Source organism: Sphaerotilus hippei, from assembly GCF_003201595.1.
GTDB classification, from domain to species: domain Bacteria; phylum Pseudomonadota; class Gammaproteobacteria; order Burkholderiales; family Burkholderiaceae_C; genus Sphaerotilus; species Sphaerotilus hippei.
The window spans coordinates 83,366-132,880 of the sequence record NZ_QJJS01000012.1 but is presented as its reverse complement, the minus strand read 5'-3'; the positions used below and the strand labels follow the sequence as shown (position 1 = coordinate 132,880).

Annotated in this window: 45 protein-coding genes, 3 tRNA genes and 1 pseudogene; 20 read left to right on the top strand and 29 right to left on the bottom strand. The window is 69.7% G+C overall.

Features of this window, described 5'->3' with window-relative positions; translation table 11 throughout:
• Positions 1-242: 242 nt before the first annotated feature.
• The 9 genes from C7444_RS13655 to C7444_RS13615 form a co-directional block, all read right to left on the bottom strand.
• The gene (locus C7444_RS13655) at positions 243-1,775 is read right to left on the bottom strand and encodes an NYN domain-containing protein (protein WP_110401409.1); all 1,533 of its coding nucleotides are present in this window, start codon (positions 1,773-1,775) and stop codon (positions 243-245) included.
• Between the two features lie 706 nt (positions 1,776-2,481).
• Positions 2,482-2,557: transfer RNA gene (locus C7444_RS13650), tRNA-Lys, on the bottom strand.
• Positions 2,558-2,619: 62 nt separating this feature from the next.
• Positions 2,620-2,695, bottom strand: a tRNA-Lys gene (locus tag C7444_RS13645).
• A 48-nt stretch (positions 2,696-2,743) separates the two neighbouring features.
• Positions 2,744-2,819: transfer RNA gene (locus C7444_RS13640), tRNA-Lys, on the bottom strand.
• Positions 2,820-2,901: 82 nt separating this feature from the next.
• Positions 2,902-3,651 carry a tRNA threonylcarbamoyladenosine dehydratase gene (locus C7444_RS13635; RefSeq protein ID WP_110401394.1) on the bottom strand — a complete coding sequence of 250 codons (750 nt, stop codon included), beginning with the start codon at positions 3,649-3,651 and terminating at the stop codon, positions 2,902-2,904.
• Between the two features lie 25 nt (positions 3,652-3,676).
• A complete protein-coding gene (gene ybgF / locus C7444_RS13630; protein ID WP_110401393.1) occupies positions 3,677-4,483 on the bottom strand; it encodes a tol-pal system protein YbgF in 807 nt (268 codons plus the stop codon).
• 1 nt (position 4,484) lies between these two features.
• Positions 4,485-5,078 carry an OmpA family protein gene (locus tag C7444_RS13625; protein WP_245909562.1) on the bottom strand — a complete coding sequence of 198 codons (594 nt, stop codon included), beginning with the start codon at positions 5,076-5,078 and terminating at the stop codon, positions 4,485-4,487.
• A 25-nt stretch (positions 5,079-5,103) separates the two neighbouring features.
• Positions 5,104-6,387 carry a Tol-Pal system beta propeller repeat protein TolB gene (tolB, locus tag C7444_RS13620; RefSeq protein WP_110401391.1) on the bottom strand — a complete coding sequence of 428 codons (1,284 nt, stop codon included), beginning with the start codon at positions 6,385-6,387 and terminating at the stop codon, positions 5,104-5,106.
• A gap of 54 nt (positions 6,388-6,441) precedes the next feature.
• Positions 6,442-7,251: a glycosyltransferase family 2 protein gene (locus tag C7444_RS13615; RefSeq protein WP_245909561.1), complete on the bottom strand. Its 810-nt coding sequence runs from the start codon at positions 7,249-7,251 to the stop codon at positions 6,442-6,444.
• Positions 7,252-7,408: 157 nt separating this feature from the next.
• Between C7444_RS13615 and msbA the strand changes: the two genes are divergently transcribed.
• From msbA to C7444_RS13590, 5 genes are read left to right on the top strand one after another with little or no spacing between them, the layout of a single operon-like run.
• Complete coding sequence (gene msbA, locus C7444_RS13610) at positions 7,409-9,136, top strand: lipid A export permease/ATP-binding protein MsbA (protein ID WP_245909560.1); 1,728 nt, start codon at positions 7,409-7,411, stop codon at positions 9,134-9,136.
• Positions 9,133-10,014 (top strand): glycosyltransferase family protein, encoded by an 882-nt coding sequence (locus C7444_RS13605; RefSeq protein ID WP_110401389.1) that lies wholly within the window; start codon positions 9,133-9,135, stop codon positions 10,012-10,014. The genes msbA and C7444_RS13605 overlap by 4 nt, the downstream gene beginning before the upstream one ends.
• Before the next feature lie 6 nt (positions 10,015-10,020).
• Positions 10,021-10,845 carry a glycosyltransferase family 2 protein gene (locus tag C7444_RS13600; RefSeq protein WP_110401388.1) on the top strand — a complete coding sequence of 275 codons (825 nt, stop codon included), beginning with the start codon at positions 10,021-10,023 and terminating at the stop codon, positions 10,843-10,845.
• Between the two features lie 54 nt (positions 10,846-10,899).
• On the top strand, positions 10,900-11,592 hold the full coding sequence (locus tag C7444_RS13595) for a methyltransferase domain-containing protein (RefSeq protein ID WP_110401387.1): 693 nt from the start codon (positions 10,900-10,902) through the stop codon (positions 11,590-11,592).
• 8 nt (positions 11,593-11,600) lie between these two features.
• Positions 11,601-12,545: a rhamnan synthesis F family protein gene (locus tag C7444_RS13590; protein WP_110401386.1), complete on the top strand. Its 945-nt coding sequence runs from the start codon at positions 11,601-11,603 to the stop codon at positions 12,543-12,545.
• Positions 12,546-12,710: 165 nt separating this feature from the next.
• On the opposite strand, the gene C7444_RS13585 is transcribed toward C7444_RS13590, so the two are convergent.
• Both C7444_RS13585 and C7444_RS20670 read right to left on the bottom strand, forming a co-directional pair.
• Positions 12,711-13,034: a helix-turn-helix domain-containing protein gene (locus tag C7444_RS13585; protein WP_110401385.1), complete on the bottom strand. Its 324-nt coding sequence runs from the start codon at positions 13,032-13,034 to the stop codon at positions 12,711-12,713.
• A 7-nt stretch (positions 13,035-13,041) separates the two neighbouring features.
• A complete protein-coding gene (locus tag C7444_RS20670; RefSeq protein WP_245909559.1) occupies positions 13,042-13,344 on the bottom strand; it encodes a hypothetical protein in 303 nt (100 codons plus the stop codon).
• Between the two features lie 359 nt (positions 13,345-13,703).
• Between C7444_RS20670 and C7444_RS21005 the strand changes: the two are divergent.
• A pseudogene (locus tag C7444_RS21005) lies at positions 13,704-13,796 on the top strand (IS5/IS1182 family transposase); the annotation flags it as partial.
• Between the two features lie 52 nt (positions 13,797-13,848).
• Here C7444_RS21005 and rng read toward each other — a convergent pair.
• From rng to C7444_RS13540, 8 genes are read right to left on the bottom strand one after another with little or no spacing between them, the layout of a single operon-like run.
• Complete coding sequence (gene rng, locus C7444_RS13575; protein ID WP_110401384.1) at positions 13,849-15,330, bottom strand: ribonuclease G; 1,482 nt, start codon at positions 15,328-15,330, stop codon at positions 13,849-13,851.
• 40 nt (positions 15,331-15,370) lie between these two features.
• Positions 15,371-15,976, bottom strand: coding sequence for a Maf family protein (locus C7444_RS13570; protein ID WP_110401383.1), 606 nt, complete (start codon positions 15,974-15,976; stop codon positions 15,371-15,373).
• Between the two features lie 3 nt (positions 15,977-15,979).
• Positions 15,980-16,450: a 23S rRNA (pseudouridine(1915)-N(3))-methyltransferase RlmH gene (rlmH, locus tag C7444_RS13565; RefSeq protein WP_110401382.1), complete on the bottom strand. Its 471-nt coding sequence runs from the start codon at positions 16,448-16,450 to the stop codon at positions 15,980-15,982.
• A gap of 58 nt (positions 16,451-16,508) precedes the next feature.
• Entirely contained in the window at positions 16,509-17,348 is an 840-nt protein-coding gene (gene rsfS, locus C7444_RS13560) for a ribosome silencing factor (RefSeq protein ID WP_110401381.1), read from the bottom strand.
• A complete protein-coding gene (gene nadD, locus C7444_RS13555) occupies positions 17,349-18,032 on the bottom strand; it encodes a nicotinate (nicotinamide) nucleotide adenylyltransferase (protein WP_245909558.1) in 684 nt (227 codons plus the stop codon). It abuts the gene before it with no gap.
• Positions 18,025-19,008 carry an oxygen-dependent coproporphyrinogen oxidase gene (hemF, locus tag C7444_RS13550; RefSeq protein WP_110401379.1) on the bottom strand — a complete coding sequence of 328 codons (984 nt, stop codon included), beginning with the start codon at positions 19,006-19,008 and terminating at the stop codon, positions 18,025-18,027. The genes nadD and hemF overlap by 8 nt, the downstream gene beginning before the upstream one ends.
• Positions 19,009-20,307 (bottom strand): phosphoribosylamine--glycine ligase, encoded by a 1,299-nt coding sequence (purD, locus tag C7444_RS13545; protein WP_110401378.1) that lies wholly within the window; start codon positions 20,305-20,307, stop codon positions 19,009-19,011.
• A gap of 8 nt (positions 20,308-20,315) precedes the next feature.
• Positions 20,316-21,041, bottom strand: a complete 726-nt coding sequence (locus tag C7444_RS13540; protein ID WP_110401377.1) for a YebC/PmpR family DNA-binding transcriptional regulator — start codon at positions 21,039-21,041, stop codon at positions 20,316-20,318.
• A 158-nt stretch (positions 21,042-21,199) separates the two neighbouring features.
• Between C7444_RS13540 and C7444_RS13535 the strand changes: the two genes are divergently transcribed.
• From C7444_RS13535 to nadC, 4 genes are all read left to right on the top strand, one after another.
• Positions 21,200-22,762, top strand: coding sequence for a helicase HerA-like domain-containing protein (locus tag C7444_RS13535; RefSeq protein WP_110401376.1), 1,563 nt, complete (start codon positions 21,200-21,202; stop codon positions 22,760-22,762).
• A 94-nt stretch (positions 22,763-22,856) separates the two neighbouring features.
• Entirely contained in the window at positions 22,857-24,125 is a 1,269-nt protein-coding gene (gene lplT / locus C7444_RS13530) for a lysophospholipid transporter LplT (protein ID WP_110401375.1), read from the top strand.
• Positions 24,113-25,153, top strand: a complete 1,041-nt coding sequence (locus C7444_RS13525; protein WP_110401374.1) for a glycosyltransferase family 4 protein — start codon at positions 24,113-24,115, stop codon at positions 25,151-25,153. Before lplT ends, C7444_RS13525 begins: the two co-directional genes overlap by 13 nt.
• Positions 25,154-25,202: 49 nt before the next feature.
• The gene (gene nadC, locus C7444_RS13520; protein ID WP_110401373.1) at positions 25,203-26,060 is read left to right on the top strand and encodes a carboxylating nicotinate-nucleotide diphosphorylase; all 858 of its coding nucleotides are present in this window, start codon (positions 25,203-25,205) and stop codon (positions 26,058-26,060) included.
• 73 nt (positions 26,061-26,133) lie between these two features.
• On the opposite strand, the gene C7444_RS13515 is transcribed toward nadC, so the two are convergent.
• The 4 genes from C7444_RS13515 to C7444_RS13500 all read right to left on the bottom strand — a co-directional run bounded on the left by C7444_RS13515 (position 26,134) and on the right by C7444_RS13500 (position 30,669).
• Complete coding sequence (locus tag C7444_RS13515; protein WP_110401407.1) at positions 26,134-26,508, bottom strand: DUF779 domain-containing protein; 375 nt, start codon at positions 26,506-26,508, stop codon at positions 26,134-26,136.
• Positions 26,509-26,605: 97 nt separating this feature from the next.
• Complete coding sequence (gene exaC, locus C7444_RS13510; RefSeq protein ID WP_110401372.1) at positions 26,606-28,126, bottom strand: acetaldehyde dehydrogenase ExaC; 1,521 nt, start codon at positions 28,124-28,126, stop codon at positions 26,606-26,608.
• Positions 28,127-28,468: 342 nt separating this feature from the next.
• Positions 28,469-30,118: an acyl-CoA synthetase gene (locus C7444_RS13505; RefSeq protein ID WP_110401371.1), complete on the bottom strand. Its 1,650-nt coding sequence runs from the start codon at positions 30,116-30,118 to the stop codon at positions 28,469-28,471.
• A gap of 143 nt (positions 30,119-30,261) precedes the next feature.
• Positions 30,262-30,669 carry a CoA-binding protein gene (locus C7444_RS13500; protein ID WP_110401370.1) on the bottom strand — a complete coding sequence of 136 codons (408 nt, stop codon included), beginning with the start codon at positions 30,667-30,669 and terminating at the stop codon, positions 30,262-30,264.
• Positions 30,670-30,836: 167 nt separating this feature from the next.
• Here C7444_RS13500 and C7444_RS13495 point away from each other — a divergent pair, with 167 nt between their 5' ends.
• From C7444_RS13495 to C7444_RS13485, 3 genes are all read left to right on the top strand, one after another.
• On the top strand, positions 30,837-32,387 hold the full coding sequence (locus C7444_RS13495; RefSeq protein WP_110401369.1) for a methyl-accepting chemotaxis protein: 1,551 nt from the start codon (positions 30,837-30,839) through the stop codon (positions 32,385-32,387).
• Positions 32,388-32,609: 222 nt separating this feature from the next.
• Positions 32,610-33,764 (top strand): lytic murein transglycosylase B, encoded by a 1,155-nt coding sequence (mltB, locus tag C7444_RS13490; protein WP_110401368.1) that lies wholly within the window; start codon positions 32,610-32,612, stop codon positions 33,762-33,764.
• Between the two features lie 57 nt (positions 33,765-33,821).
• Complete coding sequence (locus C7444_RS13485; protein ID WP_110401406.1) at positions 33,822-35,831, top strand: ABC-F family ATP-binding cassette domain-containing protein; 2,010 nt, start codon at positions 33,822-33,824, stop codon at positions 35,829-35,831.
• Positions 35,832-35,882: 51 nt separating this feature from the next.
• Here C7444_RS13485 and C7444_RS13480 read toward each other — a convergent pair whose 3' ends face one another.
• Positions 35,883-36,854, bottom strand: coding sequence for an asparaginase (locus tag C7444_RS13480; RefSeq protein WP_110401367.1), 972 nt, complete (start codon positions 36,852-36,854; stop codon positions 35,883-35,885).
• Between the two features lie 148 nt (positions 36,855-37,002).
• Here C7444_RS13480 and lexA point away from each other — a divergent pair, with 148 nt between their 5' ends.
• Both lexA and C7444_RS13470 read left to right on the top strand, forming a co-directional pair.
• The gene (gene lexA / locus C7444_RS13475; protein ID WP_110401366.1) at positions 37,003-37,692 is read left to right on the top strand and encodes a transcriptional repressor LexA; all 690 of its coding nucleotides are present in this window, start codon (positions 37,003-37,005) and stop codon (positions 37,690-37,692) included.
• Between the two features lie 94 nt (positions 37,693-37,786).
• The gene (locus C7444_RS13470; protein WP_146219401.1) at positions 37,787-38,137 is read left to right on the top strand and encodes a hypothetical protein; all 351 of its coding nucleotides are present in this window, start codon (positions 37,787-37,789) and stop codon (positions 38,135-38,137) included.
• A gap of 75 nt (positions 38,138-38,212) precedes the next feature.
• Here C7444_RS13470 and phbB read toward each other — a convergent pair whose 3' ends face one another.
• The 3 genes from phbB to phaC all read right to left on the bottom strand — a co-directional run bounded on the left by phbB (position 38,213) and on the right by phaC (position 42,050).
• On the bottom strand, positions 38,213-38,950 hold the full coding sequence (gene phbB / locus C7444_RS13465; RefSeq protein ID WP_110401405.1) for an acetoacetyl-CoA reductase: 738 nt from the start codon (positions 38,948-38,950) through the stop codon (positions 38,213-38,215).
• 90 nt (positions 38,951-39,040) lie between these two features.
• A complete protein-coding gene (locus C7444_RS13460; protein ID WP_110401364.1) occupies positions 39,041-40,219 on the bottom strand; it encodes an acetyl-CoA C-acetyltransferase in 1,179 nt (392 codons plus the stop codon).
• A gap of 73 nt (positions 40,220-40,292) precedes the next feature.
• Entirely contained in the window at positions 40,293-42,050 is a 1,758-nt protein-coding gene (phaC, locus tag C7444_RS13455) for a class I poly(R)-hydroxyalkanoic acid synthase (RefSeq protein ID WP_110401363.1), read from the bottom strand.
• Positions 42,051-42,185: 135 nt separating this feature from the next.
• Here phaC and C7444_RS13450 point away from each other — a divergent pair, with 135 nt between their 5' ends.
• Positions 42,186-42,452, top strand: a complete 267-nt coding sequence (locus C7444_RS13450) for a hypothetical protein (RefSeq protein ID WP_211317553.1) — start codon at positions 42,186-42,188, stop codon at positions 42,450-42,452.
• Here C7444_RS13450 and pgeF read toward each other — a convergent pair.
• Both pgeF and maiA read right to left on the bottom strand, forming a co-directional pair.
• A complete protein-coding gene (pgeF, locus tag C7444_RS13445; RefSeq protein WP_110401362.1) occupies positions 42,432-43,295 on the bottom strand; it encodes a peptidoglycan editing factor PgeF in 864 nt (287 codons plus the stop codon). The genes C7444_RS13450 and pgeF overlap by 21 nt on opposite strands.
• Positions 43,285-43,923: a maleylacetoacetate isomerase gene (gene maiA / locus C7444_RS13440; protein ID WP_110401361.1), complete on the bottom strand. Its 639-nt coding sequence runs from the start codon at positions 43,921-43,923 to the stop codon at positions 43,285-43,287. The genes pgeF and maiA overlap by 11 nt, the downstream gene beginning before the upstream one ends.
• Before the next feature lie 103 nt (positions 43,924-44,026).
• Between maiA and C7444_RS13435 the strand changes: the two genes are divergently transcribed.
• The 4 genes from C7444_RS13435 to C7444_RS20275 all read left to right on the top strand — a co-directional run.
• A complete protein-coding gene (locus C7444_RS13435) occupies positions 44,027-44,572 on the top strand; it encodes an NUDIX hydrolase (protein WP_110401360.1) in 546 nt (181 codons plus the stop codon).
• Positions 44,573-44,626: 54 nt separating this feature from the next.
• Positions 44,627-46,807 carry a type I secretion system permease/ATPase gene (locus C7444_RS13430; protein ID WP_110401359.1) on the top strand — a complete coding sequence of 727 codons (2,181 nt, stop codon included), beginning with the start codon at positions 44,627-44,629 and terminating at the stop codon, positions 46,805-46,807.
• A 10-nt stretch (positions 46,808-46,817) separates the two neighbouring features.
• A complete protein-coding gene (locus C7444_RS13425; RefSeq protein WP_110401358.1) occupies positions 46,818-48,245 on the top strand; it encodes an HlyD family type I secretion periplasmic adaptor subunit in 1,428 nt (475 codons plus the stop codon).
• Between the two features lie 296 nt (positions 48,246-48,541).
• On the top strand, positions 48,542-49,515 hold a 974-nt coding region (locus C7444_RS20275), incomplete at its 3' end, for a FecR family protein (RefSeq protein WP_211317552.1).

Here is a 49,515-nt window from a genome sequence, read left to right as displayed (position 1 = left end):
CTGCAGTTCCTGTTGGGCTTGCAGCCGCGATGACGCTCCCATGTCGCTCAGCCTCCTGCCATATGTTGAGACCGTGGCTTCATGCAATCGCCCTGATGTTGCCTCTGAAGTGGATGTACTCTTCGAATTCCGACGGCGGTACGGAAGGTACGCTCCAGTACGCCCAAGCTTTTTGTCGGCGGGCTCATAAACATTCGGGACTGGACAGCTACGTTTGCCGCAAGAGATGTGGAGATTCCCTCTCACTCAACCGCTTCAGCCTCTTGATCTGTCATCCACTGCAGAAGCTCGAAGCGGTCGGCGTCGTCTACAGGCACACCTTCACGATCACAAGCCGAGACGATCACCCCGCAGGTCATCGCCACAAGATCCTCGAAGCCGTGGGGATCAGCTTCAGGGTTGAAGCCGTCGTACACCAATGTGCGCAACAGCCGCAGGCATTGCTCACGACTGACCGGCTGCCCCAAGCGCTGGCAGTGGTCGCGCATTGACTTGGTGACGTTGGTCAGCACGTAGGGCTGGTCGTCCAGAGCCATGGACAACGCTTCCAGTTGTGCACGGTACTTGGCAGGCTCCAACAAAGGAAGGTCAACCGCTTCCAGCAGGCGGGAAACCTTCGCGGCACGCGCACTGTCGGCCGCTGAGACGTGGGCAACCGTGCCAGCCGCCGCTAGGTCCAGTGTGTGCCGATCGGGATCGAGCGCCCAGCCAGCCAATTGCTGCCAGACGATCTTGACATGGGGTGGGCGAAGTGACTCCAGCAGCTTCTTCCAGCTGCCGTGACCGAGCCAAGTCACCTCGATGCCGGGGAACTCCGCACGGGCGAGTTGGGCGAGCCGCGCCACCGCGATCGGGCGGTTGGACTCGGCCACCTCGTCGGCGATGAGCCGAGAAAGCTGGTCGGCAACCTGCGCAGCCTGCCGAGGGTCCGATTTGTTCGGCGAGCCTGACGGCATGACGACTCTAGCGGCCGTCGTGCCGTTTGCATGCCCATTCAAACGGCGAGGATCGAGCAAGGTGTTCTCTTCTCGATCAATGCGCAGTGGATCCAGCGGCAGGCTCTTGAGCAGCGCAAAGAACGTTCCTTTGCCGGCCCATTCAGTTGCTGGCAGCGCCGGAATGCGCGTGGCCAGTATCTTGGTCAGTCCCGGCAATGGGACGGGCTGGTCTGCGTTGTCGACCGTCTCCCAAACCAGCCCTTCGGCCTGCGCGAGCAGGCTTTCCAGATTGGGGGTCTCGCGAGCAGCTTCTTCATCATCGAAGCCGAGTGCATCATGGATGAAGGCGTCCAAGTCGACGATCAGGTCGGCGGAAGCGTCGTAGGACGCGGAGGTAGCACCGGCCGCAAAGATCGTCGTTCGCCGGTCCTCTCGCCGGAGCTTGCGCAGCACCGGGGTGAAGTCCGCATCTGCCGAAAAGACGATGAACTCGTCGTAGCGGGTGCTGGCCTGAAGGACGTCGATGATGTCCAGCACCATGTGGATGTCCGTGCTGGTCTTGCCGGCCTTCGTCATGGGTGGGCAATCGACAATCTCGAAGCCGGCTCGGCTAAAGCCAATTCGATGGCGCTGGTAAACCACCGGGTTGAGATAGCAGCGCCGGACCAAGATGCGCCGCGCCGCGCTGCCGTCGGCACCAGCTGGGCGCTGAAGAGCATCGGTCAACCAGGCCATCCAGCGCGACGGATTTGCGGCGAAGGTGTCGGCGTAGGCTGGGCTTAGGCTGCGCAGTCCGGTGTAAACATTGTCGAAGTCGACGAAGAGGGCTGATCGCATTGATGCTGGGGGGGCGAGCCTCCACAACCTGCTGTTGTCCCGCCCCATGGTTTGATTACTGTGGGACAAAATGTAGCCACCCCTCCTGCTCGCCACGCAACCGAACAGACGTCGGCGCGGTACTCGTTCACAACATTGCCAGACGCAGCTCCAATTGGACGAACGGTCCGGAAGATCTGACAGAGACGTGGTCATGAGTTTGAAACTCAGTGAGGCGTGAGGCGGAATCCAGCCCAGCCCCTGAACTGGAGACGGCACGGAAGGAACGCTTCAGTACGCCTGCAGCCGCACGATCAAGACAGCGGCACGGAGGGATCGAGAAGGACCGAGCGCGGTTCCTCCCCACCCAACGTCGGTGCGACTCAAGTTCTTGAAGCCCTTGGGGGGGTTTGGGGGCTCACAGAAGTGCACGTGTCGAAGTCACACGCGGAACGCACCGCTCCGCTCGGACCTCGTGCGTCCAGGACCGACAAGACCGCACTGTGGTGCCTCGTCGACGCCGCCTCACATCGCATCTGGCACAGGAGCATCAAAACCCCGGGGCACGACGTCACGGCAGCAGGTCCACGAGCCCGAAAGACCAGCCCCTCAAGCGGACCTGACCTCCCCACCCCGGACATGCACCGAGCAACGGACATCAAAAGTCCGATGCCCAATGAAAAAAGGACCTAGCTCTCGCTAAGTCCTTGTTTTCGTTCTTAAATTTTGGTGGGCCCTGAGTGACTCGAACACTCGACCTACGGATTAAGAGTCCGCTGCTCTACCAACTGAGCTAAGAGCCCGTCTCGTCCTGATGAATCCGCTTTTCAGCGTGTTCGCCAGGGCGAAATGAAACTGGTGTGGGTGGTGGGCCCTGAGTGACTCGAACACTCGACCTACGGATTAAGAGTCCGCTGCTCTACCAACTGAGCTAAGAGCCCCACTTATCAACTCCGACTTAACCGGAGCCTTCCACTATATCACAGATTTGGTGGGTTGTGCGGGACTCGAACCTGCGACCTACGGATTAAAAGTCCGCTGCTCTACCAACTGAGCTAACAACCCTGAACCAGTGAAGCCTTAGATTTTAAGCAATGAAATTGTTGGGTGTCAACACTTGCGCGCCAAAATTCCGCCAATGCCGGGCTCAGGCCGCGCCGGTGCGGATCAGGCGCACGGCTTCAGCCGCGGCGGCCATGCCGAACGAGGCGGTCACCATCACGCAGGAGCCGTAGCCGTGGCAGTTCAGGCTGCCGTCGGTCGAGCAGCTGCTGTCGGGCTGCTGCACGGTCTCGCGGGAGAACACGCAGCGCAGGCCGATCGGGCCGGACGCGGGAGCCAGCCCCTCCTGCCGCAGCTGCCGGCGCAGGCGCCCGAGCAAGGGGTCGTGGGTGACATCGGCCAGGTCAGCCAGGTCGATGCGCTGCACCTCGCTCTTGCCGCCGGCGGCACCGACCATCACGAGCGCGTGCGGGCCGGCCAGCGCCCAGCGGGCCATGGCCCGCTTGGCCTGGCGGTCGTCGCAGGCGTCGATCAGCACCTGCGGACGCACCGGCAGCATCTGCGGGAAACGGTCGGGCTCGACGAAGTCCTCGACGACGCGGACCTGGCAGCCGGGATGGATGTCGGCGATGCGCGCCCGCAGCGCGTCGACCTTGGCGGCACCGACGGTGGCCCCGAGCGCCTGGACCTGGCGGTTGATGTTGGACTCGGCGACCTGGTCCAGGTCGACCAGCAGCAGCTCGGCAACGCCGCAGCGCGCCAGCGCCTCGGCCGCCCAGGAGCCGACCCCGCCGACCCCGACCACACCGACCGACGCGCCGCGCAGGCGGGCGTAGGCCTCGTCGCCCCAGAGTCGGCGCAGGCCGCCGAAACGCCGCTCGAGATCGGCCTCCATCGCCTCGCTCACGCGCAACGCCGCCTCACTTGAGCCGGGCCAGCCGGTCGCGGGCCGCCTGGGCCGCCTCGGACTGCGGGAAGCTCTTGACCAGGTTCTCCAGCGTCTTGCGGGCGGTCTTGGGGTCCTTGAGCTCGATCTGGCAGTTCGCCAGCGCCAGCATGGCCTCGGCAGCGCGCGGGTGGTCGGGCGTGGCCGACAGCATGCTGCGGAACGAGCCCATCGCGGCCTTCACGTCGCCGTTGCCGTAGTAGGCATTGCCCAGCCAGTACTGCACATGGCCGGCGTACGGGCTGGACGGGAAACGCTGCTCGAAGCCCTGGAAGGCCTGGATCGCGGCCGGGAACTCGCCCTTGCGCAGCACGGCGATCGCGTCGTCGTAGGCCCGTTTTTCCTGCGGGTCGACGGTGATCTCGCGTCCGTCGAGGCTGACCTTCTGCGGCTCGAAGCGGCGCAGGCGGTCCTCGACGCCGGAGCTCAGGTCCTTCTGCTTGCGCTGCACCTCGGCCAGGTCCCTGGCCAGCTCCTTGATCGACTGGGTCGACTGCTCGTCGGCCCCACGCAGGCGGGCCACCTCGGCGCGCAGCGTCTCGATCTGGGCATTCAGGTCGAGCATGCTGCGGCGCGTGGTCGCCATCTGCTCGTTGAAATCGGCCTCGCGGGCCAGCGCCGCCTTCTGGTTCTGGTCGATGCGGTTGCGCAGGTCGAGGATGGCCTTGCGGGCCTCCTCGTCGTCGAACAGGCCGGCATGCGCCGGCTGCCAGGCGGCCGTGCAGGCCAGCGCCACCAGGGCGGAGGCGGCCACGGCGCGCAGTCGGTGGACGGTGGACATGTCAGCGGTCCTTCAGTTCGACGCGGCGGTTCCTGGCCCACACCGCCTCACCCGAGCCGGTCTCGGCCGGGCGCTCCTTGCCGAAGCTGACCGCCTCGACCTGGCCGTCCTTGACGCCCAGCAGCAGCATCGCCTGCACCACCGCGTCGGCCCGCTTCTGGCCCAGCGCGAGGTTGTACTCGCGCCCGCCACGCTCGTCGGTGTGGCCCTCGGCCAGCAGGCGGCGCTTCGGGTCGGCGCTCAGGCGTCGGGCGTTGGCGGCCACGATGGCCTGGCCATCCTGGCGCACCACGTAGCTGTCGTAGTCGAAGTAGACGATGCGACCGCCCGCCTGGGCAGCCGCCCCGGCGGCATCGGCGCCCCCGGCCAGGTCGACGCGGGCGACCTGCGAGGCGCTGCCGCCCGCGCCGTCGACGCCGGAACCGGTGCCACCGGCCCCGTCGGCCCCGGCCCCGCCCGCGCCGCGGGACTCCACGGGCGCCGGACCATCCAGCCGGGTGCTGGACGCACATCCGGCCAGGGCGAGCACCGACGCGGCCGCCATCCAGACACAGCAGGCCCGCCAGGCCGTCGAATGAGCAGTTCGTGTTTGCATCAGTTTCTCCACAGGGATCGAGGGATCAGCGCTGGAACGGGCCCCAGACGGGCTCGCGCACGTCGGCCTGCGGCGCGGCCAGCCGTGCGCGCACCGTGCCGTCGAGGTTGGTGGTCATCAGCACGTCGCGGCCACCGGCGCGGCTCGCGTAGATGATCAGGCGGCTGTTGGGGGCGAAGCACGGACTCTCGTCCTCGCTCGTCTCGGTCAGGCCGGTGACGCTGCCCCCGGCCAGGTCCATCAGCATCAGCTTGAAGGCGCCGCCCTGGCGCGTGATGTAGGCCATGTAGCGGCCGTCCGGGCTGATCGCCGGGCTGATGTTGTAGTTGCCGGAGAAGGTCACGCGCTCGGCGCCCCCGCCGCCCGCCGGCATGCGGTAGACCTGCGGGCCGCCGCCCCGGTCGCTGACGAAGTAGAGGCTGCGACCGTCGGGCGCCCAGGCGGCCTCGGTGTCGATCGCGCCGCTGCTGGTCAGGCGCTGCAGGCCCTCGCCGCGGCGGTTCATCACGTAGAGCTGCGAGATGCCGTCGCGCGTGAGCGTCACCGCCAGCCGCTCGCCGTCGGGCGACCAGGCCGGGGCGCTGTTGGAGCCCTTGAAGTTGGCCACGACCCGGCGCTTGCCGCTCGAGACGTCCTGCACCACCACGACCGCCTTGCGGGTGTCGAAGGACACGTAGGCCAGCTCGCGGCCGTCGGGCGACCAGGCCGGCGAGATGATGGGCTCGGCGCTGCGCAGCGCCTCCTGGGCGCCCAGCCCGTCGGCGTCGGCCACCCAGAGGTAGTAGAGGCCGGCGGCCTTGGAGACGTAGGCGATGCGGGTCGAGAAGATGCCCTTGTCGCCGGTCAGGCGCTGGTAGACCTCGTCGGCGATGCGGTGGGCATGCAGGCGCAGGTCGTCCTTGGGCACGGCCGTGCTCTGCAGGCCGATCTCGCTGCCCTTGACCACGTCCCAGAGCCGGTAGCGCAGGTCGAAGCGGCCGTCGGCCAGGCGGGTGACCGAGCCGGCCAGCAAGGCGTCGGTGCCCCGCGAGCGCCACTCCGACAGCACCGGCTTGGCGCTCTCGTCGAGGTTGGCCGACGAGGCATCGATCATCTTGAACAGCCCGCTGCGCTCCAGGTCGGCGCGCACGATGGCCGAGATCGGCTGCGGCGCGCGGTCCTCGTCCTTGAACTTCGCGATCGCGATGGGCACCTGCGTGGCGCCGATGCCCGAGACCTCGACACGGAACTGGGCCAGCGCCGCGAGCGGACTGCCCAGCAGCGTGCCGGCTCCGAGGGTGCCCAGCAACGAGCGTCGGTTCAATGTCATGTCGATCAGTGGTGGCATGGAACGGATGGAAGGTCGTGTCGGTGAGCGGCGGCGTCACGCCGGCCGGTCGGTGCGCCGCACGGGCGCCTGGGGTGGACGCTGAAAGTCCATGTCTTGTTCCCAGCGCTTGGCGTAGCGGTAGAAAGTCTGCTCGAAATAGGCGAAGGCGATGATGAATCCGGCCCAGCCGTCGAGCAGCCCGCGCTTGAAGACCAGGTGCTTGACGAAGGCCCAGGTGGCGCTGACCAGCGCGCGCGACATCGACGCGCGGCCCGGCCTGACCTTGGCCGCCCCCAGCGTGGAGTAGCGGTTGGCCTTGCGCATCACCTCGTCGAGGTTGCGGAAGGGGAACTGCGAGATCGCGTGGCGCAGCACGCCCGGCTGGCCGCCCGACAGCATCTCGTAGCCCTCGTGCACCGGCTCCATCGTGTAGCGCATCGCGCCGCGGCGGAAGAGCTGCGGCTGGCGGAAGTTCGGGTACCAGCCGGAGTGGCGGATCCAGCGGCCCATGAAGTAGTTGCGCCGGGGCACCCAGTAGGCGTCGTGGCGCGCCGCGCCGTCGACCAGCGCCAGCACCTCGTCGCGCACCTCGGGCGTGCAGCGCTCGTCGGCATCGAGGCTGAAGATCCAGTCGCCGCGGCACTGGGCGATCGCGCGGTTGCGCAGGTCGCCGAAGCCCTGGAAGTCGATCTGCACCACCCGGGCGCCCAGGCCCTCGGCGATCTCGACGGTGCCGTCGGTGCTGTGCGAGTCGGCCACGATGATCTCGTCGGCCCACAGCACGCTCGACACCGCGTCGCGGATCTTCTCGGCCTCGTTGAAGGCGATCACGTAGACCGAGATCCTGGGGCGAAGGGCCGGCACGCTCGGCGGGGTAACGATCGGAGCTGTCAAGGCGATTGCATCAAGGCGTGGTTCGAACCCGCGCATTGTAGAGACGCCCCGCCGCCGCGAAGGCCGGCCGGGCGCGCGGGCCATAATCTCGCCCGCTCCGTCCCCTCCTGCAGAAAGTACAAATCGCGTGTCGTTTTCGCATCTGCGCAGCCGCCTGGGCCGCATCTGGCCGTATTTTTCCCATACCCGACGGGCTTTCATCCTGTCCACCGTGGCCACGGTCGTGGTCGCCGGCTGCGAGCCGCTGGTGCCGCAGCTGCTGAAGTACCTGCTCGACGAAGGCTTCAAGGGCGGCGTGCCGCTGTGGCAGGTGCCCGTGGTCGTCGTCGGCCTGTTCTTCATCCGGGGCCTGGCGGGTTACGTGGCGCAGTACTGCCTGGCCTGGGTGGCCTACGAGGGCACGCAGAAGCTGCGCCAGACCCTGTTCACCCGGCTGATGGACGCCCACCCTCGCCTCTACGCCGACCACTCGGCCAGCATGCTGACCAACATGCTCGCCCACGAGGTGCAGAGCGGCGCGCTGCAGCTGTCGAGCTCGGGCCTGTCGCTGTTCCGTGACCTGCTGACCGTGGTGGCGCTGCTGGGCTCGCTGATCTGGATGAACTGGAAGCTCACGCTGTTCGTGGCCGTGCTGTTCCCGGCGCTGGCCTACGTGATGCGCACGCTCAGCCGCCGGCTGCACCGCCTGACCCACGAGGGCCAGCGGGCCGCCGACAACCTCGCCTACACGGTCGAGGAGAACGTGCAGGCCTGGCGGGTGGTGCGCCTGCATGGCGCCCAGGCGCAGCAGACCGAACGTTTCTTCCGCATGAGCGACCACATGCGCCGCCTGGCGCTGAAGTCGGTCGCCGCCGCCTCGACGATGACCCCGCTGACGCAGATCCTCGCGGCCATCGCGCTGTCGGCGGTCATCGTCACCGCCATGTGGCAGAGCGGGCAGGAGCAGCAGTCGGTGGGCAGCTTCGTCGCCTTCATCACCACGATGCTGATGCTGGTCAGCCCGATCAAGAAGCTCTCCGAGGTGGCGGTGCCCATCACGCGCGGCCTGGCCTCGCTGGACCGGGCGCTCGACCTGATCGACACCGTGCCGCAGGAGCAGGACGGCCCCTACGCCCCGGCCCGCGCGACCGGCACGATCGCGCTGAAGGACGTGGGCGTGCGCTACGGCGAACAGGGTGCGGCCGCGCTCGACGGCATCAGCCTGGACATCCCGGCCGGCCAGGTGCTGGCGCTGGTGGGCCCGTCGGGCGCGGGCAAGACCACGCTGATCAACCTGCTGCCGCGCTTCATCGAGGCCACCAGCGGGCGGGTCGAGATCGACGGCGTCGCGCTGCAGGAGTGGAACATCGAGGCGCTGCGGCGCCAGTTCGCGCTGGTCAGCCAGGACGTGGTGCTGTTCAACGACAGCGTCGCGGCCAACGTCTCGCTCGGCTTCGAGCTCGACCGCGAGCGGGTGCAGGCCGCGCTGGTGGCGGCCAACCTGCAGGACTTCGTCGCCAGCCTGCCCGAGGGCATGGACACCGTCATCGGCCACAACGGCCAGCGCCTGTCCGGAGGCCAGCGCCAGCGCCTGGCGATCGCGCGCGCGGTCTACAAGGACGCGCCGCTGCTGATCCTCGACGAGGCCACCTCGGCGCTGGACTCCGAGTCCGAGCACCTGGTGCAGGGCGCGCTCGAGCGCCTGATGGCCGGGCGCACCTCGATCGTCATCGCCCACCGCCTGTCGACCATCGAGCGGGCCGACCGGGTGGTCGTGCTCGACGGCGGGCGCATCGCCGAGCAGGGCACGCACGCCGAACTGCTGGCCCGTGGTGGCCTGTTCGCCCGACTGCACGCGCTGCAGTTCCAGTCATGAGCGCGCGCGCCGTCATCAGCGGCTTCACCTTCCTGCGCAACGGCGTGAAGCTCGGCTTTCCGTTCGAGGCCTCGATCCGCTCGCTGCTGCCGCTGGTCGACGAGTTCGTGATCGCGCTGGGCGCGGGCGAGGACGACACCGTCGCCCGCGTGCGGGCGCTGGCCGCCCGCGAGCCCAAGCTGCGCATCATCGACACGCTCTGGAACGAGCGCATGGCCGAGCGTGGCTTCGTCTATGCCCAGCAGAAGATGATCGCGCAGTACGCCTGCACCGGCGACTGGGCCTTCTACCTCGAGGGCGACGAGGTGCTGCACGAGGGCGAGCTGGCCGCCATCCGGGCGTCGGTCGATCGCCACCACGGCAACCCCGAGGTCGAGGCGCTGGTGTTCGACTACCTGCACTTCTACGGCTCGCCGCAGTGGCTGGCCGTCAGCCCGGCCTGGTACCGGCGCGAATGCCGGCTGATCCGCAACACCATCCGCACCTACGCGCCCGACGGCCAGTTCTGGGTCGTGATGGACCGCCACCGCCAGGGCCGCCACCCGAAGGCCGCGCTGGCCAACGCCCACATCTACCACTACGGCCACGTGCGCCGGCTCGACTACATGCAGGCCAAGATGGACCAGGTCAGCAAGTACTGGTCGAGCGCCGCCCCGAAGATGCGCTACAGCCTGGACCCGCAGGCGCTGCGCCGCTTCGAGGGCAGCCACCCGGCGGTGGTGCAGCCCTGGCTGGCCAGCGACGCCGAACCCTTCTTCGAACCCGATCCGGACCACGCGCTGACGCGCCGCGAGCGCAAGCACCGCCATGCGATGCGGCTGGAGCGCTGGTTCGGCTGGGACCTCAGCCACAAGCACTATCGACTGGTCGAGAACTGAATCCCGATGAGCGTCTTCTCCCGCTACCGCATCGTCATCCCCGTGCTCAACCAGCTGCGCTACACCCGCCAGGGCGTCGAGAGCCTGATCGAGCACGGCGTGGCCCCCGGCGACATCCTGGTGATCGACAACGCCAGCACCGACGACACGCCCCGCTGGCTGGCCGACACCCCGGCCCTGCGCTCGGTGCACAACCGCGTCAACCTGGGCTGCGGCGGCGCCTGGGCGCAAGGCGCCTTCCTGTGCGGTGACGCCGACTGGGTCGTGCTGCTCAACAACGACATCCTCAGCGGGCCGCGCGCCATCGACACGATGCTCGACGCGGCCGAGCGCGAAGGCCTGAAGGTCGTCAGCCCGGCGCTGCTCGAGGGCGACGACGACTACGGCTTCGCCACCTTCGCCCCCGACTACCAGCGCCGCATGGCCGGCACGGTGCGGCGCGGCTGGTTCCACGGCGTGTGTTTCGCCGTGCACCGCAGCGTGTTCGAGCAGATCGGCTTCCCCGACACCGACCGGCGCCTGGGCGGCCACGAGGACATCGAGTTCCTGGTGCGCTGCCTGCGCTCGGGCCTCCCGGTGGGCACGGTCGGCGACGCCGTGCTGCACCACTTCGGCTCGATCACCCAGAAGGCGATCAAGCAGGAGACCGGCGCCAAGACGCTGGGCGACCGGCACTATTTCTACAGTCGCCTCGGCCTGGGCTGGCTGGGGCGCAAGCGCTTCAAGCTGCAGCGCGAGCGCCAGCGCGAGCGCTGGTCCCGCGAGGAGATGGCGCAGCACGGCAGCAGCCTGCACATGCTGCGCAGCGGCAGCCGCTGGCGACCCGTCTGAGCCAGCGCCACATGGCGAGGCGCCACGGCCGGGTCCGGGGGCAATAATCCGCGGATGACGCTCCCCGATCGACACCTGGACCTCGGCTGCGGCCGCTGTCCGCGCAACCCCTACGGTCGCCGGCAGCTGTGCGGCGTCGACCTGCAGGCGCTGGATCCGGCCGACCTGCCCGACCCGTCGATCCAGTACCGCGTCGCCAACCTGGTGCTCCACCCGATCCCCTGGCCGGACCACAGCTTTGCCTCGGTCTCGGCCTTCGACTTCATCGAGCACGTGCCCCGGCTGATCGTCACGCCCAGCGGAACCTCCACCCTGTTTCCGTTCGTGCGGCTGATGGACGAGGTCTGGCGGGTGCTGGCCCCGGGCGGACGCTTCTACGCCATCACGCCGACCTACCCCAGCATCGAGGCCTTCCAGGACCCCACCCACGTCAACATCATCACCGAGCGCACCCACGCGTATTTCTGCGGCGAGCAGCCGATGGCGCGGATGTACGGCTTCGCCGGCCGTTTTTCGGTGCGGCGGGCCGAGTGGGTCGACCCGTCGCAGCACACGAGCGCACGACCGGACGACTCGCCCCCCGAGCCGCCGGAGCCGGTGTCGTGGCCGCGGCGGTGCGCGCACCGGATCCGCGACAGCCTGCGGCGGGCCCGAGGTCGACCCGTCCGCGGTCCGCACGCCTGGTTCCTGTGGGAGCTGGAGGCGGTCAAGCCCGCCGCCCTGAACGACCGAGATTGCAACCCTTGACTCCCGACATGCCCGAGAACAGCCCCTGGATCCGTTTCAAGCATCGCCTGCGCGCCTGGCGCCGTGGCCTCAAGGCCCGACTGCCCTATGTGCGCAGGCGGGAATTCCGCAAGGTCCAGAACCGCTACGACCAGCTGCTCGACATGCTGGGCGACGCGCCCCGGCTGGCCACGTCCGTGGCGATGACGGCGCTCCACCAGCGAGCGCCGAGCGGGCGCGAGCTGTGCCTGTTCGTCAGCTTCACCGCCCAGCCGATGGTGAAGGCACACGTCAGGCGCCACATCGCCGCGTTCGCGGCCGCCGGCTTCGATGTCGCGCTGGTGCTCAACACGCCCTGCCCCGCCGACCGCTTCACGCTCGATGACGCGCTGCGCCGGGACTGCATGGCCGTCTTCGTGCGCGAGAACCAGGGCTACGACTTCGCCGCCTGGTCACACCTGGCCTCGCGGCTGTATGAACGCTCGCGCTTCGACCGGGTCGTGCTGGTCAACGACAGCATCATCGGGCCGCTGCAGCAGGCGCATTTCCTCGAGCTGATCCAGCGCATCCGCCGCAGCCCGGCCGACGTGCTCGGCACGACCGAGAGCATCGCGCCCATCCCCCATCTGCAGAGCTTCTTCCTGGTGTTCCAGAACGAGGCGCTGCACCGCGGCGTCTTCGAGCAGACGATGGCCTCGATCCAGAACTTCCGGACCAAGGAGATGGTGATCGACGTCTACGAGACGCGCCTGACGCAGCGGCTGAAGGATGGCGGCCTGCGGGTCGAGGCGCTGTTCCCGATGCTGTCGAGCGACTGCTACAGCGCCAACGACACCTATTTCCGCTGGGACGAACTGGTCGCCAAGGGCTTCCCCTATCTGAAGATCAGCCTGCTGAAGGAAAAGATCGACGATGCCCAGGTGCGCGCCGCGCTGTCGGCCGACATGCTGGCGCAGTGGGAGCACGAGCAGTGAGCGGCCGAGGCGCCCGCCTGCTGGCAAGGTGCTGGCGCTGCTCGCCGAGCCATGGCGATGTGCGCCGTGCCGGACGCTCGAGGCCGGCCAGGTCACGGTCCAGGGTCCACACCCAGACGTGGCTCAGTCGACCGGCAGCCACTCGCCGCGGTCAGAGCACCCCGGTCAATCCGGGTCAGTCTCATCACCCAGCACCGAACCCAGCTCGCCACCCATTCGCACCACGCCGAGCTTGAGCCCCAGCATGCCGAAGATGCGGTTCATGGTCTGGACGCTGCCGTCACTGCGCTCCTGCTCGATGTCCTGCATGGTCCGGTAGCCGATGCCTGAGAGCTTGGCCATTTCCGCCGTGGTCAGTCGCATGGTCTTCTTGAGGTGGCGCACGGCCTGCGCCAGTGGCCATTCCGGATGTGCAAGCACATCGTCGATGGCCTGCCTGCGCAACTCCAGCTGCTCGGGGATCGAGAGGGTGTTGAAGCGTTTGTCCATGATCGGTTCAGGCCAGCGCGGCCAGTTGCCGGGCCTGGGCCAGGATGCCGGGACGCAGATGGTTGAGAACGTCAGCCTCCAGACCCAGGACTTGACCGTCGGTGGCGGTGCGCTCCAGTGCGGGCACCATGGCCTTCAGGCCCTCGACCAGCAGCGCACGTTGCAGGTCCGTCCCTTTCTTGCGGCGGGCTTTCTGAACCTGCACGCCGAGTTCGCAGACACGGTCCAGCACGCGGGCCCAGTCCGGTCGACCGGCGTCGTTGCCTTCCCAGCGGATGCGCCGCGCGATACCGTCCGGGTGGAGGTACATCGGTGCGAAGTCGTACAGCGGGGTGAGCGCGATGCGCAGATGCCTGATGGGACTGCCTGCACCGGCCAATGCGGCACCTGCAGGGGTTCCAGACCGACGGGCCATCGGGCGCACAGGGCGTGCGCGTCCGCCGCGCCAGGGTGCTGGAACGCCCAATCGACGGCGTAGCCTGAGTAGGAGCGGGATGTCCAGCCCTCGTTTTCCGCGCCGTGCAAGCTCACGCTGGCAACGTCGTGCCAATCGCCGTGAGCGTGGAGTTGAATCGTGCAGCTCGAGGCCATTTGCACGAAATTCTAGCGACAACATTTGATCCAGCGATCATTTATTGCATGGATTTTCGTGCAATTGAAGTCCAGCCCTTGCAGCGGCTGGTCGACCGCACTGGAGTCAAGTTCCTCGGCGAAGGCGAATGGAAGCGCAAGAAGCACGGCGCGGAGTACCGACGCGAGTGGCTGGCCTGCCTTCAAAAGAACAAAACGGGCCCTTGCGGGACCTGCTGAAACCTCACATCAGCACGATGTCGTACTGCTCCGGGTTCATCGTCGCCTCGGCCTGCAGCGAGATCGGCTTGCCGATGAAGTCGGAGAGGCCGGCCAGGTGCTGGCTCTCCTCGTCGAGCAGCAGCTCGACCACCGGGGCGGCGGCGATGACGCGGAATTCCTTCGGGTTGAACTGGCGCGCCTCGCGCAGGATCTCGCGCAGGATGTCGTAGCAGACGCTGCGGGCGGTCTTGACCTGGCCGCGGCCGCCGCAGGTCGGGCACGGCTGGCAGAGCATGTGGGCCAGCGACTCGCGGGTGCGCTTGCGGGTCATCTCGACCAGGCCGAGCTGGGTGAAGCCGCTGATCGTGGTCTTGGTGCGATCCCGGCCGAGCTGCTTGCGCAGCTCGCCGAGCACCGTGTCCTGGTGATCGGCGCGGGTCATGTCGATGAAGTCGAGGATGATGATGCCGCCCAGGTTGCGCAGGCGCAGCTGGCGCGCGATGGCCTGCGCGGCCTCGAGGTTGGTCTTGAAGATCGTGTCGTCGAAGTTGCGCGCGCCGACGAAGCCGCCGGTGTTGACGTCGATCGTCGTCAGCGCCTCGGTCTGGTCGATCACCAGGTAGCCGCCGCTCTTGAGGTCGACCCGGCGGGCCAGCGCCTTCTCGACCTCCTGGTCGATGCTGTGCAGGTCGAAGATCGGCCGCTCGCCGTTGTAGAGCTGCAGGCGCCCGGTGGCCCCGGGCATGAACTGCTGGCCGAAGGCCTGCAGGGCCTCGAACTGGATGCGTGAATCGATGCGGATGGTGCTGGTGCGCTCGTCGACCAGGTCGCGCAGCACGCGCTGCACCAGGCTCAGGTCCTCGTGCAGCAGCTTGCCCGGCGGCGACTTGAGCGCCAGCCCGCGGATGTTCGCCCAGGTCTTGCGCAGGTAGGCGATGTCCTCGCCCAGCTGCACGTCGGTGGCATCCTCGGCATTGGTGCGCAGGATGAACCCCCCGCCCCCGCCGCTGTCGCGGGTGCCCACCAGCGCGGCCATGCGCACGCGCAGCTGCTCGCGCAGCTCGGGCGAGCCGATCTTCTGCGAGATGCCGATGTGCTCGTCCTGCGGCAGGTAGACCAGCAGGCGCCCGGCCACGCTGATCTGCGTGGACAGCCGCGCGCCCTTGGTGCCGATCGGGTCCTTGATGACCTGGACCACCAGGGTCTGGCCTTCGAAGACCAGCTTCTCGATGGGCTGCTGCGGCTGGCCGTCGGGGTGGTGGCCCCGGCCGATCTGGCCGCTCACGTGCACGTCGGCCACGTGCAGGAAGGCCGCCCGCTCGAGCCCGATGTCGACGAAGGCGCTCTGCATGCCGGGCAGCACGCGCGCGACCTTGCCGGCGTAGATGTTGCCCACGAGGCCACGCTCGAGCGTGCGCTCGAGGTGCAGCTCCTGGATGGCCCCGTTCTCGACGATGGCCACCCGGGTTTCCTGCGGCGCCCAGTTGATCAGGATGTCCTGCACGGTTCTTGTCTCCCTTGGCTCGCGCCGGTCATGCCTGGCTTCACAGGTCCCAGCCGCAGGGACGCAGCAGGGCCGCGGTCTCGTGCAGCGGCAATCCCATGATGCCCGAATAGCTGCCGGCGATGCGCACCACCCAGGCGCCCGCCTGGCTCTGGATCGCATAGGCACCGGCCTTGCCCATGGGCTCGCCGCTGGCGACGTAACGCTCGATCTGCGCCCGGCTGAGCGGCTCGAAGCGCACCCGCGAGGCGCTCACCTGCAGCGTCGTGGCGCCGGCGTGGTCCAGCGCCACGGCCGTCAGCACCCGGTGCTCGCGCCCGGCCAGCAGCGCCAGCATGCGGCAGGCGTCCTCGGCATCCGCCGGCTTGCCCAGGATCTGGCGGTCGATGGCCACCGTGGTGTCGGCGCACAGGATGGGGGCTTCGGCCAGGCCGAGCTCCCGGCGCCGCACCACGGCCGCGGCCAGCTTGGCGCGCGTGACACGCCGCACGTAGACCCCGGGCGCCTCGCCGGGGCGCACGGCCTCGAGCGCCTCGGCGTCCTCATGCGGACGGGGCAGCAGCAGTTCGTGGCGCACGCCGAGCTGGTCGAGCAGCTGGCGCCGGCGCGGGCTCTGGGAGGCGAGGTAGATCCAGTCGGCCGGCATGGCTCACTCCCGGTGGTAGGGATGGCCGACCGTCACCGACCAGGCGCGGTAGAGCGCCTCGGCCAGCATCACGCGCACGAAGGCGTGGGGCAGCGTCAGGTCGGACAGGCGGATGCGCTCATCGGCCCCTTCACGCAGGGCCGGGTCCAGCCCGTCGGGGCCGCCGATCAGCAGGGCGACATCACGGCCGTCGAGCTGCCAGGCCTGCAGGCGCTGGGCCAGCGCGGTCGTCGTCAGGCGGGTGCCATGCTCGTCGAGCACCACCTTGCGGCAGCCCCGCGGCAGCGCGGCCTCGATGCGCTGCCGCTCGGCCGCCATCAGCGCCTCGACCGGCTTGCCCTGGGTGCGCGGCTCGGTCTTGACCGCCTTGAGCTCGAGCCTCAGGTCGGGCGGAAAGCGCTTGGCGTAGTCGTCGTAGGCGGTGTCGGCCCAGGCCGGCAGGCGCTGGCCGACGGCCACCATCCACAGCTTCATCGCGGACCCCGCCCGATGGCTTGCGCCACCGGACCGGCTCGACCGGCGGACGCGGGGCTCACTTCGCGCGACTGGAGGTCTTGCGGGCGGCCGTCTTCTTCGGCGCGGTGCGGCGCGTCTCGGGCTGGATGACCAGCGTCTTGACGGCCTTGACCGCGGCGGTCTTGCCGGCCGCGGACTTGCGGGCCGCCGGCTTGACCGCCTTGGGCGCCAGCTCGGCCTCGACCGGGCTGGCGGCGCGGGCCTTGCTGGCCGCCACCTTCTGGCCGGCGGCCACGGCCGCCGCCTTGGCGGCGCGCACGGCACCGGCCTTGGCCTGTTCCAGCGCCTCGGGATCCTTGCGGGTCGAGCTCGAGCGGCGCACCGGTGCAGCGACCGGAGCGGGGGCCGCGGTCTTGCGGGGCGCACGCTTGCGGGCCGGCTTCTCCTTGGCCGACGTCGTCGAGGCTTCCACCTCGACCGCCTTGCGGGCGGTCTTGCGGGCGGGCTTCTTCGGCGTGTCCTCGTCGTCCTCGGCCGGGCCTTCGGAGGCCTTGGGCAGCAGACGCACCTCGCTGGCCAGCTTGACCTTCACCGTCTTGCCACCCCAGATCTCCTCGAGGTGGTAGTACTGGCGAATGCCCGGCTGCATGATGTGGGCGACGGCGGAGCCGCAGTCGACGATGATCCACTCGCCGTTGTCCTCGCCTTCGATGCTGAGGATCTGGCCGCCCAGCGCCTTGACCTGGTCGCGCACGCTGGCGGCCAGGGCCTTGGTCTGACGGTTGCTGGTGCCCGAGGCGATCACCACCCGTTCGAACAGCGGTGAGAGGTGCTCGGTGTTGAAGACCACGATGTCTTGGGCCTTCACGTCTTCCAGTCCATCGACGATGGCTCGTTGCAGCTTGCGGATGTCCATTCAGTTCCGGGGTTCAATGCGCGAATGACGCGGTTCGGGGATAGGGGGATCTCGATAGAGACCAAGGCGCGCAATATAGCTTGCCACGGCCGGCTCCACCATTCGGGGTGCCAGCAGATCGGGGGAAGTGCCGTCGCGAAGGCGGCGGCGGATGTCGGTGGACGACAGCGTCGAGGCCGGCATCGGCAGCGTGGCCACACGGTGCGCCACGCTGGCCAGGGCCGCGGGCGCCTCGACCGGCTGGCCGGCACGACCGGCCACGGCCAGCGTCACGCGCGCCAGCAGCTCGGGCCACTCGCGCCAGGTGGCGAAGTTGGCGTACTGGTCCTGGCCGAGCACCAGGAACCAGTCGTCGGGCAGCGCCTCGGGCGGGCGGCCGCCCTGCAGCGAGCGCACGGTGTCGATCGTGTAGCTGGGCCCGTCACGCTCGAGCTCGCAGCGCTCGAGCACGAAGCGCGGCTCGTCGGCGATGGCCAGGCCGACCATCGCTGCCCGGTGCATCGCATCGGCCTGCTGCGCCGGCTTCTGCCAGGGCCGACCGGCCACCACCCAGCGCAGCTCGTCCAGGCCGAGCTGCGCCAGCGCGACCTCGGCCAGCGCCCGGTGGGCGCGGTGCACGGGATCGAAGCTGCCGCCGAGCAGGCCGATGCGCCGCGCCGCGGGCCGGCGCACGGGCTCAGTCACCGGCAGGCGCCACGCCGGACTGCAGGCCCAGCCAGTCACGCACCGGCAGGAAGTCGGTGTAGAGGCGCGCCTCGGCCGATCCGGGCACCGGTGCCCACTGGTAGCTCCAGTCGGCCTGCGGCGGCATCGACATCAGGATGGACTCGGTGCGCCCGCCCGACTGCAGGCCGAACAGCGTGCCGCGGTCCCAGACCAGGTTGAACTCGACGTAGCGGCCACGCCGCAGCGCCTGGAAACGCCGCTGCGCCTCGTCGTAGGGCTGGTGGCGGCGCGCCTGGGCGATCGGCAGCCAGGCGGCCAGCAGCGCGTCGCCGACGCTGCGCAGCAGCTCGAAGTCGCGCGCCGGGCCCAGCTCGGCGAAGTCGTCGAAGAAGATGCCGCCCACGCCGCGGGCCTCGTTGCGGTGGCGCAGGAAGAAGTACTCGTCGCACCACTGCTTGAAGCGCGGGTAGAGCCCGTCGCCGAACGGCGCCAGCGCCTGCGCGCAGGTGCGGTGAAAATGCACCGCGTCGGCCTCGACGCCGTAGTAGGGCGTCAGGTCCATGCCGCCACCGAACCAGCGCACCGTGCGGCCCGCCAGCGGGCCCTCGGTGGGCGTGGCCGCCAGCATGCGCACGTTCATGTGCACCGTCGGCACATGCGGGTTGCGCGGGTGGAACACCAGCGACACGCCCATGGCCTCGAACGGCGCGCCGGCGAGCTCCGGGCGGTGCTGCGTGGCCGAGGCCGGCAGCGCCGGTCCGCGCACCTGCGAGAAGGCGCAGCCGCCCCGCTCGATCAGCTCGCCACCCTCGAGCACCCGGGTGATGCCCGAGCCCTCGAGGCGCCCGCCGGGCGGACGCTCCCAGGCGTCGATGCCGAAGGCCTGGCCATCGGCCGCGCCGACGGCCGCGCAGATGCGCTGCTGCAGGCCGGTCAGGTAGTCACGCACCGCCTCGACGGTGGGCTGGGCAGCCTCGTGCGGGGTCGGCTGCATTCAGTGGCCCGGCCGCTTGATGGCCCGATGGCCGATGTCGTGGCGGTACTGCGCGCCATCGAACTGCACCTGCTGCGTGGTCAGGTAGGCACGCTGCTGCGCGGTGCGCACCGAGTCGCCCAGCGCGGTCACGCACAGCACCCGCCCGCCGCTGGTGCTCACGCCGGTGCCGGCGGGGGCCGTGCCGGCGTGGAAGACCATGCAGTCGTCGGCCTCGGCCGGCAGGCCGCGGATGACGTCGCCCTTGCGCGGATCGAGCGGATAGCCGGCGGCGGCCATCACGACCCCCAGCGCGACCCGGCGGTCCCAGTCGAGCTGCACCTGGTCGAGCTGGCCGTCGGTGGCCCGCAGCAGCACCTCCAGCAGGTCGCTCTTCAGACGCATCAGGATGGGCTGGGTCTCGGGGTCGCCCAGGCGGGTGTTGAACTCGAGCGTCTTCGGCTGGCCCTTGGCGTCGATCATCAGCCCGGCGTAGAGGAAGCCGGTGAACGGGATGCCATCGCGTGCCATGCCCTCGATGGTCGGGCGGATGATGTCCTGCATCGCCTTGGCGTGCACGTTGGGCGTGACGACCGGCGCGGGCGAGTAGGCGCCCATGCCGCCGGTGTTCGGGCCGGTGTCGCCATCGCCCAGGCGCTTGTGGTCCTGGCTGGTGGCCAGCGGCAGGATGTTGCGGCCGTCGCACAGCACGATGAAGCTGGCTTCCTCGCCCTGCAGGAACTCCTCGATCACCACCCGCGCGCCACCGGCGTTGTGCTGCACGCCGAGCTTGTTGTCGGCCTCGTCGGCCAGCATCCAGTCGACCGCCTGGTGGGCCTCGTCGAGCGTCATCGCCACGACCACGCCCTTGCCGGCGGCCAGGCCGTCGGCCTTGATCACGATGGGCGCGCCCATGCGGTCGATGTAGGCGTGGGCGGCCACCGGATCGGTGAAGGTGTCGTAGGCCGCCGTCGGGATGCCGTGGCGCTTCATGAAGGACTTGGCGAAGGCCTTCGAGCTCTCGAGCTGCGCGGCGGCCCGGCTCGGGCCGAAGATGCGCAGGCCGCGGTTGCGGAACTCGTCGACCACGCCGGCGGCCAGCGTCGCCTCGGGCCCGACCACGGTCAGGCCGACCTTCTCGGCCTGGGCGAAGTCGGCCAGCGCCTGCACGTCGCCGAGCGCGACGTTCTGCATGCGCGGGTCCAGCGCCGTGCCACCGTTGCCGGGGGCCACGAACACCTTCTGCACACGCGGCGATTGCGCCAGTTTCCACGCGAGCGCGTGTTCGCGGCCACCGCCGCCGATCACCATGACTTTCATACGGGAGTTCATTCGTCCATTGCCGCGTTGTGGAAAACTTCCTGCACGTCGTCCAGGTCCTCGAGCACGTCCAGCAGCTTCTGCATGCGCTGGGCGTCCTCGCCGGTCAGCTCGATGGTGTTCTCCGCACGCATCGTCACCTCGGCGATCTCGGCGTTCAGGCCGGCGCCCTGCAGCCTGTCCTTGACCGACTCGAAGTCGTGCGGCGGCGTCAGCACCTCGATGGAGCCGTCCTCGCCGGTGACCACGTCGTCGGCCCCGGCCTCGAGGGCGAGCTCCATGACCCGGTCCTCGTCGGTGCCGGGCGCGAACACCAGCTGGCCGCAGTGCTTGAACTGGAAGGACACCGAACCGTCGGTGCCCAGGTTGCCGCCGTACTTGGAGAAGGCATGGCGCACGTCGGCCACGGTGCGCACGCGGTTGTCGGTCATCGTGTCGACGATGATCGCCGCCCCGCCGATGCCGTAGCCCTCGTAGCGGATCTCCTCGTAGTTCACGCCCTCGAGGTTGCCCGAGGCCTTGTCGACGTTGTACTTGATGCGGTCGGCCGGCATGTTGGCCGCCTTGGCCTTGTCGATGGCCAGACGCAGGCGCGGGTTGGCGCTGACATCGGCTCCGCCCTGGCGCGCCGCCACCGTGATCTCGCGGATGATGCGGGTCCAGACCTTGCCGCGCTTCTCGTCCTGGCGGCCCTTGCGGTGCTGGATGTTGGCCCACTTGGAATGTCCGGCCATGCTTGTTTTCTCCTCGGTCGGTGCCGCGCGCCGCGCTCGCACCCGTGTTTCGGCCCGCTCCGGCGCTCGTGCCGGCAGCAGGGGTTTTCTTCGCTAGACTGGCATTTTACTTTTTCAGCGCCCCGTCCCCCGCGACGCGGGCCCAGCGGAGCCCACCCATGTCCGATCCCATCCTTCTGGCGCAACACGGCACGGTCGAATGCCACCTGCTGCCGGCCCTGGCGAACCGGCATGGCCTGATCACCGGGGCCACCGGCACCGGCAAGACGATCAGCCTGCAGAAACTGGCCGAGAGCCTCTCGAACATCGGCGTGCCGGTGTTCCTGGCCGACATCAAGGGCGACCTGACCGGCATCAGCCAGACCGGCAGCGCGAGCCCCAGGCTGGCCAAGGTGCTGCAGGAGCGCGGCCTGCCCGAGCCCGGGTGGACCGCCTGCCCGACCACGCTGTGGGACGTCTTCGGCGAACAGGGCCACCCGGTGCGCGCGACCGTCTCCGACATGGGCCCGCTGCTGCTGTCGCGCATGCTCGCGCTCAACGACACGCAGCAGGGGGTGCTGCAGCTGGTCTTCAAGATCGCCGACGACCGCGGCCTGCTGCTGCTCGACCTGAAGGACCTGCGCGCGATGCTGCAGCACGTGGGCGACAACGCCAGCGAGTTCACCACCGAGTACGGCAACATCAGCTCGGCCTCGGTGGGGGCGATCCAGCGCGGCCTGATGCAGATCGAGCAGCAGGGCGGCGACCGCTTCTTCGGCGAGCCGATGCTGTCGATCGAGGACTTCATGCAGACGGTCGACGGCCGTGGCGTGATCAACATCCTCGCGGCCGACCGGCTGATGAACTCGCCGCGCCTGTACGCGACCTTCCTGCTGTGGATGCTCTCGGAGCTGTTCGAGACGCTGCCCGAGGTCGGTGACCTCGACAAGCCCAAGCTGGTGTTCTTCTTCGACGAGGCCCACCTGCTGTTCAAGGACGCGCCGGCGGCGCTGACCGAGCGCATCGAGCTGGTCGTGCGGCTGGTGCGCTCCAAGGGCGTGGGCGTGTACTTCGTGACGCAGAACCCGCTGGACATCCCCGAGACCGTGCTGGGCCAGCTGGGCAACCGCGTGCAGCATGCGCTGCGCGCCTTCACCCCGCGCGACCAGAAGGCGGTCAAGTCGGCGGCCGACACGATGCGGCCCAACCCCGGCCTGGACATCGCCGCGGCGATCACCGAGCTGGGCGTGGGCGAGGCGCTGGTCAGCCTGCTCGACGAGAAGGGCCGCCCCAGCGTGACCGAGCGGGTCTACGTGCTGCCCCCGGGCAGCCAGATCGGCCCGATCACCGCCGCCCAGCGGCAGGCGCTGATCGCCGGCTCGCTGGTCGCGGGGGTGTACGAGCAGGCGGTCGACCGCGAGTCGGCCTACGAGAAGATCAAGGGCCGCGCGGCCACCTCGGCCGACACCGCCGACGGCCTGCGCGGCGAGGCCGGCAAGGCGCTGGGCGACGGCGCCCGCTCGGCCACCGCCGAGGCCGGCGGCGACGGCCTGTCGGGCATGCTGTCGGGCGCGCTGGGCGGCCTGCTGTTCGGCTCGACCGGCCCGCGCGGTGGCCAGCGTGACGGCCTGGTGCAGACGCTGGCCAAGTCGGCGGTGCGCACCGTCGGCTCGTCGGTCGGCCGCGAGATCGTGCGCGGCGTGCTGGGTTCGCTGCTGGGCGGGGGCAGCCGCCGGCGCTGACGCCCCCGCCGGCGGGGCCGCCACGATCGCGGCCCCTGTCACAGCCCTGGCACACAAGCCCACTCCAATCGCGGTCACTCGCCCTGACCGCTCCGTGACCCCCGGCTTCCTCCCCCTCCTCCTGGCCCAGTTCGTTTCCGGACTGGCCGACAGCGCCTTGCTGATCGTCACGATCGCCCGCCTGGGCGAGCTGGCGGCACCGGCGTGGCAGGTGCCGCTGCTCAAGCTCGGCTTCACGCTGGCCTACGTGCTGCTCGCCCCCTGGGTCGGCCCGCTGGCCGACGCCCGGCCCAAGGCCCGGGTGATGCTGCTGGCCAACGGCGTCAAGGCGGCGGGCTGCCTGATGCTGATCACCGGCGGCGACCCGCTGCTGGCGTTCGCGGTGGCCGGGCTCGGCGCGGCGGCCTACTCGCCGGCCAAGTACGGCCTGGTCACCGAGCTGCTGCCCGCCGGGCAGCTGGTGCGGGCCAACGGCTGGATCGAGGTGTCCACCGTCTGCGCGGTCATCCTCGGCACCGTGGCCGGCGGCCTGCTGGTCAGCCCGGCGCTGCTGCAGCGGCTGCCGGCCCTGGGCACGAGCCCGCTGGAAACGCCGATGGCGCTGGTGCTGGGCCTGTACCTGCTGGCCGGGCTGCTGAACCTGCGCATTCCCGACAGCGGCTGCCGCTACCCGCCCGCGCCACGTTCGCCGGCGCTGCAGGTGGGCGACTTCTGGCGCAGCCACCTGACGCTGTGGCGCGACGCGCTGGGCCGGGTGACGCTGTCGGTGACGACGCTGTTCTGGGGCGTGGGCGCGACGCTGCAGTTCCTGGTGCTGCGCTGGGCCCAGGAGCACCTGGACCTGGGCCTGGACCAGGCCGCCTACCTGCAGGGCGTCACCGCGCTGGGCGTGACGCTGGGCGCGGTGCTGGCCGGGCGGCTGGTGCCGCTGTCGCGGGCCACCGCCGTGCTGCCGCTGGGCCTGCTGATGGGCCTGCTGATGCCGCTGATGACCCTGGTCGACGGCGTGCCCGCCGCCGCGCTGCTGCTGGGCGCCGTCGGTGCGCTGGCGGGCTTCTTCGTGGTGCCGATGAACGCGCTGCTGCAGCACCGCGGCTGCACGCTGCTGAGTGCCGGGCGCTCCATCGCCGTGCAGAACTTCAACGAGAACGCCAGCGTGCTGCTGATGCTGGGCCTGTACTCGGCCCTGGTGGCGGCGGACCTGCCGCTGCAGGCGCTGCTGTGGGGCTTCGGCCTGTCGATCGCCGCGGTGGTGTCGCGGGTCGCCTGGCAGCACCACCACGACCGCCCGGGCCACGCCGCCCGCCGACGCCAACCGACCACGTCCCCCGCCCATCCTCTGGAGCCTCCATGCGAATCCTGATCGTGACCGATGCCTGGGAACCCCAGGTCAACGGCGTCGTGCGCACGCTGAAGATGACCTGCCGCGAGCTCGGCCTGATGGGCCACCACACCGGCGTGCTCGCGCCGGGCGACTTCCGCTCCATCCCCTGCCCGACCTATCCGGAGATCCGCCTGGCGCTGGCCGGACGCGCCAGCGTGGCGCAGCGCATCGACGCCTTCGGCCCGGACTGCCTGCACATCGCCACCGAAGGCCCGCTGGGCTGGACCGCACGCGCCATCGCCCAGGAGCGCGGCTGGCCCTTCACCACGGCCTACCACAGCCGTTTTCCGGAATACGTGCACGCCCGGGTGCGGCTGCCGCTGGACTGGAGCTACCGCCTGCTGCGGCATTTCCACAACGCCGGCGGGGCCACGCTGGTGCCCACGCCGGCGATGGCCGACGTGCTGCGCGAGCGCGGCTTCACCCGCCCGCGGCTGTGGAGCCGCGGCGTCGACCACGGCACCTTCCACCCCGACGGACCGCGCGAGGCCGGTGGCCGCCGCCCGGTCTTCCTCTACGTCGGCCGGCTGGCGGTGGAGAAGAACCTCGACGCCTTCCTGAAGCTCGAGCTGCCCGGCGAGAAGTGGGTCGCCGGCGAAGGCCCGGAGCGCGCCCGGCTCGAGGCCGCCCACCCGGACGTGCGCTGGCTGGGCGTGCTGGGCGGCCCGGAGCTGGCCACGCTCTACCGCAGCGCGGACGTGATGGTCTTCCCCAGCCTCACCGACACCTTCGGCCTGGTGCTGGTCGAGTCCATGGCCTGCGGCACGCCGGTGGCGGCCTATCCGGTGCCCGGGCCGATCGACGTGGTGGGGCGCGACAGCGCCGGCGGGGTGCTCGACACCGACCTGCGCCGGGCCTGCCTGGCCGCGCTGGAGCTGCCGCGCGACGCGGTGCACCGCCATGCGCAGCAGTACACCTGGGCGGCCGCGTCCGCGCAGTTCGTGCAGGCATTGCGACCGGTCGGCGCGGGCCGGGAGGCGCTCGCGACCGCCGTGCAAGAAAAGTGAACGCGGCAGAGGCGACAATCGTGGCGGATCACAACACGACGCGCCCGCCATGTCCCTCTCCCGCCTGCCCGACGACCTGCACTACACCGTGGAACACGCCCTTGCCGAAGACATCGGCACCGGCGACGTCACCGCCTACCTGGTGCCGGCCGGGCAGTACGCCCGCGCCCGGGTGATCACCCGCGAGGCCGCCGTCATCTGCGGCCAGCCGTGGTTCGACCTGGTATTCCGGCTGATCGAGCCGGGCGTGAGCATCCAGTGGTCGGTGGCCGAGGGTGCCCGGGTCGAACCCGACCAGCTGCTGTGCACCATCGCCGGCCCGGCCCGGGCGCTGCTGACCGGCGAGCGCAGCGCGCTGAACTTCCTGCAGACGCTGTCGGGCACGGCCACGACGGTGCAGCGCTACGTCGAGGCGGTCGCCGGCACCGGCTGCCGCATCGTCGACACCCGCAAGACCCTGCCCGGCCTGCGCAACGCGCAGAAGTACGCCGTGGTGGTGGGCGGCGGGCTCAACCACCGCATCGGGCTCTACGACGGCTTCCTGATCAAGGAGAACCACATCGCCGCCGCCGGCGGGCTGCGCCAGGCCATCCACGCCGCCCGGGCGCTGGGCGCGCCGGTGCCGCTGATGGCCGAGGCCGAGAACATGAAGGAGGCGCGCATCGCGATCGACGAGGACGTCGACCTGCTGCTGATCGACGACTTCACGCTGCCCGAGATCCGCGAGGCGGTGGCGCTGGTGCGCGACCACCGCGCCTGCGGCGGCCGCACGCTGGTCGAGTACTCCGGCGGCGCCACGCTGGAGACCATCCGCAGCCTGGCCGAGACCGGCGTGGACCGCATCTCCGTGGGCGCGCTGACCAAGCACCTGCGGGCCATCGACCTGTCGATGCGCGTGGCCGCCTGAAGCTTCCCGGCCCGGACCGCGCGGCACGCACCGCGCCGCCCCGGGGTCCGGGACGATGCCGCCCGGGCCGATCTCAGGCCTGCCGGTCCTCGAGCGCCGCCAGTTCGGCGATCTCCGCATCGGTGAACAGGCGCGAGGTGGCGTGGAAGCCCAGCCCGGTGCCGTTCTCGAGCGAGAACGCCCCGCCCTCGCCCGGGATCGCGTCGATCAGCAGCTGCGTGTTGCGCGCGAACTCGAACGACGAGCGGTGCATGTAGTAGGGGTGGCCGCCCAGGCGCCCGAGCAGCACGTCGTCCTGCGACAGCCCCAGCTCACCCGGCTTGAAGCACATCGGGGTCGAGCCGTCGCAGCAACCACCCGACTGGTGGAACAGCAGCTCGCCATGCTGCGCCGACAGGCGCTCGATCAGGGCCAGCGCCGCCGGCGTGGCCACCACTCTGTCAACCATGTCCATCTCCTGCCGGCACGCACGGCCGGCCCAAAAAAAACGGGGAGGCCGGTGGGCCCCCCCGAAATTCAGGCTGCAATGAAAAACCGTCGATCGATCAGAAGAAACCCAGCGCGTTCGGCGAGTAGCTGACGAGCAGGTTCTTGGTCTGCTGGTAGTGGTCCAGCATGGCCTTGTGGGTCTCGCGGCCGATGCCCGATTCCTTGTAGCCGCCGAAGGCCGCACCGGCCGGGTAGGCGTGGTAGCAGTTGGTCCACACGCGGCCGGCCTGGATGGCGCGACCCATGCGGTAGGCACGGCTGCCGTCACGGCTCCACACGCCGGCGCCCAGGCCGTACGGGGTGTCGTTGGCGATGGCCAGGGCCTCGGCTTCGGTCTTGAAGGTGGTCACGGCCAGCACGGGGCCGAAGATCTCCTCGCGGAACACGCGCATGTCGTTGTTGCCCTTGAACAGCGTGGGCTGGATGTAGTAGCCGCCGGCCAGGTCACCACCCAGTTCGGCCTTGCCACCACCGATCAGCACCTCGGCGCCCTCTTCCTTGCCCACGGCCATGTAGGACAGGATCTTGTCCATCTGCAGCGCCGAGGCCTGTGCACCCATCATCGAGTCGGTGTCCAGCGGGCTGCCCTGCTTGATCGCGGCCACGCGCTTGAGGGCCCGCTCCATGAACTTGTCGTAGATCGATTCCTGGATCAGCGCGCGCGACGGGCAGGTGCAGACCTCGCCCTGGTTGAACGCGAACAGCACCAGGCCTTCGACGGCCTTGTCGAAGAAGGCGTCGTCGGCGTCGGCGATGTCCTCGAAGAAGATGTTGGGGCTCTTGCCACCCAGCTCCAGCGTGGCCGGGATCAGGTTGGTGGCCGCGGCCTGGGCGATGACCCGGCCGGTGGCGGTCGAGCCGGTGAAGGCGATCTTGGCGATGCGCTTGGACGTGGCCAGCGGCATGCCGGCTTCACGACCGAAACCGTTGACGATGTTCAGCACGCCCGGGGGCAGCAGGTCGGCGATCAGCTCGGCCAGGATCAGGATGCTGATCGGGGTCGACTCGGCCGGCTTGAGCACGACGCAGTTGCCCGCGCCCAGCGCCGGCGCCAGCTTCCAGGCCGCCATCAGGATCGGGAAGTTCCAGGGGATGATCTGGCCGACGACGCCCAGCGGCTCGTGGAAGTGGTAGGCGATGGTGTTGCCGTCGACCTCGGTCAGCGAACCTTCCTGGGCGCGCAGGCAGCCGGCGAAGTAGCGGAAGTGGTCGGCCGACAGCGGGATGTCGGCGTTCAGCGTCTCGCGGATCGCCTTGCCGTTGTCGACCGTCTCGGCGTAGGCCAGCACCTCGAGGTTGGCCTCGATGCGGTCGGCGATCTTCAGCAGGATGTTGGCGCGGTCGGCGGCCGGGGTGGCGGCCCACTTGTCCTTGGCGGCGTGAGCGGCGTCCAGCGCCAGCTCGATGTCCTCGGCGCCGGACTTGGCCGCGCGGGTGTAGGGCTTGCCGCTGATCGGGGTGATGACATCGAAGTACTCGCCCTTGACCGGGGCAACCCACTGGCCACCGATGAAGTTGTCGTACTGAGCCTTGTAGGCCAACTTGGCGCCGGCCGTGCCGGGATAGGCGTAAAGCATGTCTGTCTCCTGAACAATGGGTGGTTAGAGAGATGCAGGCCGGGCCTGCGTCGCGCTCCCACCTCCTATCGCATGCCGCGTGCCACCCCGTTCGATCGCCGGAACAGCGTCAAAAAGACCGCCCAACCGGGTAGAAACCTGAGCCCGGTGCTGCGGCAGGGGGCTGCGTGGCGCCGGGTACACCTGGGACACTGTCACATCCTGGGACGGGTCGCTGGAACAGCGGCGCAGACCGTCGCGGCACACCCTGTCACACCGCCCCGGACCCGCCCCGGCCAGGCCAGGCAAGGCAAGGCGCCCGGGCCCGGGGCGCCTGCGTCGGACGGCCTCGGTCGAAGGCGCTCAGTCGCAGGCGCTGCCGGAGCGGGCCCGCTCGCGCAGCTGGAACTTCTGGATCTTGCCGGTCGACGTCTTCGGGATGGGCTCGAAGCGGATGTCACGCGGCACCTTGTAGCCTGCCAGCAGGCCGCGGCAATGCGCGATCAGTTCTTCCGCGGTGGCCGCGTCCGGCGCCTTCAGCTCGACGTAGGCCATCGGCGTCTCGCCCCACTTCGGATCGGGCTTGGCCACGACCGCGCAGGCGACGACCGCCGGGTGGCGGTAGAGCGCATCCTCGACCTCGATGGAGCTGATGTTCTCGCCCCCGGAGATGATGATGTCCTTGCTGCGGTCCTTGATCTTGACGTAACGGTCGGCCTCCATGACCGCGAGGTCGCCGGTGTGGAACCAGCCGCCGGCGAACGAGGCCGCCGTCGCCGCCGGGTTCTTCAGGTAGCCCTTCATCACCACGTTGCCGCGGAACATGATCTCGCCCATGGTGCTGCCGTCGGCAGGCACCTCGGCCAGGGTCTCGGGGTCCATCACGGTCATGCCCTCCTGCAGCAGGTAGCGCACGCCCTGGCGGCCGTTCAGCCGGGTCTGCTCGGCCAGGCTCTGGGCGGCCCAGTCCGGGTCCTTGACCGCGACGCTGGACGGCCCGTAGACCTCGGTCAGGCCGTAGACATGGGTGATGTCGAAACCCAGCTGCGCCATGCCCTCGATCATCGAGGCCGGTGGTGCGGCGCCCGCGACCAGGCCGCGCACCGGGTGCCCGATGCCCTGGCGCAGCTCGGCGGGCGCGGCGATCAGCAGGCTGTGCACGATGGGCGCGGCGCAGTAGTGATCGACGCGGTACTCGCTCATCGCCTCGAGGATCAGGCGGGCATCGACCTTGCGCAGGCACACGTGCGTGCCCCCCAGCGAGGCGATGGTCCACGGGAAGCACCAGCCGTTGCAGTGGAACATCGGCAGCGTCCACAGGTAGACCGGGAAATGCGGCATGGTCCAGGTCACCGCATTGCCGACCGCGTTCAGGTAGGCGCCGCGGTGGTGGGTCACCACCCCCTTGGGGTCGCCGGTGGTGCCCGAGGTGTAGCTCACCGCGATCGCGTCCCACTCGTCGGCCGGGCCCTGCAGGCGCTCGACCGGCGCATGGGCGGCCAGCAGCGCCTCGTACTCGTGGGCGCCGAGCCGCTCGTGCGGGCCGGCGAACTCGCTGTCGCAGACATCGATGACCACCGGCTCGCGGCCGTGCGTGCTCTTGAGCAGCGCCAGCGCCTTGTCCATCAGCGGCGCGAACTCGCTGTCGGTGATCAGCACCTGCACCTCGCAGTGGTTCATCTGCCAGGCCAGCAGCGCCGCATCCAGGCGGGTGTTGAGCGTGTTGAGCACCGCGCCGGTGGCCGGCACGCCGTAGTGCGCCTCGACCATCTCGGGCGTGTTGGGCAGCATCACGCTGACGGTGCTGCCCCGGCCCACGCCGAGCGCCTTCAGCGCGGCGACCAGGCGGGCGCAACGCTCGCGCACCTGGGCCCAGGTGTAGCGGCGCGCACCGTGGATGACGGCCGTGCGGGCACCGAAGACCTCGGCGCTGCGCTCGACGAAGCTGATCGGCGACAGCGCCACATGGTTGGCCGGCGTGCGTGGAAGGTCGAGGTCGTAGAGGTTGTTCATGGAAGGACGGGTCTGCTCCAGGGATCGTGACCGGTTTCCGCACGAACGATCGTGCGGAAACTTCCATTTTGAAGCCGGCTGCCTTGCCCCAGCTTGACAGCCGGGCGCGGCGGAGACGCTTAAGCGATCACGGGCACCGCGGCTCAGGCGAGCCGGCGGGCATGGTCGACCAGCAGGCAGCGGTCCATCACCGACAGCAGGCCGGCCGCACGCGCCAGGCGATCCGCCTCGGTGTTGACGACCCCCTGCTGCTGCCAGAGGCAGCGGGCCCCGATGCGCACGGCGGCCCGGGCGACCGGCAGCACGTCCTCGGTGCGGCGGAAGACATCGACGACGTCGATCGGCACCGGCACCTGGTCGAGGTCGGGCCAGCAGGGCAGGCCTTCCCAGGTCTGCAGCAGCGGGTGGACCGGCACCACGGTCCAGCCGGCCTCGCGCAGATAGGTGGCCACCCGATGGCTGGGCCGCGACGCACGGTCCGACAGCCCGACCACCGCCACCGTGCGGGGCATGGACAACAGGTCCTGCAGGTCGACAAAACCAGGGCGCATTGCAGCTTTTCTCAGATCGGGGCTCTCGGGGTCGCCTGCCAAACGAACAGGCGGGTGATTCAGGCCCGAATCGGGCTGAAGTTTTCCGCAAGCGTGTCGATGATAGACATGCCCCGCCCGGTGTGCAGCGCCCTGCCTGCCGCCGCACATTCCAGAGGAGACGATTGATGAATGCATTTGCGAACCTGACGCTGCGCAGCCGACTGCTGGCGTCGTTCGGCGTCATGCTGGCGCTGGCCCTGGCCATTGCGGCGGCCAGCTTCCACAGCCTGTCGGGCATGGGCCGCGAAGCCGGCGAGCTGGCGGACAACTGGCTGCCCAGCGTCACCCACGTGTCCACGATGAGGAGCCTGACCTCGGACTTGCGCATCGCCGAGGCCCAGCACGTGCTCAGCACCGATGAGGCCAAGATGGCCGAGATCGACAAGGCCATGACGGCGCTGCTGGCCGAAGCCGCCTCGCACGACCAGGCCTACGAGCCGCTGATCAGCAGCCCGGAGGAGCGCAAGCTCTACCAGCAGTACGTCGAACATCGGCAGCAGTACATGGCCATTCACGACAAGATGCTGGCGCTGTCCCGGTCCAACAACAACGCCGAGGCCAGCGAGCTGCTGCAGGTCGCCTCCGTCCCGTCGTTCCAGATGATGACGGCCTCGCTCCAGAAACTGGTCGACCTGAACAACCAGGGCGCCAAGGCCTCGAGCGAAAACGTCAACCAGCTCTACGCGAGCGCGCTCTGGATGCTGGGCATCACGCTGGCGGTGGCGCTGCTGGCCGGGCTGGGCCTGGCGCTGACGCTGTCGTCGGCCATCGCCGGGCCGGTGCGCCAGTCGGTCCAGGCGCTGCAGAGCATCGCCGACGGTGACCTGACGCACCGCGTGGAGGTGACCGCGACCGGCGAGATCGGCGAGCTGCAGCGCACGCTGGCCCACATGACCGACAACCTGGCGCGCATGGTCAGCGACGTGCGCCAGGGCACCGACGCGATCGCGACCGCGTCGTCGCAGATCGCCCAGGGCAACTCCGACCTGTCCTCGCGCACCGAGACGCAGGCCTCGAACCTGCAGGAGACCGCCGCCTCGATGGAGCAGATGTCAACCACCGTGCGCGCCAACTCCGACACCGCACGCCAGGCCAACCAGCTCGCCGGCCACGCGTCGGAGATGGCGGTGACCGGCGGCGCGGCGGTGGGCAAGGTGGTCTCGACGATGGCCGAGATCCAGACCAGTTCGCGCAAGATCGCCGACATCATCGGCGTGATCGACGGCATCGCCTTCCAGACCAACATCCTGGCGCTGAACGCGGCGGTGGAAGCCGCCCGCGCGGGCGAGCAGGGCCGCGGCTTCGCGGTCGTGGCCGGCGAGGTGCGCAACCTCGCCCAGCGCAGCGCCAACGCGGCCCGCGAGATCAAGACCCTGATCACCGACAGCGTCGAGAAGGTCAACGCCGGCACCGACCAGGTGAGCGCCGCCGGCAGCAGCATCGAGGAGGTGGTCGCCCAGGTGCGCAAGGTGGCCGACCTGATCGGCGAGATCACCGCCTCCAGCAGCGAGCAGAACGACGGCGTGACGGCGATCAACGCGGCCGTCAGCCAGCTCGACCACGCCACGCAGCAGAACGCGGCGCTGGTCGAGCAGACCGCCGCCGCCGCGGAGAGCCTGCGCCAGCAGGCCTCCACGCTCAGCCACACCGTGTCGGCCTTCCGCGTGCACGCCTGAAGCGGCCACGCGCGGCCGCAGCACACGGCCGCATCTCACATCGCACCTCACACAGGGGCGCGGACCGGCAGGTCCGCGCCCCCTTTTTTTGGCCCTGTACCGTCTCGGCCCCATGGCGACCTTTTTGCCGTTTTCCGATCTTTCCCGATCTTTCGCGCGCCCTGTGTTCCGCGCGACGCCGGCGGGCCCGCCCGGAGGCGGCCGGGCCGCGACAATCGCGCCATGATCTGCCACGCTCTCCCGCGCCTGCGACGCGCCGAACGCCCCTCCCGCTCGCCCCGCCGGCGGACCCTCGCCCCCCGTGCACTGGCCCTGTCGGTCCTGCTCGCCCTGCCCTGGATGGCCCGGGCGCAGGACGGCGGCAGCGCCCCGCCGAGCGGCGGCACGACCCAGGAGCGCCCGGTCGAGCTGCCCTACGGCGAACGGGCCGAGGTGCAGGCCTTCGCCGCGGCGGTCGGCACCCGCCACCCCGAGCTGGAGCCCGCCGCCGTGCTGCGCACGCTGGCCGGAGCGAACTACCAGCCCAGCGTGGCGCGGCTGATCATGCCGGCCGCGCAGAGCAATGCCCGCAACTGGTCGGCCTACCGCAGCCGCATGGTCGATCCGGTGCGGGTGCGCGCCGGGGTCGAATTCCGCCAGCGCCATGCGGGCGCGCTGCAGCGCGCCGAGCAGCAGTACGGCGTGCCGGCCGACATCGTGGTGGCCATCATCGGCATCGAGACGCTCTACGGCCGCCACACCGGCACCTTCCGGGCGATCGACGCGCTGAGCACGCTGGCCTTCGATTTTCCGAGCGGGCGCAGCGACCGTTCGGCCTTCTTCCGCGACGAGCTCGAGGCGCTGCTGGTGCTGGCCGCCCGCGAGGGCGTGGACGCCGCGGAGATCCGCAGCTCCTACGCCGGTGCGCTCGGGCTGCCGCAGTTCATGCCCGGCAGCTGGCTGCAGCATGCGGTCGACTTCGACGGCGACGGCCGCATCGACCTGCACCGCAACCCGGTCGACGCGATCGGCAGCGTGGCCCGCTACCTGGCCAACGCCGGCTGGCAGCGTGGCGTGCCGACCCACTACGCGGTGCAGCCCCCCGCCGATCCGGCCTCGCTGGCCACGCTGCTCAAGCCCGACATCCTGCCCAGCTTCACCGCGGCGGAGTTCACCCGGCTGGGGGCCGTGCTCGAGCCCGCCGCGCTGGCGCACACCGGGCCGCTCGCGCTGGTCGAGCTGCGCAACGGCCTGGAGCAGCCACCCAGCCACGTCGCGGGCACCGCCAATTTCTGGGCCGTCACCCGCTACAACTGGTCTGCCTACTACGCGATGGCGGTGATCGAGCTGGCCCGCACGATCACGCTGATCGACACGGCACGGCAGGCCCGGCCGTGACGGGTCCGACCCCGCGTTGACCGGAAGCGGGCCGGGGCGGCGACAATGCACGCCGCCATGCTCCAACTCAAGAACATCTCCCTGCGCCGCGGCACGAAACTCGTGCTCGACGGTGCCAGCTTCACCCTGCAACCCGGCGAGAAGGCCAGCCTGGTCGGCCGCAACGGCGCGGGCAAGTCATCGCTCTTCTCGCTGCTGACGCACCGCCTGCAGGCCGACGCCGGCGACGTGGAGATGCCGCCGCGCTGGCGCATTGCCGAGGTCGCCCAGGACATGCCCGAGACCGACCAGGGCGCGACCGACTTCGTGCTCGAGGGTGACCTCCAGCTGATGGCCGCCCGCGCCGCGCTCGCCGCGGCCGAGGCCGCCGACGACGGCCACGCCATCGGCGACGCCCACGTCGCGCTGGCCGAGGCCGGCGAGTTCGACGCCGTCGCACGTGCCCAGGCGCTGCTGCTCGGCCTGGGCTTCTCGATGGGACAGGTCGACGCACCGGTCAACAGCTTCTCGGGCGGCTGGCGCATGCGCCTGCAGCTGGCCCGTGCGCTGATGTTCCCGGGCGACCTGCTGCTGCTCGACGAACCGACCAACCACCTGGACCTCGACGCCCTGGTCTGGCTGGAAGCCTGGCTCAAGCGCTACGACGGCACGATGCTGGTCATCAGCCACGACCGTGAATTCCTCGATGCCATCACGCAGGTGACGCTGCACCTCGACGAGGCGAAGATCAACCGCTACGGCGGCAACTACACCAGCTTCGAGTCCATGCGGGCCGAACGCATGCTGCAGCAGCAGGCCGCGTTCGGCCGCCAGCAGGAGAAGGTCGCGCAGCTGCAGCGCTTCATCGACCGCTTCAAGGCCAAGGCCAGCAAGGCCAAGCAGGCGCAGAGCCGGGTCAAGGCACTGGCCCGCATGGAGAAGATCGCGCCGGTGCTCACCAGCGCCGACTTCCAGTTCGAGTTCCGCGAACCGCTCAGCCTGCCCAACCCGATGCTGGTGATGAACGAGCTGGAGGTCGGCTACGCCGGCCAGGACGGCGAGCCCGACAAGGTGATCGTGCGCAACGTCAACCGCAGCGTGCTGCCGGGCGAGCGCATCGGCATCCTGGGCGCCAACGGCCAGGGCAAGTCGACGCTGGTCAAGACGCTGGCGCGCGCCCAGGCCGCGATGGGCGGCCATGTGCTCGAGGGCAAGGGCCTGGCCATCGGCTACTTCGCCCAGCAGGAGATGGACGTGCTGCGCCCGGACGAGGGCCCGCTCGCGCACATGGTGCGCCTGGCCCGGGAACAGGGCCCGGCCGGCCGGGAGCAGGAGCTGCGCGACTTCCTCGGCCGCTTCCGCTTCACCGGCGAGATGGTCGGCCAGGCGGTCGGCAGCCTGTCGGGCGGCGAGAAGGCCCGCCTGGTGCTGGCCATGCTGGTGTGGCAGCGCCCCAACCTGCTGCTGCTCGACGAGCCGACCAACCACCTCGACCTGACCACCCGCGAGGCGCTCAGCATGGCGCTCAACGAGTACGAGGGCACGGTGATGCTGGTCAGCCACGACCGGGCGCTGCTGCGCGAGGTCTGCGACGAGTTCTGGCTGGTCACCAAGGGTCGGGTCGAGCCCTTCGACGGCGACCTCGACGACTACCAGAAGTGGCTGCTCGACCAGAGCCGCGAAGCGGCCCGTGCCGCCCGCGAGCGCGACCGCGCGGCCCGAGGCGGACCGGCCGCCACCCCCGCGCCGGCCCCGGTGGCCGTGGTGGCCCCGACCCCGGCGCCCGCCGAGAGCGGCGCGACCCGCCGCGACGATCGCAAGGCCACGGCCGCCAACCGCCAGAAGCAGGCCGAGCGGACACGCCCGGTGCGCAAGGCCCTGACCGAGGCCGAGACCCGCCTGGCGCAGGCGCAGAAGGACCACGCCGTCCTGCTGCAGGACATGGCGGCCCCCGACGTGCCGCCCGCCCGCCGGGCCGAACAGGGCCGCCAGCTCAAGCAGCTCGACGAGCTGATCGAGTCGACCGAGCAGCGCTGGCTGGAACTGACCGAGGAGCTCGAGCAGCTCCAGGCCGGCGACGGCAGCTGAAGCCGGTCCCCGGCGGCCGGCCCGGTCGGCGCCCGCCCGCCGGGGGCACCTTCAGCGCCGCCGGGCCGCCAGCAGGCGCAGCAGCAGCTCGACCCGGGCCTGGGCCGGGGTCAGCGACGCGGCGTGGGGCAAGGCGTCATGGGCGCTGCCCGGAAGGATGCAGCCCGAGCCCGACCGCAGCGCACGCAGCACCGCGACCCCGCGCGACTGCGCCCGCAGCAGCGCGGCGAACAGCTCATGGTGCACGGTGCCGTTGCCGGTGCAGCCCACCACCAGGCCCTGCACCCCCGCCTCGCAGAGCAGGTCGACGATGCGGCCGTCGGCCCCCGCGTGGCTGCTTACCAGCTGGACCTCGGGCCAGATCTCGGGGTCGAGCACCGCCGCGCCCAGGGGCAGGCCCTGAGGCCAGGGCCGCAGCGGACGCAGCTGCCCCTCCTCGATGAACGCCAGCGGCCCGGCATCCCCGGCACTGAAGGCGTCGAGCCGGTAAGGATGGACCTTGCGCACCTCGGCGGCCGCCCACACCACGCCGTTGAGCACCGCCAGCACGCCCTGCACCTGCGGCTGCAGCGCCACGGTCACCGCGTCGAGCAGGTTCTGCGGACCATCGGCCTGCAGCGCATCGGCCGGGCGCATCGCGGCGGTCAGCACCAGCGGCTTGAGCGGCGACAGCACCCGCTGCAGCAGGTAGCCGGTCTCCTCCAGCGTGTCGGTGCCGTGGGTCACCACCACGCCGCAGACCTGCGGATCCTTCAGGTGGCGCTCGGCCGCGGCCGTCAGGCGGCGCCAGACCGCGTGGCTCATGTCCTTGCTGTCGACCTGGGCCACCTGCTCCACCTGCAGGTCGACGCCGCGCCGCGACAGGCTCGCCAGCCCGGGAATCGCCGCCACGAGGTCGTCGACCTGGAGCTGTGCGGCCACGTAGCCGACGTTGTCACCCGCACGGGCCGAGGTGCCCGCGATGGTGCCCCCGGTGCCGAGAATGACCACACGGCGGGCAGAGGAGTCGGAAATCCTTGTCATGGATGGAATGCTGTCTAAAATCACAGTGTTCTGTATGAATTCACAGCCCCGACCCGCCCGTTCACATCGGTCGTTGCGTGGCGCGTCGCCGGACCTCATGCCCGGTGAGCCGCCAGCTTAGCCGAGCGCACCCCTGAAGGACCCTTTTGTGGACAAGAGCCCCAAACTCACCCCGCGGCAGCAACAGATCCTGGAGCTGGTCCAGAGCACCATCGAACGCACCGGCGCCCCGCCCACCCGCGCCGAGATCGCCGCCGAGCTCGGCTTCCGCTCACCCAACGCCGCCGAGGACCACCTGCAGGCGCTGGCCCGCAAGGGCGTCATCGAGCTGATCGGCGGCACCTCGCGCGGCATCCGGCTGCGCAGCGACACGCTGCGCACGCTCAACGAATCCCGGCTGCGTGGCATCGGCCAGCAGTTCGACCTGCCGCTGCAGGCCCTGAACCAGCTCAGCCTGCCGCTGGTCGGCCGGGTGGCCGCGGGTCATCCGATCCTGGCCCAGGAGCACATCGACCGCCAGTACACGGTCGAGTCCCACCTGTTCGCCCGCCGGCCGGACTACCTGCTGAAGGTGCGTGGCATGAGCATGCGCGACGCCGGCATCCTCGACGGCGACCTGCTGGCCGTGCAGCGGTCGAGCGAGGCCAAGAACGGCCAGATCGTCGTCGCCCGGCTCGGCGACGAGGTCACGGTCAAGCGCTTCCAGCGCACGCGCCAGGGCATCGAGCTGATCCCGGAGAACCCGGACTTCTCGATCATCCACGTCGCCCCGGACGCCGAGGACTTCGTGCTCGAGGGCCTGGCGGTCGGCCTGATCCGCAACACCATGCTCACCTGAGCCGCCGCCGGGGTCGGCCGTGAAGTATTCGCAGAATCGGCTCGATTGATTTTTCAACTTCGAGCCGCGGATACCGATTCAACTGGAGTCACAGATGCTCTCACTGAGAAACACCATGCGCCTGATCATCGACCAGTTGAAACCCGCCTCGGCGCACCGGCCGAAAAAGGCCCGCGGTACCCGGCGCTGCAGCGTGGCCATGATGGTCACGGCACGCCGCCGGGCCACCCAGGCCACCACCGTCGCCCATGACACCACCGGCCTCGATCTGGAGCGCCCGCGCCTGGCCCTGGTCGTCAATCACGCCGAGGTCCAGCCGGCCAGCGCCGCCGCCCACCAGCCCCTGCGCCTGCGAGTCGCCCCGGGCGACAAGCAGCTGACGGTCATCAGCGGGCGCATGAAGGATGTCTGCGACGCGCTGGACCTGATGATCGACGCGGCATGAAAAAAGGCGACAGGCCAGAAGCCTGTCGCCCTTCAGTCCGTCAAGGACCGGTACCGCGGTGGCCTGGGCCCCGCATCAGCCCATGTGCAGGCCGCCGTTGCAGCTGAAGTCGGCACCGGTGGTGAAGCCCGAGTCCGGGCCGGCCAGCCACGCGACGATCGAGCCGATCTCCTCGGGCGAACCCAGGCGCTTGACCGGGATGGTCGCGACGATCTTCTCCAGCACTTCGGGCTTGATGGCTCGCACCATGTCGGTCCCGATGTAGCCGGGGCTGACGGTGTTGACCGTCACGCCCTTGGCCGCCATTTCCTGGGCCAGGGCCATCGTGAAGCCGTGCATGCCGGCCTTGGCGGCCGAGTAGTTGGTCTGGCCGGCCTGACCCTTCTCGCCGTTGACCGAGCTGATCTGGATGATGCGGCCCCAGCCCCGTTCGACCATGTCGCTGACCACCTGCTTGGTGACGTTGAACATGCTGGTCAGGTTGGTGCTGATGACCGCGTCCCAGTCCTCGCGCGACATCTTCAGGAACATGCGGTCGCGGGTGATGCCGGCGTTGTTGACCAGCACGTCGATCGGGCCGTGCTCGGCCTTGGCGCGCGCGAAGGCCTCGACGGTCGATTCCCACTCGGCGACGTTGCCCACGGACGCGTAGAAGGTGTAGCCCAGCTCCTTCTGCTCGTCGAGCCACTTGTTGAAGTCACGGCTCGGGCCGCAACCGGCGATCACCTTGAAGCCGTCGGCGTGCAGCCGGCGGCAGATGGACGTTCCGATGCCACCCATGCCACCCGTGACGTATGCGACTTTCTGTGTCATGACCATGTCTCCTGACGATCAGTTTCTTGAAGGGAGACCCGCGGGGATCCGCGGGTCGAAAGATCTCGAGCGGTGACGGCGTGTGCCGCCTCAGCGTTCGATGGTGAGGGCCACGCCCATGCCGCCGCCGATGCACAGCGAGGCGATGCCCTTGTGGGCGCCGCGACGCTGCATCTCGTGCAGCAGGCTGACCAGGATGCGGCAGCCGGACGCACCGATCGGGTGTCCGATCGCGATGGCCCCGCCGTTGACGTTGACCTTGTTCAGGTCCCAGCCCATTTCCTGGTTGACGGCGCAGGCCTGTGCCGCGAAGGCTTCGTTGATCTCGAGCAGGTCGAGGTCGGCCGGGGACCAGCCGGCGCGCTGCAGCGCCTTGCGCGATGCCGGCACCGGGCCCATGCCCATCAGCGCCGGATCCAGGCCCGCGGAGGCGTAGCTGGCGATGCGACCCAGCGGCTTGAGCCCCAGCTCGGCCGCCTTGGCCGCCGACATGACCATCACCGCGGCGGCACCGTCGTTCAGGCCGGACGCGTTGCCGGCGGTGACGCTGCCGGCCTTGTCGAAGGCCGGACGCAGCGCGGCCAGCGCTTCGGCACCGGTCTTGCGGTTGAGGAATTCGTCGGTGTCGAAGATCACCGGATCACCCTTGCGCTGCGGGATGCTGACCGGGACGATCTCGTCGCGGAAGCGGCCGGCATCCTGCGCGGCGGCGGCCTTCTGCTGCGAGGCCAGGGCCAGCTCGTCCTGCATCGCACGGCTGATGCCGTACTGCTTGGCGACGTTTTCCGCCGTGATGCCCATGTGGTACTGGTTGTAGACGTCCCACAGGCCGTCGACGATCATCGAATCGACCATCTTCCAGTCGCCCATGCGCTGGCCGTCGCGCGAGCCCTGCAGCACGTGCGGGCTGGCGCTCATGTTCTCCTGGCCCCCGGCGATGACGATCTCGCTGTCGCCGTCGCGGATGGCCTGGGCGGCCAGCATCACGGCCTTCAGGCCCGAGCCGCACACCTTGTTGATGGTCATCGCCGGCACGCCCTGGGGCAGGCCGGCCTTGATGACGGTCTGGCGTGCCGGGTTCTGGCCGCAACCGGCCTGCAGGACCTGGCCGAGGATCACTTCGCTGATCTGCTCGCCGGCGACGCCCGTGCGCTCCAGCAGGCTGCGGATCACGGCGGCGCCGAGATCCGGGGCAGACACCTTGGCCAGGCTGCCGCCAAACTTGCCCACCGCCGTCCGGGCGGCTGCAACGATCACGATATCGGTCATTTCATGCACTCCTCGCTGATGAGTCAGCTGTCTGTCAATCTGTGGGTCGATCTTTTCATCTGCCGCCAGAGGTTCAGGCCTTCTGCTGAACGTAGCGCCCCGGGGCCGGCTCGATGGCCGGATGGGTCTTGTTGCCGAACGCCTTGGGCGCGGCCTTGAGTGCACCTGCATGTCCCTGCAGCCAGCCGGCCCAGTCCGGCCACCAGCTGCCGGGATGTTCCTGGGCTTGCGCGAACCATTCGGCTGCGCTGTCGGGCTGTGCGTCGCACAGCCAGTAATTGCGTTTCTTCTTGGCCGGCGGGTTGATCACGCCGGCGATGTGTCCCGAAGCCCCGAGCACAAAACGCTTCGGACCCGACAGGATGCCGGTGCTCAGGTAGGCGGATTCCCAGGGCACGATGTGGTCCTCGCGCGAGGCGTAGAGGTAGACGGGCGCCTGGATCGTGCGCAGGTCCACCGACTCGCCACACACCGTCAGGGCGCCAGGCTGCTTGAGCTTGTCTTCGAGATAGGTGTTGCGCAGATACCAGCAGTACATCGGGCCGGGCAGGTTGGTGCTGTCGGAATTCCAGTACAGCAGGTCGAACGGGGGCGGCAGCTCCCCTTTCAGGTAGTTTCCGACAACATAGTTCCAGACCAGCTCGTTGGGACGTAAAAAACTGAAAGTTGTTGCAAGCTCCTTGCCTTTGAGCAACTTCGGGCCCTGGGCCGCCTGGGCACCGATGCTCATCTCGCGCAGGCGCACCATGTCCTCGTCGATGAACAGGTCGAGCACGCCCGTGCGGCTGAAGTCGAGGAAGGTGGTCAGCAGCGTCACGCTGGCGGCCGGCTGCTCGCCCCGCGCGGCCAGCACGGCCAGCGCGCACGCCAGCAGCGTGCCGCCGACGCAGAAGCCGAGCGCATTGACCTGGGCCGAGCCGGAGATGTCCTGCACGGTGCGCAGCGCCTGGATCACGCCGTGCTCGACATAATCGTCCCAGGTGCGCGCGGCCATGCCGTCGTCGGGATTGCGCCAGCTGACCACGAAGACCCGGTGGCCCTGCTCGACGGTATAGCGGATCAGCGAGTTTTCCGGCTGCAGGTCGAGGATGTAGAACTTGTTGATGCACGGTGGCACGAACAGCATCGGCCGGGCGTGGACCTTGGGCGTCAGCGGCTTGTATTCGAGCAGCTGGAAATACTCGTTCTCGAAGACGACCGCCCCTTCGCTGGTCGCCACGTTGCGCCCGACCTCGAACACGCTTTCGTCGGTCTGGGACACATGCCCCTGGCGCAGGTCGCCGATCAGGTTGCGCACCCCGCTGACCAGGCTCTCGCCCTGGGTGGAAATCGCCTTCTGCAGCGCCTCGGGATTGAGGGCGAGGTAGTTCGAGGGCGCCGCCGCGTCGATCCACTGCTGCACGGCAAAACGCACCCGGGCACGGGTCTTTTCATCACCTTGGACTGCCTCCGCCATGCGGGCCAGTGTGCGCGCATTCAGCAGATAGACGGCTGCGGCATAACCCGCAACCGGATTGGACAGCCATTGTTCGCCGGCAAAGCGCCGGTCCTTGATGGGCGTGGCCGCGGCATCGGCGCTCAGGCGCTGATTCCAGACCTGCGCGGCCTCGCGCAGATAATCGGTCTGGATGGCGAGCAGTTCGGCCGGATCGATCTTCAATCCGCTCAGCGAACGCAAGGCGGATTCGAACGTGGGCGATGGGGCCTGACCGGTCGGAGCCGAGGCGCCCCACGGGCTGAAGGCCGGCATTTTCCAGGCTGAACGCATGGCCTCTTCAAAAGCCTGGGTGCCGGGCATGGCGCCGCCCGCGTTCGCTGCTTGTTCTGTCATGTAGCTCCTCCGGTTGCCCCGTGCGGGGCCGGTCTTTTTGATGCGGATCGGGTGACAGCCCTTATCCTGCAGATTCATTATGACGCCGGGTCCATGGCGTCCGCTGTCGAAAGATCACCACACGCAGGAGAGTGGATGTACCTGGTTGCCATCGCATGGATGTACGTCGCAGTGATGATGTCCGCGGCCGAGCTGATGCACCCCGACGGGAGCGTGCTCGGAGCCGTCGTGACGCTGCTGCTCTATGGGGTCGGCCCGCTGGCGCTGGTGCTCTACCTGCTGCGCACGCCGGCACGCCGCCGCGCCCGCAAGGCGCAGGAGGCGGCCGAACAGGCACAACGTGACCTCGAGGCGGCCGCCGGGCCGGTGCCCGCCCCGCCGTCAGCCGAGTCCCGCACCTGAGCCAACCGGCGCCTCCGGCTCGCGCCAGATCAGCGCCGACATGCGGCCGCAGTGCCGGTCACGCCGGTAGGAGAAGTAGCGCTCGGGCTGGCTGACCGTGCACCAGCGATCGCTGCCGTCGTTGCCGGCGAGCTCGAGCACGCCGGCGGCCCTCAGCCGGCGCCGGGCCAGCGCCGGCAGGTCGGCGAGCCACTTGCCCGGGCCCGGGCCGGCGACGAAGTGGGACGCCGCGCCCGGATCGGGCCGGCAGAAGGCCTCACGCACGTCCTCGCCGACCTCGAAGGCGGCCGGGCCGATGCACGGCCCCAGCCAGGCCTCAAAAGCGTCGGGGGCGGCGTCGCCACCGAGGCGACCGAGGGCCTCCAGCGTCGCCTCCAGCACCCCGCCGGCCAGGCCCCGCCAGCCGGCATGGGCCGCACCGACGACCCGACCGTCCCGGTGCGCGAACAGCACGGGCAGGCAGTCGGCCACCTGGATCTCGCAGGCGTGGGCCGTGCCCGACGAGACCACGGCATCGGCGGCGATCGACAGGCTGTCGACGCCGGCCGGCAGCTCGTCGAGCACCGCGACCGCCGTCCCGTGGACCTGCTGGAACAGCAGCGGCGGCCGGCCGGCGGCCAGGCGCAAGCGCTCGCGGTTGATCGACACGGCGCGTTCGTCGTCCCCGATGCCGGGGCGCGGATTGAAGCTGCCGAAGGCGCCGCCACTGACGCCGCCCTGGCGGTCGCTCATCAAGGCGCGCACGCCCGGGCCGGAGAACGAGGGCTGCAGCCACGACGGCGGCCGGCTCCAGCCGGCAGGGTCCCCGGCCTCGTGCGGGCGCACCGGCAGGTCACTGCGCATCGGGACAGGCCGACGGCTGGGCGCTCTGGAACGCCGGCAGGGCCATGCAGGCCTCGAAGATGCGCATCACGGTCGGCACGGCATCGAGCTGGCACTCGAAACGCTGGGCGTTGAAGATCTGCGGCACCAGCAGGCAGTCGGCCAGGCCGGGCTGGTCGCCATGGCAGTACAGGCCCGTGGCCTCGTCGCGGGCCAGGCGCCGCTCGACGGCCAGCAGGCCGTTTTCGGTCCAGTGCCGGTACCAGGCGTTCTTGGCGTCTTCGCTCACGCCCAGCTGCTGCGTCAGGTAGCGCAGCACACGCAGGTTGTTGAGCGGATGGATCTCGCAGGCGATGTCCAGCGCGAGCGAGCGCACCCGGGCCCGCCCGGGCGCATCGGCCGGCAGCAGCGCGGGCTCGGGGTGCTGCTCGTCGAGGTATTCGAGGATCGCCAGCGACTGGCTCACCGTGTGCGGCCCGTCGATCAGCAGGGGCACCAGCCGCTGCGGGGACAGGGCCTCGAAATCCGGCTCGAGCTGCTCGTTGCGCACCAGGTGGACCGCCCGGTAGTCGAAGGCCAGGCCTTTGAGCGCCAGGCCGATGCGCACACGGAAGGAGGCGGAAGACCTGAAATAGCTGTAGAGCTCCATCGAGCGTGACTCCTCGTGCATTTTGTCGACTGGTGAGCGCGCCTGGGCGCAGGCCGGGCGAAGTCGATGATGCCATGCAAAACCGGCAGGCTACACTCGTCGGATGCCCCTCCAGCGCCGCATCAGACACTGCCGTGAATGCGGGAGTCCGGTCACGTACCGGGTCCCGGACGACGACAACCGCGAACGGGCGACCTGCCTGGCCTGCACCACCATCCACTACGAGAACCCGCTCAACGTGGTGGGCACCCTGCCGGTGTGGGAAGACCAGGTGCTGCTGTGCCGCCGCAACATCGAGCCGCGGCGCGGGCTGTGGACGCTGCCGGCGGGCTTCATGGAGCTCGGCGAGACCACCGCCGAAGGCGCGCTGCGCGAGACGATCGAGGAGGCCGGCGCGCGCATCGAGCTCGGCGGGCTCTACACGGTGCTCAACGTCGCCCGGGTCGGCCAGGTCCACCTGTTCTACCGCGCCCGGCTGCTCGACACCCGCTTCGACCCCGGCCCGGAGACCATCGAGGCGCAGCTGTTCCGCGAGGACGAGGTGCCCTGGGACGAGCTGGCGTTCCGCACGGTCCGGGTGACCCTCGAGCGCTACTTCGCCGACCGCCGCAGCGGTCAATTCGGCGTGCATTGCGCCGATATCCCCTGAAGAACCCCATCCTGGATGACCCCTTCCATTGCTGCCGACCGCGGGCCTGACGACATGTCCGACACGCCGCCCACCGACACCCCCGACGACCACGGCGCCCCCCACGTGCGCGAGGACCTGGTCCACCCCGATCCGCTGCTCGACTGCCTGCTGGAGGTCTGCCGCCTCAACGGCGTCGGGGCCTCGCGCGCCTCGCTGTCGGCCGGCCTGCCGCTCGAGGGTGGCCGCCTGACGCTGAAGCTGGCCGAGCGCGCCTGCCAGCGGGTGGGCATGTTCAGCCGCCTGCAGCGGGTCAAGCCGCACCGCATCGACGCCACCGCCCTGCCCGCCATCCTGCTGCTGAAGAACAACGAAGCCTGCGTGCTGCTGGGCTGGACCAAGGAAGGTGACGCACGGGTGCTGCTGCCCGAGACCGGCCAGGGTTCGGTGCTGATGCCGCGCAAGGAGGTGGCGCGCCGCTACACCGGCCTGACGCTGTTCGTGCGGCCGCATTTCCGCTTCGACGACCGCACCGCCGACCTGCCCAGCAACGCCGGCAAGCACTGGTTCTGGAGCGCCATCTCGAGCCAGCGCCTGGTCTACCGCGACGTGCTGTGGGCCGCCTTCCTGATCAACCTGTTCGGGCTGGCCTTCCCGATCTTCACGATGAACGTCTACGACCGCGTGGTGCCCAACCACGCGCTGGAGACGCTGTGGGTGCTGGCCGCCGGGCTGGCCATGGTGCTGGGCGCGGACTTCGTGATGCGGCTGCTGCGCAGCCACTTCCTCGACGAGGCCAGCGCGCGCATCGACATCCAGCTCTCCTCTTCGCTGATGGAGCGGGTGCTGGGCATGCGGCTGGAGAACCGGCCGCAGTCGGTCGGCTCCTTCGCCTCCAACCTGCGCGGCTTCGAGCAGGTGCGCGACTTCATCACCTCGTCGACCGTCACCACACTGATCGACCTGCCCTTCGCGCTGGTCTTCATGCTGGCGATGGCCTGGATCTCGCCGCTGCTGGTGATCCCGGTGGTGCTGGTGTTCGCGGTGGTGCTGATCGCCGGCTTCGTGCTGCAGCACCGCCTGCACGAACTGGCGCAGTCGACCTACCAGATCAGCGCGCAGCGCAACGCCACGCTGGTCGAGGCGCTGTCGGGCATCGAGACGCTCAAGACCCAGGCGGCCGAAGGCGTGATCCAGTCGCGCTGGGAGCGGGGCAATCAGGTGCTGGCGCAGACCAGCATGCGCATGCGTGCGCTGACCAGCCGGGCCAGCTACGGCACCCAGTTCCTGTCGCAGATGGTGAGCCTGTCGGTGCTGATCATCGGCGTGCACCTGATCTCCGAGCGGGTGCTGACGATGGGCGCGCTGATCGCCTGCACCACGCTGGCCTCGCGGGCCCTGGCCCCGGCCGGCCAGATCGTCGGCCTGCTGATGCAGTACCAGGGCGCGCGCACCGCGCTCGAGTCGCTCAACAAGGTGATGGCCCAGCCGGTCGAGCGGGAACAGGGCTCGAACTTCCTGCACCGGCGCGAGCTGCAGGGCGCGATCGAGTTCAAGCAGGTGAGCTTCGCCTACCCCGGCCGGGACGACTCGATCATCGACAACCTGAGCTTCCGCATCCAGCCCGGCGAACGGGTCGCGCTGATCGGTCGGGTCGGTTCGGGCAAGTCGACGATCGAGAAACTGATCCTGGGCCTCTACCAGCCCCGGGACGGCGCGGTGCTGCTCGACGGCATCGACCTGCGGCAGCTCGATCCGGCCGACGTGAGGCGCAACATCGCCTGCGTCTCCCAGGACGTGACCCTCTTCTACGGCTCGCTGCGCGAGAACATCACGATGGGCCTGCCCTACGCCGACGAGCAGGCGGTGCTGGCGGCCACCGAGATCGCCCACCTGCAGGAGTTCGTCAACCGCCACCCGCGCGGCTTCGACCTGCAGGTCGGCGAGCGCGGCGAGTTCCTCTCCGGCGGCCAGCGCCAGTGCGTGGGCATCGCACGCGCGGTGCTGCTCAATGCGCCGGTGCTGCTGCTCGACGAACCCACCAGCGCGATGGACTTCTCCACCGAATCGCAGATCACGAAGAAGCTGACCGAGTTCACCGCCGGCAAGACGGTGGTGCTGGTGACGCACCGCACCTCGATGCTGTCGCTGGTCGACCGGGTCATCGTCATCGACGGCGGACGGGTGGTGGCCGATGGCCCGCGCGACCGCATCATGGAAGCACTGCAGTCCGGGCGCATCGCCCGGGCCGCGTGAGGGGGTCCCGATGAACAGCACCCTGATCACGCTGGGCCGCAGGCTGCTCGCCACGCTCGAACGCCTGCGCCTGTGGCTCGAGCCGCTCACGCGCCGCCTGCTGGGCAGCACCGTCGCCGACCAGCCCCCGCCGGGCGCGGTCGTGACCTTCGAAGGCGAGGCCGAGGAGCTCTTCTCCACCCGCCGGACCGCACGCGCGCAGCGCATCGTGCGCACCGCCTCCATCGTGGTGGTGCTGCTGATCGTCTGGTCCGCCTTCGCCTCGATCGACGAGGTCACCCGCGGCGACGGCCGGGTCATCCCGTCGCGCCAGCTGCAGGTGGTGCAGTCGCTCGACGGCGGCGTGGTCTCGGAGATCCTGGTGCGCGAGGGCCAGGAGGTCGAGGCCGGCCAGCTGCTGCTGCGCATCGACGAGACCCGGGCCACCTCCGGCGTGCGGGAGAGCGCGGCGCAGTCCTTCGCGCTGAAGGTCAAGCAGGCCCGCCTGAAGGCGCTGGCCGAAGGCACCAGCTTCATCCCGCCGCCGCCCTCCTCCGGCGATCCGCAGGAGCTGCACATCATCGACGAGGAGCGCAACCTCTACCTGTCGCGCACCTCGGAGCTGGGAGCGATGATCTCGATCAACCGCCAGCAGCTGGTGCAGCGGCAGCAGGAGCTCAGCGAAGCCCGCTCGCGCCGCTCGACCGCCCAGCGGGCGCTCGAGAGCGCACAGCAGGAGCTGACGCGCACCCGGCCACTGCTGGCCTCGGGCGCCATCTCCGAGGTCGAGGTGATCCGCCTGGAACGTGACGTGAGCCGCAACCGCGGCGACCTGGAGCAGTCGACCGCGCAGATCTCGCGGGTCGAGGCCGCGATCAACGAGGCCGAGCGCAAGATGCAGGAAACCTCGCTGGCCTTCCGCAACGAGGCCCGCAAGGAGCTGTCCGAGGTGCTGGGCAAGCTCAACACGCTGCGCGAGGGCGCGGTGGCCCTGACCGACCGGGTCGACAAGGCCCAGGTCAAGTCCCCGGTGCGCGGACGGGTCCAGCGCCTGCTGGCCAACACCGTGGGCGGGGTCGTCACGGCGGGCAAGGACATCGTCGAGATCGTGCCGCTGGACGACGCGCTGGTGCTCGAGGCCAAGGTGCTGCCCAAGGACATCGCCTTCATCCACCCGAACCAGAAGGCCACGGTCAAGTTCACCGCCTACGATTTTTCGATCTACGGCGGCCTGGAGGCCATGGTCGAGAACATCAGTCCCGACACCCAGGTCGACGAGAAAGGCAACGCCTTCTATCTGGTGCGGGTGCGCACGAGGCATGCCCAGTTCGCCGACAACCTGCCCATCATCCCGGGCATGACGGCCGAGGTCGACATCCTGACGGGCCGCAAGACAGTGCTGTCCTACCTGCTCAAGCCCATCCTGAAGGCCAAGGCCTACGCGCTGAGCGAACGCTGAAACGCCTCGTCACCCGCTGCTGAACGCCGCGCCGACCGACAGGTCGCGCGGCGTTCCCGCTTTTGCGGCCGGCACGAACGGACGCCACACCCCCGGATGCTGGAGGCCGGGCACCGCAACGCGGGCCCGGATGTGACAAAACTGGCAGCCACCCGTTTCCCCTGATCCGGGTGCCGCGTTATCCTCGGGAATGGCGCTGTAGCAGTGAAGCGCTTCACGAAAAACCCGCCAACTGGATCGATAAGGCAGCAGCCGAACCCGATCCCCCACCGGTCCGAACCTCCGAAAGAACCGCCATGGCTGCCAGCTCGACCCCTTCGAACACCACCCCGTCGCTTGACCTGAACGCCATGCCCGGCCTCAAGTCCGTCACGCTCAAGCCCGGTTATGTCCCGGCCCGGCTGCCCGCCGGCAAGGTGGTCGGCGTCTGGGGCGTGGCCCTGGTGCGCACGCCGGACGGTGAGGTGCACCAGCTGCAGGTCGGCGAGTTCATCAAGAAGGGCGACGTGATCATGACGTCGCAGGACGGCATCGTGCAGATCGAGGCCGATGGCACCCGCCTGGCACGAGGCCCCGCCGGCGACGAGCTGGAGCCGGTGCTGGCCGCCCTCGACGACGCGACGCTCGACATCGCTCCGGCCGCCGGTCTGACCGGCGGTGACAGCGGCGGCCTGCTGGAAGGCCTGCGCATCACCCGCATCACCGAGGTGGTCGGTGCATCCGAATACAGCTACGACACCGCCACGGGCAGCTCGCTGGTCGAGAGCCGTGACACCGCAACGCTGAGCTTTCCCGTGCTGGGCGTGACCGCCGCGACGCTGTCGGTGCCGGAGTCGGCTGCCGCCACGCCGGGCAGCTTCATCGTCACGGCCCCCGAAGGGCTGGCCTCGGTGACGGTCGGGGGCACGACGCTGACCGCCGCCCAGCTCGCCACGCTCACGACCTCGCCAGTGACGCTGGTCACCACCGCCGGCACGCTGGTGCTGTCGGGCTACGACGCCGCGACCGGCACCATCAGCTACACCTACGACCCGAACACGGCCACGCACACCTCGGGTGCGGCGATCGGTGACAGCTTCGCCGTCACGGTGACCGATGTGCTGGGCAACTCGTCGTCCGGCGACCTGCTGGTCTCGATCACCGACACCGGACCGGCCGCCGTGGCCGACACCAACACCGTCACCGAGGACGCCACGCTCGCCTCGGCCTCGGGCAACGTCATCTCCGCCGTGGGCAACAGCCCGGCCGGGGGCGCCGACGTGCTCGGGGC

What these genes read in the sequence shown, in the direction of transcription:
- C7444_RS13585 (WP_110401385.1), bottom strand. Translation starts at nt 13,034, where the DNA reads ATGGACAAACGCTTCAACACCCTCTCGATCCCCGAGCAGCTGGAGTTG.
- C7444_RS13460 (WP_110401364.1), bottom strand. Translation starts at nt 40,219, where the DNA reads ATGACCGATATCGTGATCGTTGCAGCCGCCCGGACGGCGGTGGGCAAG.
- hemF (WP_110401379.1), bottom strand. Translation starts at nt 19,008, where the DNA reads ATGCAGCCGACCCCGCACGAGGCTGCCCAGCCCACCGTCGAGGCGGTG.
- purD (WP_110401378.1), bottom strand. Translation starts at nt 20,307, where the DNA reads ATGAAAGTCATGGTGATCGGCGGCGGTGGCCGCGAACACGCGCTCGCG.
- C7444_RS13655 (WP_110401409.1), bottom strand. Translation starts at nt 1,775, where the DNA reads ATGCGATCAGCCCTCTTCGTCGACTTCGACAATGTTTACACCGGACTG.
- C7444_RS13535 (WP_110401376.1), top strand. Translation starts at nt 21,200, where the DNA reads ATGTCCGATCCCATCCTTCTGGCGCAACACGGCACGGTCGAATGCCAC.
- C7444_RS13570 (WP_110401383.1), bottom strand. Translation starts at nt 15,976, where the DNA reads ATGCCGGCCGACTGGATCTACCTCGCCTCCCAGAGCCCGCGCCGGCGC.
- C7444_RS13600 (WP_110401388.1), top strand. Translation starts at nt 10,021, where the DNA reads ATGAGCGTCTTCTCCCGCTACCGCATCGTCATCCCCGTGCTCAACCAG.
- ybgF (WP_110401393.1), bottom strand. Translation starts at nt 4,483, where the DNA reads ATGTCCACCGTCCACCGACTGCGCGCCGTGGCCGCCTCCGCCCTGGTG.
- C7444_RS13500 (WP_110401370.1), bottom strand. Translation starts at nt 30,669, where the DNA reads ATGCGCCCTGGTTTTGTCGACCTGCAGGACCTGTTGTCCATGCCCCGC.
- C7444_RS13425 (WP_110401358.1), top strand. Translation starts at nt 46,818, where the DNA reads ATGAACAGCACCCTGATCACGCTGGGCCGCAGGCTGCTCGCCACGCTC.
- phbB (WP_110401405.1), bottom strand. Translation starts at nt 38,950, where the DNA reads ATGACACAGAAAGTCGCATACGTCACGGGTGGCATGGGTGGCATCGGA.
- C7444_RS13430 (WP_110401359.1), top strand. Translation starts at nt 44,627, where the DNA reads ATGTCCGACACGCCGCCCACCGACACCCCCGACGACCACGGCGCCCCC.
- C7444_RS13590 (WP_110401386.1), top strand. Translation starts at nt 11,601, where the DNA reads ATGCCCGAGAACAGCCCCTGGATCCGTTTCAAGCATCGCCTGCGCGCC.
- C7444_RS13470 (WP_146219401.1), top strand. Translation starts at nt 37,787, where the DNA reads ATGCTCTCACTGAGAAACACCATGCGCCTGATCATCGACCAGTTGAAA.
- C7444_RS13485 (WP_110401406.1), top strand. Translation starts at nt 33,822, where the DNA reads ATGCTCCAACTCAAGAACATCTCCCTGCGCCGCGGCACGAAACTCGTG.
- C7444_RS13605 (WP_110401389.1), top strand. Translation starts at nt 9,133, where the DNA reads ATGAGCGCGCGCGCCGTCATCAGCGGCTTCACCTTCCTGCGCAACGGC.
- C7444_RS20670 (WP_245909559.1), bottom strand. Translation starts at nt 13,344, where the DNA reads ATGTACCTCCACCCGGACGGTATCGCGCGGCGCATCCGCTGGGAAGGC.
- C7444_RS13635 (WP_110401394.1), bottom strand. Translation starts at nt 3,651, where the DNA reads ATGGAGGCCGATCTCGAGCGGCGTTTCGGCGGCCTGCGCCGACTCTGG.
- C7444_RS13515 (WP_110401407.1), bottom strand. Translation starts at nt 26,508, where the DNA reads ATGGTTGACAGAGTGGTGGCCACGCCGGCGGCGCTGGCCCTGATCGAG.
- C7444_RS13505 (WP_110401371.1), bottom strand. Translation starts at nt 30,118, where the DNA reads ATGAACAACCTCTACGACCTCGACCTTCCACGCACGCCGGCCAACCAT.
- C7444_RS13435 (WP_110401360.1), top strand. Translation starts at nt 44,027, where the DNA reads ATGCCCCTCCAGCGCCGCATCAGACACTGCCGTGAATGCGGGAGTCCG.
- rlmH (WP_110401382.1), bottom strand. Translation starts at nt 16,450, where the DNA reads ATGAAGCTGTGGATGGTGGCCGTCGGCCAGCGCCTGCCGGCCTGGGCC.
- rsfS (WP_110401381.1), bottom strand. Translation starts at nt 17,348, where the DNA reads ATGGACATCCGCAAGCTGCAACGAGCCATCGTCGATGGACTGGAAGAC.
- C7444_RS13595 (WP_110401387.1), top strand. Translation starts at nt 10,900, where the DNA reads ATGACGCTCCCCGATCGACACCTGGACCTCGGCTGCGGCCGCTGTCCG.
- C7444_RS13480 (WP_110401367.1), bottom strand. Translation starts at nt 36,854, where the DNA reads ATGACAAGGATTTCCGACTCCTCTGCCCGCCGTGTGGTCATTCTCGGC.
- mltB (WP_110401368.1), top strand. Translation starts at nt 32,610, where the DNA reads ATGATCTGCCACGCTCTCCCGCGCCTGCGACGCGCCGAACGCCCCTCC.
- exaC (WP_110401372.1), bottom strand. Translation starts at nt 28,126, where the DNA reads ATGCTTTACGCCTATCCCGGCACGGCCGGCGCCAAGTTGGCCTACAAG.
- pgeF (WP_110401362.1), bottom strand. Translation starts at nt 43,295, where the DNA reads ATGCGCAGTGACCTGCCGGTGCGCCCGCACGAGGCCGGGGACCCTGCC.
- C7444_RS13540 (WP_110401377.1), bottom strand. Translation starts at nt 21,041, where the DNA reads ATGGCCGGACATTCCAAGTGGGCCAACATCCAGCACCGCAAGGGCCGC.
- phaC (WP_110401363.1), bottom strand. Translation starts at nt 42,050, where the DNA reads ATGACAGAACAAGCAGCGAACGCGGGCGGCGCCATGCCCGGCACCCAG.
- C7444_RS13625 (WP_245909562.1), bottom strand. Translation starts at nt 5,078, where the DNA reads ATGCAAACACGAACTGCTCATTCGACGGCCTGGCGGGCCTGCTGTGTC.
- C7444_RS13495 (WP_110401369.1), top strand. Translation starts at nt 30,837, where the DNA reads ATGAATGCATTTGCGAACCTGACGCTGCGCAGCCGACTGCTGGCGTCG.
- C7444_RS13525 (WP_110401374.1), top strand. Translation starts at nt 24,113, where the DNA reads ATGCGAATCCTGATCGTGACCGATGCCTGGGAACCCCAGGTCAACGGC.
- tolB (WP_110401391.1), bottom strand. Translation starts at nt 6,387, where the DNA reads ATGACATTGAACCGACGCTCGTTGCTGGGCACCCTCGGAGCCGGCACG.
- nadC (WP_110401373.1), top strand. Translation starts at nt 25,203, where the DNA reads ATGTCCCTCTCCCGCCTGCCCGACGACCTGCACTACACCGTGGAACAC.
- C7444_RS13450 (WP_211317553.1), top strand. Translation starts at nt 42,186, where the DNA reads ATGTACCTGGTTGCCATCGCATGGATGTACGTCGCAGTGATGATGTCC.
- maiA (WP_110401361.1), bottom strand. Translation starts at nt 43,923, where the DNA reads ATGGAGCTCTACAGCTATTTCAGGTCTTCCGCCTCCTTCCGTGTGCGC.